Annotated in this window: 55 protein-coding genes, 1 tRNA gene and 3 pseudogenes (1 of these 59 only partly in view); 27 read left to right on the forward strand and 32 right to left on the reverse strand. The window is 66.7% G+C overall.

Annotated features, from left to right (window positions below):
• Both Q0964_RS00685 and Q0964_RS00690 read left to right on the forward strand, forming a co-directional pair.
• A pseudogene (locus tag Q0964_RS00685) lies at positions 1-265 on the forward strand (hydroxymethylglutaryl-CoA reductase); the annotation flags it as partial.
• A 74-nt stretch (positions 266-339) separates the two neighbouring features.
• Entirely contained in the window at positions 340-990 is a 651-nt protein-coding gene (locus Q0964_RS00690; RefSeq protein WP_299262339.1) for a hypothetical protein, read from the forward strand.
• Here the strand turns inward: Q0964_RS00690 and Q0964_RS00695 are convergent.
• Entirely contained in the window at positions 987-1685 is a 699-nt protein-coding gene (locus tag Q0964_RS00695; RefSeq protein ID WP_299262341.1) for an SDR family NAD(P)-dependent oxidoreductase, read from the reverse strand. The two genes, Q0964_RS00690 and Q0964_RS00695, sit on opposite strands and share 4 nt — an antisense overlap.
• A gap of 243 nt (positions 1686-1928) precedes the next feature.
• On the opposite strand from Q0964_RS00695, the gene Q0964_RS18530 reads away from it, so the two are divergent.
• Positions 1929-2087, forward strand: a complete 159-nt coding sequence (locus tag Q0964_RS18530) for a DUF7563 family protein (RefSeq protein WP_422653630.1) — start codon at positions 1929-1931, stop codon at positions 2085-2087.
• A 40-nt stretch (positions 2088-2127) separates the two neighbouring features.
• Here Q0964_RS18530 and glmM read toward each other — a convergent pair whose 3' ends face one another.
• Positions 2128-3435 (reverse strand): phosphoglucosamine mutase, encoded by a 1308-nt coding sequence (gene glmM, locus Q0964_RS00700; RefSeq protein ID WP_299262343.1) that lies wholly within the window; start codon positions 3433-3435, stop codon positions 2128-2130.
• 92 nt (positions 3436-3527) lie between these two features.
• Between glmM and rpiA the strand changes: the two genes are divergently transcribed.
• Entirely contained in the window at positions 3528-4208 is a 681-nt protein-coding gene (gene rpiA, locus Q0964_RS00705) for a ribose-5-phosphate isomerase RpiA (protein ID WP_299262344.1), read from the forward strand.
• A gap of 50 nt (positions 4209-4258) precedes the next feature.
• Here the strand turns inward: rpiA and Q0964_RS00710 are convergent, their stop codons facing one another.
• On the reverse strand, positions 4259-4426 hold the full coding sequence (locus Q0964_RS00710) for a DUF1931 domain-containing protein (protein WP_299262346.1): 168 nt from the start codon (positions 4424-4426) through the stop codon (positions 4259-4261).
• A gap of 282 nt (positions 4427-4708) precedes the next feature.
• Between Q0964_RS00710 and larB the strand changes: the two genes are divergently transcribed.
• The 4 genes from larB (at position 4709) to Q0964_RS00725 (ending at position 7592) form a co-directional block, all read left to right on the forward strand.
• Positions 4709-5470, forward strand: coding sequence for a nickel pincer cofactor biosynthesis protein LarB (larB, locus tag Q0964_RS00715; protein WP_299262348.1), 762 nt, complete (start codon positions 4709-4711; stop codon positions 5468-5470).
• 118 nt (positions 5471-5588) lie between these two features.
• Positions 5589-5738 (forward strand): DUF7563 family protein, encoded by a 150-nt coding sequence (locus tag Q0964_RS18535; protein WP_170845344.1) that lies wholly within the window; start codon positions 5589-5591, stop codon positions 5736-5738.
• 158 nt (positions 5739-5896) lie between these two features.
• A complete protein-coding gene (locus Q0964_RS00720) occupies positions 5897-6142 on the forward strand; it encodes a GIY-YIG nuclease family protein (RefSeq protein WP_299262350.1) in 246 nt (81 codons plus the stop codon).
• Between the two features lie 76 nt (positions 6143-6218).
• Positions 6219-7592 (forward strand): phosphoglucomutase/phosphomannomutase family protein, encoded by a 1374-nt coding sequence (locus tag Q0964_RS00725; protein ID WP_299262352.1) that lies wholly within the window; start codon positions 6219-6221, stop codon positions 7590-7592.
• A gap of 131 nt (positions 7593-7723) precedes the next feature.
• Here Q0964_RS00725 and Q0964_RS00730 read toward each other — a convergent pair whose 3' ends face one another.
• A complete protein-coding gene (locus Q0964_RS00730) occupies positions 7724-8083 on the reverse strand; it encodes a GNAT family N-acetyltransferase (protein ID WP_299262354.1) in 360 nt (119 codons plus the stop codon).
• A 147-nt stretch (positions 8084-8230) separates the two neighbouring features.
• Positions 8231-8458: pseudogene (samp2, locus tag Q0964_RS00735) on the reverse strand (ubiquitin-like small modifier protein SAMP2); the annotation flags it as partial.
• Positions 8459-8550: 92 nt separating this feature from the next.
• On the opposite strand from samp2, the gene Q0964_RS18255 reads away from it, so the two are divergent.
• Entirely contained in the window at positions 8551-10476 is a 1926-nt protein-coding gene (locus Q0964_RS18255; protein ID WP_349254413.1) for a replication factor C small subunit, read from the forward strand.
• A gap of 88 nt (positions 10477-10564) precedes the next feature.
• Here the strand turns inward: Q0964_RS18255 and Q0964_RS00755 are convergent, their stop codons facing one another.
• A complete protein-coding gene (locus tag Q0964_RS00755) occupies positions 10565-11215 on the reverse strand; it encodes a bacteriorhodopsin (protein ID WP_299262356.1) in 651 nt (216 codons plus the stop codon).
• Positions 11215-11406 carry a tryptophan-rich sensory protein gene (locus Q0964_RS18260; RefSeq protein ID WP_349254416.1) on the reverse strand — a complete coding sequence of 64 codons (192 nt, stop codon included), beginning with the start codon at positions 11404-11406 and terminating at the stop codon, positions 11215-11217. Before Q0964_RS18260 ends, Q0964_RS00755 begins: the two co-directional genes overlap by 1 nt.
• 353 nt (positions 11407-11759) lie before the next feature.
• On the opposite strand from Q0964_RS18260, the gene alaS reads away from it, so the two are divergent.
• Positions 11760-14531, forward strand: coding sequence for an alanine--tRNA ligase (gene alaS / locus Q0964_RS00765; RefSeq protein WP_299262361.1), 2772 nt, complete (start codon positions 11760-11762; stop codon positions 14529-14531).
• 12 nt (positions 14532-14543) lie between these two features.
• Here alaS and Q0964_RS00770 read toward each other — a convergent pair whose 3' ends face one another.
• From Q0964_RS00770 to Q0964_RS00780, 3 genes are all read right to left on the reverse strand, one after another.
• Positions 14544-15050, reverse strand: coding sequence for a hypothetical protein (locus tag Q0964_RS00770; RefSeq protein ID WP_299262363.1), 507 nt, complete (start codon positions 15048-15050; stop codon positions 14544-14546).
• Positions 15047-15991, reverse strand: a complete 945-nt coding sequence (locus tag Q0964_RS00775; RefSeq protein WP_299262365.1) for a hypothetical protein — start codon at positions 15989-15991, stop codon at positions 15047-15049. The genes Q0964_RS00770 and Q0964_RS00775 overlap by 4 nt, the downstream gene beginning before the upstream one ends.
• Before the next feature lie 133 nt (positions 15992-16124).
• Entirely contained in the window at positions 16125-17204 is a 1080-nt protein-coding gene (locus tag Q0964_RS00780) for a helix-turn-helix transcriptional regulator (protein ID WP_299262367.1), read from the reverse strand.
• Between the two features lie 288 nt (positions 17205-17492).
• On the opposite strand from Q0964_RS00780, the gene Q0964_RS00785 reads away from it, so the two are divergent.
• The 5 genes from Q0964_RS00785 (at position 17493) to Q0964_RS00805 (ending at position 23040) form a co-directional block, all read left to right on the forward strand.
• Positions 17493-17660, forward strand: coding sequence for a DUF7331 family protein (locus Q0964_RS00785; protein ID WP_299262370.1), 168 nt, complete (start codon positions 17493-17495; stop codon positions 17658-17660).
• Between the two features lies 1 nt (position 17661).
• Positions 17662-19923 (forward strand): hypothetical protein, encoded by a 2262-nt coding sequence (locus Q0964_RS00790; RefSeq protein ID WP_299262373.1) that lies wholly within the window; start codon positions 17662-17664, stop codon positions 19921-19923.
• A 216-nt stretch (positions 19924-20139) separates the two neighbouring features.
• The gene (locus Q0964_RS00795; protein ID WP_299262376.1) at positions 20140-20928 is read left to right on the forward strand and encodes an alpha/beta fold hydrolase; all 789 of its coding nucleotides are present in this window, start codon (positions 20140-20142) and stop codon (positions 20926-20928) included.
• Between the two features lie 66 nt (positions 20929-20994).
• Entirely contained in the window at positions 20995-21723 is a 729-nt protein-coding gene (locus Q0964_RS00800) for a type 1 glutamine amidotransferase (protein WP_299262379.1), read from the forward strand.
• A 153-nt stretch (positions 21724-21876) separates the two neighbouring features.
• Positions 21877-23040: an acyl-CoA dehydrogenase family protein gene (locus tag Q0964_RS00805; RefSeq protein WP_299262382.1), complete on the forward strand. Its 1164-nt coding sequence runs from the start codon at positions 21877-21879 to the stop codon at positions 23038-23040.
• Between the two features lie 234 nt (positions 23041-23274).
• On the opposite strand, the gene Q0964_RS00810 is transcribed toward Q0964_RS00805, so the two are convergent.
• The 3 genes from Q0964_RS00810 to Q0964_RS00820 all read right to left on the reverse strand — a co-directional run bounded on the left by Q0964_RS00810 (position 23275) and on the right by Q0964_RS00820 (position 24888).
• The gene (locus Q0964_RS00810) at positions 23275-23742 is read right to left on the reverse strand and encodes a cupin domain-containing protein (RefSeq protein WP_299262385.1); all 468 of its coding nucleotides are present in this window, start codon (positions 23740-23742) and stop codon (positions 23275-23277) included.
• 146 nt (positions 23743-23888) lie between these two features.
• On the reverse strand, positions 23889-24053 hold the full coding sequence (locus Q0964_RS00815) for a DUF6757 family protein (protein WP_299262388.1): 165 nt from the start codon (positions 24051-24053) through the stop codon (positions 23889-23891).
• Positions 24054-24096: 43 nt separating this feature from the next.
• Positions 24097-24888 (reverse strand): PHP domain-containing protein, encoded by a 792-nt coding sequence (locus Q0964_RS00820; protein ID WP_299262496.1) that lies wholly within the window; start codon positions 24886-24888, stop codon positions 24097-24099.
• A gap of 107 nt (positions 24889-24995) precedes the next feature.
• Here Q0964_RS00820 and Q0964_RS00825 point away from each other — a divergent pair, with 107 nt between their 5' ends.
• From Q0964_RS00825 to Q0964_RS00835, 3 genes are all read left to right on the forward strand, one after another.
• The gene (locus tag Q0964_RS00825; RefSeq protein ID WP_299262391.1) at positions 24996-25283 is read left to right on the forward strand and encodes a DUF5789 family protein; all 288 of its coding nucleotides are present in this window, start codon (positions 24996-24998) and stop codon (positions 25281-25283) included.
• 129 nt (positions 25284-25412) lie between these two features.
• Positions 25413-27404: a beta-propeller domain-containing protein gene (locus tag Q0964_RS00830; RefSeq protein WP_299262393.1), complete on the forward strand. Its 1992-nt coding sequence runs from the start codon at positions 25413-25415 to the stop codon at positions 27402-27404.
• Between the two features lie 103 nt (positions 27405-27507).
• The gene (locus tag Q0964_RS00835) at positions 27508-27681 is read left to right on the forward strand and encodes a DUF5786 family protein (RefSeq protein WP_299262396.1); all 174 of its coding nucleotides are present in this window, start codon (positions 27508-27510) and stop codon (positions 27679-27681) included.
• Here Q0964_RS00835 and Q0964_RS00840 read toward each other — a convergent pair.
• The 3 genes from Q0964_RS00840 to Q0964_RS00850 all read right to left on the reverse strand — a co-directional run bounded on the left by Q0964_RS00840 (position 27659) and on the right by Q0964_RS00850 (position 29922).
• Entirely contained in the window at positions 27659-28378 is a 720-nt protein-coding gene (locus Q0964_RS00840) for a DUF7530 family protein (protein WP_299262399.1), read from the reverse strand. The two genes, Q0964_RS00835 and Q0964_RS00840, sit on opposite strands and share 23 nt — an antisense overlap.
• Positions 28378-29307 carry an NAD(P)H-binding protein gene (locus tag Q0964_RS00845; RefSeq protein ID WP_299262400.1) on the reverse strand — a complete coding sequence of 310 codons (930 nt, stop codon included), beginning with the start codon at positions 29305-29307 and terminating at the stop codon, positions 28378-28380. Before Q0964_RS00845 ends, Q0964_RS00840 begins: the two co-directional genes overlap by 1 nt.
• A gap of 108 nt (positions 29308-29415) precedes the next feature.
• Positions 29416-29922, reverse strand: a complete 507-nt coding sequence (locus Q0964_RS00850) for a DUF7858 family protein (RefSeq protein ID WP_299262401.1) — start codon at positions 29920-29922, stop codon at positions 29416-29418.
• 196 nt (positions 29923-30118) lie between these two features.
• On the opposite strand from Q0964_RS00850, the gene Q0964_RS00855 reads away from it, so the two are divergent.
• Positions 30119-30982 (forward strand): transcription initiation factor IIB, encoded by an 864-nt coding sequence (locus Q0964_RS00855; RefSeq protein ID WP_299262402.1) that lies wholly within the window; start codon positions 30119-30121, stop codon positions 30980-30982.
• On the opposite strand, the gene Q0964_RS00860 is transcribed toward Q0964_RS00855, so the two are convergent.
• The 7 genes from Q0964_RS00860 to Q0964_RS00890 form a co-directional block, all read right to left on the reverse strand.
• Positions 30961-31626, reverse strand: coding sequence for a MinD/ParA family ATP-binding protein (locus Q0964_RS00860; RefSeq protein ID WP_299262404.1), 666 nt, complete (start codon positions 31624-31626; stop codon positions 30961-30963). The two genes, Q0964_RS00855 and Q0964_RS00860, sit on opposite strands and share 22 nt — an antisense overlap.
• Positions 31623-32405 (reverse strand): DUF7857 domain-containing protein, encoded by a 783-nt coding sequence (locus tag Q0964_RS00865; RefSeq protein ID WP_299262405.1) that lies wholly within the window; start codon positions 32403-32405, stop codon positions 31623-31625. Before Q0964_RS00865 ends, Q0964_RS00860 begins: the two co-directional genes overlap by 4 nt.
• A 31-nt stretch (positions 32406-32436) precedes the next feature.
• Positions 32437-33252: a DUF7856 family protein gene (locus Q0964_RS00870; protein WP_299262407.1), complete on the reverse strand. Its 816-nt coding sequence runs from the start codon at positions 33250-33252 to the stop codon at positions 32437-32439.
• Positions 33249-33587: a DUF7855 family protein gene (locus tag Q0964_RS00875; protein WP_299262408.1), complete on the reverse strand. Its 339-nt coding sequence runs from the start codon at positions 33585-33587 to the stop codon at positions 33249-33251. Before Q0964_RS00875 ends, Q0964_RS00870 begins: the two co-directional genes overlap by 4 nt.
• Positions 33588-33641: 54 nt before the next feature.
• Complete coding sequence (locus Q0964_RS00880; protein ID WP_299262410.1) at positions 33642-34196, reverse strand: DUF7504 family protein; 555 nt, start codon at positions 34194-34196, stop codon at positions 33642-33644.
• Between the two features lie 107 nt (positions 34197-34303).
• Positions 34304-34609: a DUF7854 family protein gene (locus tag Q0964_RS00885; protein WP_299262413.1), complete on the reverse strand. Its 306-nt coding sequence runs from the start codon at positions 34607-34609 to the stop codon at positions 34304-34306.
• Positions 34610-39688, reverse strand: coding sequence for an LAGLIDADG family homing endonuclease (locus tag Q0964_RS00890; RefSeq protein ID WP_299262415.1), 5079 nt, complete (start codon positions 39686-39688; stop codon positions 34610-34612).
• A gap of 159 nt (positions 39689-39847) precedes the next feature.
• Here Q0964_RS00890 and Q0964_RS00895 point away from each other — a divergent pair, with 159 nt between their 5' ends.
• Positions 39848-40981 carry a hypothetical protein gene (locus Q0964_RS00895; RefSeq protein ID WP_299262418.1) on the forward strand — a complete coding sequence of 378 codons (1134 nt, stop codon included), beginning with the start codon at positions 39848-39850 and terminating at the stop codon, positions 40979-40981.
• 30 nt (positions 40982-41011) lie between these two features.
• Here the strand turns inward: Q0964_RS00895 and Q0964_RS00900 are convergent, their stop codons facing one another.
• Positions 41012-41161 carry a hypothetical protein gene (locus tag Q0964_RS00900; protein ID WP_299262421.1) on the reverse strand — a complete coding sequence of 50 codons (150 nt, stop codon included), beginning with the start codon at positions 41159-41161 and terminating at the stop codon, positions 41012-41014.
• A 4-nt stretch (positions 41162-41165) separates the two neighbouring features.
• On the reverse strand, positions 41166-41732 hold the full coding sequence (locus tag Q0964_RS00905) for a transcriptional regulator (protein ID WP_299262424.1): 567 nt from the start codon (positions 41730-41732) through the stop codon (positions 41166-41168).
• A gap of 172 nt (positions 41733-41904) precedes the next feature.
• Between Q0964_RS00905 and Q0964_RS18265 the strand changes: the two are divergent.
• Positions 41905-42614: pseudogene (locus tag Q0964_RS18265) on the forward strand (GIY-YIG domain-containing protein).
• A gap of 246 nt (positions 42615-42860) precedes the next feature.
• Here the strand turns inward: Q0964_RS18265 and Q0964_RS00925 are convergent.
• Positions 42861-42933, reverse strand: a tRNA-Pro gene (locus Q0964_RS00925).
• A gap of 88 nt (positions 42934-43021) precedes the next feature.
• On the opposite strand from Q0964_RS00925, the gene Q0964_RS00930 reads away from it, so the two are divergent.
• On the forward strand, positions 43022-43426 hold the full coding sequence (locus Q0964_RS00930; protein ID WP_299262435.1) for a DUF7522 family protein: 405 nt from the start codon (positions 43022-43024) through the stop codon (positions 43424-43426).
• A gap of 113 nt (positions 43427-43539) precedes the next feature.
• Here Q0964_RS00930 and Q0964_RS00935 read toward each other — a convergent pair whose 3' ends face one another.
• The 6 genes from Q0964_RS00935 to Q0964_RS00960 all read right to left on the reverse strand — a co-directional run bounded on the left by Q0964_RS00935 (position 43540) and on the right by Q0964_RS00960 (position 51749).
• Positions 43540-45633, reverse strand: coding sequence for a hypothetical protein (locus tag Q0964_RS00935; protein ID WP_299262438.1), 2094 nt, complete (start codon positions 45631-45633; stop codon positions 43540-43542).
• 65 nt (positions 45634-45698) lie between these two features.
• Positions 45699-47741, reverse strand: a complete 2043-nt coding sequence (locus Q0964_RS00940; protein ID WP_299262441.1) for a DEAD/DEAH box helicase — start codon at positions 47739-47741, stop codon at positions 45699-45701.
• Positions 47742-47987: 246 nt separating this feature from the next.
• Positions 47988-48362 carry a cupin domain-containing protein gene (locus tag Q0964_RS00945; RefSeq protein ID WP_299262444.1) on the reverse strand — a complete coding sequence of 125 codons (375 nt, stop codon included), beginning with the start codon at positions 48360-48362 and terminating at the stop codon, positions 47988-47990.
• Between the two features lie 49 nt (positions 48363-48411).
• Positions 48412-48969, reverse strand: a complete 558-nt coding sequence (locus tag Q0964_RS00950) for a metal-dependent hydrolase (RefSeq protein ID WP_414652124.1) — start codon at positions 48967-48969, stop codon at positions 48412-48414.
• 39 nt (positions 48970-49008) lie between these two features.
• Positions 49009-49773 carry a CDP-alcohol phosphatidyltransferase family protein gene (locus Q0964_RS00955; RefSeq protein WP_299262450.1) on the reverse strand — a complete coding sequence of 255 codons (765 nt, stop codon included), beginning with the start codon at positions 49771-49773 and terminating at the stop codon, positions 49009-49011.
• A complete protein-coding gene (locus Q0964_RS00960) occupies positions 49770-51749 on the reverse strand; it encodes an aldo/keto reductase (RefSeq protein WP_299262452.1) in 1980 nt (659 codons plus the stop codon). The genes Q0964_RS00955 and Q0964_RS00960 overlap by 4 nt, the downstream gene beginning before the upstream one ends.
• Positions 51750-51831: 82 nt before the next feature.
• Here Q0964_RS00960 and Q0964_RS00965 point away from each other — a divergent pair, with 82 nt between their 5' ends.
• The 5 genes from Q0964_RS00965 to Q0964_RS00985 all read left to right on the forward strand — a co-directional run.
• Positions 51832-52200, forward strand: a complete 369-nt coding sequence (locus tag Q0964_RS00965) for a DUF7475 family protein (RefSeq protein WP_299262455.1) — start codon at positions 51832-51834, stop codon at positions 52198-52200.
• A gap of 7 nt (positions 52201-52207) precedes the next feature.
• Positions 52208-53107, forward strand: coding sequence for an alkaline phosphatase family protein (locus tag Q0964_RS00970; RefSeq protein WP_299262457.1), 900 nt, complete (start codon positions 52208-52210; stop codon positions 53105-53107).
• 185 nt (positions 53108-53292) lie between these two features.
• Positions 53293-54297, forward strand: a complete 1005-nt coding sequence (locus tag Q0964_RS00975; RefSeq protein WP_299262460.1) for a zinc-dependent alcohol dehydrogenase — start codon at positions 53293-53295, stop codon at positions 54295-54297.
• Positions 54298-54442: 145 nt separating this feature from the next.
• Positions 54443-54835 carry a 6-pyruvoyl trahydropterin synthase family protein gene (locus Q0964_RS00980; RefSeq protein WP_299262462.1) on the forward strand — a complete coding sequence of 131 codons (393 nt, stop codon included), beginning with the start codon at positions 54443-54445 and terminating at the stop codon, positions 54833-54835.
• A protein-coding gene (locus Q0964_RS00985; RefSeq protein WP_299262465.1) for a glycosyltransferase family 4 protein crosses the window boundary here: on the forward strand, positions 54820-55626 show its 5' portion. Its footprint extends 264 nt past the window's final position; 807 of the gene's 1071 nt are visible here — the first part of the coding sequence; its start codon is at positions 54820-54822; the stop codon falls past the right edge of the window. Before Q0964_RS00980 ends, Q0964_RS00985 begins: the two co-directional genes overlap by 16 nt.

A 55626-nucleotide genomic window follows, 5' to 3' on the forward strand; every position in this document is an offset into this window, starting at 1 on the left:
GGTCAATGCCACCCTACTCGAGGACAGTTCGGTCCACGTCTCGATGACGATTCCGTCACTCATCCTCGCGACCTACGGGGGCGGGACGGGCCTGCCGACCCAGAACGAGGCCCTGGCGATACTGGACTGTGACGGCGCGGGCAACGTCAGCAAGTTCGCCGAGATCGCCGCCGGCGTCGTCCTCGCGGGGGAACTGTCGCTCGCCTCGGCGATCTCGGCCCCGGACTGGGTGACCAGCCACGAGGAACTCGGCCGCAACCGATAGGCGGGACCGGCCGGGACCCGACCTGCCGACACGACCCGAGAGGTTATTCCGGTCGTGGACGGCAGATTAGCGTAATGCGACGTTCACGGCGCGGCGTCCTCCGGACCGGCGCGTTGGCCCTGGCCGCAGGACTCGCAGGTTGCAGCGCACGCGACGACGGGACGAGCGGGGCGACCACGACCGACGGGACCACGGCCGCCGGCGCCGCGGACACTCCCGCGACGCCGTCTCTGGAGGGGTGTGTCGTGACGGCGAGCGCCGGGGCCGCCGAACCGGTCCCGACGGCTGCGGACGGGTCGGCCGACGCGGAGACGACCCTCTCGGTGCGCTGGAACGCCCGCACGCAGTCCTCGCTGTCGCAGCGGGACTCCGACTTCACCTCGTACACGCCAACCCGCGGCAACGTCTACATCGTCTTTCGGCTGGAACTGACGCCGGCCGTCGACCGCGCGGTCAGGGTCGCTCCGTTCGGGCTGTTCGGACTGCGGGCGCGCCTCCGCGATGCGACGTGGTTTCAGGAGCCGCCACTCCAAACCCTGGACGCGGTCTTCGATACCGGGTTCACCCTCTCGCCGGGGGAGACGCGGTCGGGCGTCCTCAGTTTCGAGGTCCCCCGTGAACTCGACGCGGCGACGCTGGTCCGGTACAGCGATGCGGACGAACGCCCCGACAGCGCGTTCGAGACGTCCTGCGACCGGGCGTTGGACGTCGGCGTCGGTCTCTAGAACTCTTCGACGTGGGGGCGCAGGTCCAGTTCCAGCGTCCACGCCGACTCGTCCTGTTCGACCAGGTGCCAGTAGCTGTCGGCGATGGCGTCGGGATCGAGGTATTCCTCGTCGTTCTCGACCTCGCCGTCGGGCGGTCGAACCACGCCGTCGAGGACGACGTGGGCGACGTGGACCCCTTTGGGACCGAGTTCTCTGGCCATAGATTCGGCCAGCCCCCGGTTCGCGAACTTCGCGGCGGAGAACCCGACCGCGCCCTCCCGGCCGCGGACCGAGGTGGTCGCACCGGTGAAGATGACGGTCCCGCCACCGCTGTCTCGCATGTCCGCGACCGCCTCCTGCGAGCAGCGAAGGGCGGCTTTCGGTCCAACCGCGAGCGCGCGGTCGAACGAGGCGGGCGAGATGTCGGTGAGTCCGTCCCAGGACGCGGCGCTGGCGTGGTTGACGAGGACGTCGACGGGACCGAACGCGTCGCGAACGGTCTCAAATCCGGCGGCGACCTCGTCCGGTTCCGCGAGGTCGGTCGGGACCGCCAGGCCCGCGCCGGCGGTTTCGTCCAGTTCGGCGGCGAGGTCGTCGAGATAGGAGGCCGAGCGGGCGAACAGGCCGACGCGGCAGCCCTCGGCAGCGAACCGCCGGGCGATGGACGCTCCGAGACCGGGACCGACGCCAGCGACGACAGCAGTACGTGACATACCGTGAGGGCACGGCTAAGAGTAATAAAAGCCTGTGTCGGGGGTGCCACTCCACCGCCGCACTCGTCGGTAAACCGCCGCGCGCGACGACCGGTGGCCGCGAGCGGAGGTAACGTATCGGCAATCCGTTCCGGTAGCGTCCGGAATGACCGTTCGCAGCGGTGTCCGAGGGGCTCAGTGGTATGAGAGAGTGTTACAGGCACCACCCAAAGTTAAGACAACACCCACCTATGCACCTGATGTATGCCGGAATGTCAGAACTGCGGCGCTTTTGTCACTGCCGCGTATGCACGTGTTTTTACACCGAACGGCATCCAAGCACCTCGGGTCTGCCCACAGTGTGAGGACAAGATTCGCGACGGCGCTGACGTCCGGAAAGCGCGGTCGACGCGGCGCGGATAACCACCCCCGGCGGGACGTCCCCGCCGTCCGGAACCACCTTTCACCCTCTCGCGGCCTCCAACAGGTCACGAGCCTCGGCGACGATTGTCTCGGCCCGGCCGGCCTCGCGGGCCTCGGCGGTGAGCCGTACCAGCGGCTGGGTCCCGCTGGCCCGCAGGAGGAACCAGCCGTCGCCCAGGTCGACACGCACTCCGTCGAGCGTCTCGGCTGCCTCGTACCGGTCAGCGACGAGGTCGTGGACGCGACCCATGATAGCGGTTTTGTCCGTGACTTCGACGCTGTCGCGCTGAATCGGGTAGGTGTCGACCGCGGCCGCTCGCTCGGCCAGCGAGCGCTCGGCGGCGAGTTCGACCAGCCGGCAGGCCGCCAGTGGCCCGTCGGGACAGAGCGTCGCCTCGGGCCAGATCCACGCCCCACTCGGTTCGCCGCCAAAGGCCACGCCGTCCTCGGCGGCCCGCGCTGCCACGTACACGTCCCCGACTCGTGTCCGCTCGACGGTCACGTCGGCCTCGGCGAGGTGGTCGGCGACCGCCAGGCTCGTGTCGACTGGTGCGGCGACACGCTGGCCCGGTTCGGCAGCCGCTCGGGCGAAGAGCGCGAGCGTCACGTCGCCGGAGAGGTAGGTGCCGTCGCCGGCGACGGCGCGCATCCGGTCTGCGTCCCCGTCGTGTGCGATTCCAAGGTCGGCGTCGGATTCGGCTACGAGCGTCGCCAGCGACGCGCAGTTCTCGGCGGTCGGCTCACTCGGTCGTCCCGGGAACGTGCCGTCGGGCTGGGCGTTCAGCGTCTCCACTGCACAGCCCAGTTTCTGGAGGGCGTCGACGGTAACGCCGCCCGCGCCGTTGCCGACGTCGACTATCACCGACGGCGGGTCATCGACGTCGACGGCCTCGACCAGCGCCTGAACGTGGCGCTCGCGGGCGGCTGCGTCGCGGCGGTCCCCGAGCCCGTCCCAGGCCTGCAGGTCGGCGGCGTCCTCGCGGACACGCCGGCTGATTGTCTCGCGGCGGTCGGCGTCGAAGGCCTGGCCGCTGGCCTGCCAGAGTTTGATCCCGTTGTCCGTCGGCGGGTTGTGTGAGGCGGTGATGGAGACGCCGGCGTCGGCGTCGTCCCACGCCACGGTCCGGGCGACGGTCGGAGTCGCCGCAAGCCCAAGGTCCAGGACGTCGGTTCCAGACTCGCACAGTCCAGCCGTCAGGGCGTCCGTGAGCAGTTCGCCGCTCTCGCGGGGGTCCCGGCCGACGACGACCCGATCCGTCTCGACGCCGAGCGCGCGCCCGACCGAGAGCGCCAGGTCCGCAGTCACGGTCTGGCCCACAGGTCCCCTGATACCACTGGTTCCGAACATACTCGGGGCGACGTGTCTCGCCCGGAAAAGTATCCACCCCTCTGGCTGGGCGAATCCGCGGCTTTTTGTCCGCGGATGTGGTTCTCTCGGGCATGAAACGCGGCGGGAATAACGCGCAGAAGCGACGCGCCGGCGAGGCCGCCGCCGACGCCGTCGCGGACGGACAGGTGGTGGGACTGGGCACCGGCAGTACCGCGGCCCACGCTATCAGAGCGCTGGGGCGAGCGGTCGACGCTGGCCGCGACGTCGAAGGCATCCCGACCTCCTACCAGTCGCGGGAACTCGCCCGGAAGGTGGGGTTGCCGACGACGACGCTCGAGGAGGCGTCGCCGGATCTGGCTATCGATGGGGCCGACCAAGTGGTCGGCAGCGATCTAATAAAAGGCGGCGGGGCGGCCCACGCCCGCGAGAAACTCGTCGATGCCGCCGCCGACCGCCTGCTGGTCGTCGCCGATGAGACCAAACTCGCCGAAGCGCTGTCGGTCCCGGTTCCCGTGGAAGTCCTCCCCGACGCCCGTGAACCGGTCGCCGACGGCGTCCGTGAACGTGGCGGCGAACCCACTCTGCGGGCGGCCGAACGGAAGGACGGACCGGTCGTCACGGACAACGGAAACCTCGTGCTGGACTGCGAGTTCGGGGAGATCGACGACCCCGCCGGCCTGGCGGCCGACATCTCGGCACTGCCGGGCGTTCTCGAACACGGTCTGTTCGTCGATATGGCCGACGCCATCTACGTCGGGACCGACGAGGGCGCGACGGTCCGAGAGTCGTAACCGATGCCCGCGACTGGCGGCCGTGGTACCCGAAAAAAAGAGTCCCCAGCCTACAGGTCGCGCGGCTGGACGGTCTTACGGTCGTTTTCCTCTGCGCGACGCGCAGCGTCCTCGAGCAGTTCGTCGACTTCGTCGTCGAGTGCGTCGTAGAAGTCAGATGCGACGTTCATGTCATTGAGCGCTTCCTTCACGGCGGCTTTGACGATCAGGTCTGCCATACAAGCGGTTTTTCCGGAGGGTGATTTAAATACTTTCACGTTTGTGCAGTTTCTCGCCGGTACTCACGGGGGTCTGAGCCGATTTCGCGGCTCCCACTGTTACCTGCATTCGCCGATATTCACCCGATCTCTCGTGTTGCCCCCGCTAGAACCGGTGAGCTGGTCGTGTACACCCGTTAGCCGGTCGCTCGCGCGCGCTTTGGTCTAAAAGAATATATATCACGTATCCACCATTCGTGGCCGAGTCGATGGGTACGAGTGGGTCGGGCGCGGAGGAGACGTATGCGCGAGTTGCTCGAAGCGGTCGCAGCGGGCGAGGTGAGTCCCGCCGAGGCACAGGCGGAGCTTGCGGGGTATGCTACCGGCGAGGCGGGTCGGTTCGACGCCGCACGGGAGGCGCGGGCGGGCGTTCCAGAGGCGATTCTGGCCGACGGGAAAACGACAGCCGAGGTTGCCGACCTGGCGGCCACGTCCGTTGGGACGACCGGGCGAGCGATCGTGACGCGACTCGACGCCGACGCACTCCCGGCGGTTCGTGAGCGACTGGCGGAGTACGACGTCGAGGACAGGTACCACGAGCGCGCCCGGGTACTGATAGCCCACACCGACAGGTTTGAGCGGCCGGAACTGGAGGCGACCGTCGGCGTCGTTACTGCCGGGACATCCGACGCCGAACCCGCCGGCGAGGCGGCGGTCCTCGCCCGAGAGATGGGTGCACAGGTCGAGCGCGTCGACGACGTGGGCGTGGCTAGTATCGTCCGTCTGCTCGATCAGTTGCCCGGACTCCGCGAACTCGACGTACTGATCGTCGCCGCCGGCCGCGAAGGCGCGCTTCCGACCGTCGTCGCCGGACTCGTCGACACGCCGGTCGTCGGCCTCCCGGTGTCGACAGGTTACGGCCACGCCGGGGACGGTGAGGCCGCGCTCGACGGCATGCTCCAGTCCTGCACCGCCCTGACCGCCGTCAACGTCGACGCGGGTTTCACCGCTGGCGCACAGGCCGCGCTGATCGCCCGTACCGTCGACGCCGCCCGTTCGGAGTGAGCACGAAACCGCCCGACAGCGCGGCCCTGTCTGGATACCTTACTGGTCCGGTATAGAGCATATTTACGTCCGGCCCGTATATATGCTGTCGGCAGATGGTTGTTGCCGGCAGTGACGAATGCCAGACTGTAATCATTGCGGCGCGCACGTGTCGGATCAGTTTGCTCGGGTGTTTGCGGACGAGTACGGCGAGGTACACGCCTGTCCGAGTTGCTCGGCGAACGCTGGCATCGCCGAAGTGGCACGCGAGCGCGCCCACAAAGCGTGACGGCCACTGTGGCCACCCGAATCGTGGTCTAGACACCACGCGAAGCCCATTTCCGCGGCACTACTCCGGCATCGGGCCGGACGACACTGCCCTTTCACTGTTTCCAGATAGCGACGCCGAGCGCAACGCTCACTGTCACCGCGTGTAGAAACAGTGCCGTGTCCGACCACTACGTCTACGTGTTGCGCTGTGCCGACAACACCCTCTATACGGGTTATACGACCGACGTAGAGCGCCGGGTCGCTGAACACGACGCGGGCGAGGGCGCCAAGTACACCCGTGGCCGCACTCCGGTCGAACTCGTCCACGTCGAGTCCTTCGGGTCGAAGTCGGCCGCCATGTCTCGCGAGTACGAAATCAAGCAGTGGTCCCGGACCGAAAAGAGACGACTGATCGAGGAGTGAGGGCCTGCAGGCGCGGGAACCCCGACAGGATTGTCAGAGACCGTGACTTTTTGCTGTGGCGCGAGCGAGAGTGCGTATGGACGAGATTTCGTTCGGAACCGACGGGTGGCGGGCCACCCTGGAGACGTTCACCGACCGACGTGTCCGGATGGTGGGCCAGGGCGTCGCCTCGGTACTGCGGGAGGACGACGCGGCTCAGACCGTCGCAGTCGGCTACGACGCTCGGGAACACTCGCGGGGCTTCGCGGAGGAACTCGCGTGCGTGCTCTGTGCCAACGGGTTCGACGTACTGCTGCCCGAGCGGGACTGCCCCACCCCGGTCGTCGCATGGACCGTCCGGGACCGGGACCTCGCCGGAGCGCTGATGGTAACTGCCTCACACAACCCGCCCGAGTACAACGGTGTGAAGTTCATCCCCGAGGACGGCTCGCCGGCCCCTGCGGGCGTGACCGACCGGATCGAGGGCAACCTGGCCAACCCCGACCCGCTCCCCGAAAGCGACCACGGCACCGTCGAGGAGTCCGACCTCGTCGGGCCGTACGTCGAACACGCGCAGTCGTTCGTGGACGCCGAACTCGACGGGCTCGCGGTCGCTTACGACGCGATGCACGGCAGCGGCCGCGACGTGACCGACCGCCTGCTGGCGGCGGCCGGTGCGGAGGTGACCCGACTGCGCTGTGAGACCGACCCCGAGTTCGGCGGCGAGTCGCCAGAGCCGAGTGCCGAGAACCTCGGCGACCTGACCGAGCGCGTCGAGGCGGGTGCGGCCGACCTGGGAATCGCTAACGACGGCGACGCAGACCGAATCGGCGTCGTCACGCCCGATCGGGGCTTTCTCGACCCCTCGCTCTTTTTCGCCGCGGTGTACGACCACCTGCTCGAGTCCGAGTCGGGACCGGCCGTCCGAACGGTCTCGACCAGCGCAATCGTCGACCGCGTCGCCGAGGCACGCGGCGAGCGGGTCGCCGAGACGCCGGTTGGATTCAAACATGTCGCCGAAGCGATGGAGGAGACCGACGCCCTGATGGGTGGCGAGGAGAGCGGCGGGTTCGGCGTTCGCGGGCACCTCCGGAACAAGGACGGCGTCACGCTCGCGTTGCTGACTGCCGCCGCAGCCGTCGAGCAACCGCTCGACGAGCGCGTGTCGGCGCTGGAGGACGAACACAGCGAGGTTCACCAGGACCGCGTCAGCGTCGACTGCCCGGACGGTCGGAAGGCTGCGGTCGTTTCGGGTCTGGACGGGGCACTGCCGGACGAGATTGCCGGCGCTGCCGTCGAGCGCGTCAACGACGTGGACGGGTTCAAAATCTTCCTCGCGGACGGCGCCTGGCTGCTGGTCAGGCCGAGCGGCACCGAGCCCAAACTTCGAGTGTACGCCGAAGCGACCAGCGACGAGCGGGTCACCGAGCTCCTGTCCGCCGGTCGCGGTCTCGTCGAGCCACTTGTTTAGATTCGGCACCGTGCGCGGAACGTCGGGCCGTAGGGGTATTCTTTCGTCGGCAGAGACGCTGACGGGGTGGCTCTGTGCGAGGACCCACGATGACGGGCGGCCCGGTTACCGTCGTCTGCTGGAGGGATAGCTCACTCGCGGACACCCCGGTAGCGCTCCGATTCGGCTACGGCCTCGATGTCGAACCCCAGCGACGCCCAGAACGGTCGCACTCGTGGGTCGAACGTAGCGACGAGGCACGCTCGGCGGTCGGCGGCGGCCTCGACCAGCGCCGTGCCGATGCCCTGCCCTCGGCGCGCGCGCCGAACCGCGACGGCGTCGATTTCGTCGCCGTCCAACAGGCAGGCCCCGAGGACGCGCTCGTCGGCCACGAGGAGGTCGCCGCGGTCGACGGCCCGCCGGACGGCCGCCACGTCTGTCGCCAGTAGCGCCCCGTCGAAGACGGTCATCACGGCTGGCAGGTCTTCGACCGTCGCCTCACGGATTTCCATCGAGCCGAACGAGGCGCTCGCGACTGAAGAGGGCTGGTGACTTCCCCCCACCCTACTCGCTCACCGCTGACGCGGTTCGCTTCTTGAGGGTGGGGCGTCCCGCTTCCACGACGCGCTTTGTAAACCGGGCACACGTCGCCGGCGCTGCCCACCCTTGGTCAGTCGCAGAAAGCGAACGCGTTCGGCGTCAACGACGCGGTCCTCGGGCACCGGCCGGTCGTCGACCAGCACCGACACCTCGCGGGGGCTGTAGTCGACGGCACGCACCAGGTCCGCGTAGGTCGGGTCGGCGCCGAGCGTCTCAGGGTCGACCTCGTGGGTATCCTCGCCGACGACTTCGACCGTGACCGTATCCGACGGTTCGGGGCATCGGATTTGAGCGTGTCGCTTACCGTCGGGTCCGGCGGTGGCGGGCCGGTCGTGACGGTCCCGGTCAGTTTATGCCGTGGCCAGTCCTTCGTCAGAACATGAGCGAGGCCGACACCGAGTCGCGGGCCGGGCGGGACGAGATCTGGATCGAGAAGTACCGTCCGCAGACACTCGACGAGATCGTCGGACAGGAGACCATCGTCGAACGCCTCCGGAGCTACGTCAGCAGGGACGACCTTCCCCATCTCATGTTCTCGGGGGAGGCCGGGATCGGAAAGAGTACTGCGGCACTCGCCATCGCCCGGGACCTGTACGGCGAGGACTGGGAAGAACACTTCCTCGAACTCAACGCCTCTGACCAGCGCGGGATCGACGTGGTCCGGGAACGGATCAAGAGCTTCGCACGGTCCTCCTTCGGCGGCGCGAACTACCGAATTATATTCCTCGACGAGGCGGACTCGTTGTGCGTGCCACCGGGGACCGAGGTCGTCACCGGGTATCCCTCGTCGCCGGAAATAAAGCCGATCGAAGAGGTTGACGAGAGCGGTGAGCCGATCCCGTCCGTCGACTTCGAGACGAACGAGATACAGTCCGACGCGGGCAAACTCGTAGACTCCGGGGTTGCGGACTTCTTCGAGGTCGAGTTGGAAGACGGACGGACGATTCTCGCGAGCCTCTCGCATCCGTTTTTCGTCGTCGGTGAGGACGGAACACTCGTCGAGAAGGAACTCCAGGAACTGTCGCCGGGTGACGAGATCGCCGATTTCAGAGACGACGTCGGCGTGTCCCGATGTGAGATCTGTGGCGACTGGACTGCAGGCCGGTTCTGTTCCCTGAATTGTAAGGACGAGGGGCACAGCCGCGAGATACAGGGAGACGGGAACCCGATGTGGGACCCCGAAGTCGCAGAGAAGGTTTCGGAAGCGCTGAGAGGTCACGAACCAACGGTGGGAGGGAACGTTCGGCACAGTGACGAACTCGGTCACGTCGTTCGATCAGATCGGGAGTACGAGGTCGGAACGGCGTTACAGGATGCCGGAGTCAGCTACGAATACGAGCCGAAGTTCGAGCTGTCCGATTCGGCGTATTATCCCGACTTCCAGATCGACGATACGATACTCGAACTGAAAGAACTCGTCGAACTTCGGGGCGGGGCCGAGAAAGTCGAGGAGTTCCTGGAACTGTACGGTGACGAATACACCGTCGTGGTTGTCGGAGACGAAGAACTTCCTCATCACGAACAGTATCAAACGGACGAGTTCGAGCCTGCAGTCCTCTCCGACGGCGGAGTGAAGACGGTAGAAACGGCCGAGGTACGCAGCGTCGAATACAGCCACCGTGGCAGGGCCTACAACATCAGTATGGAGGGAACGCCAAACTTCATGCTTGCCAACGGAGTCTTGACCCACAACACCTCCGACGCCCAGTCAGCACTCCGTCGCACCATGGAGGAGTTCTCGAACAACGTCCGCTTCATCCTCTCGTGTAACTACTCCAGTCAGATCATCGACCCGATCCAGTCCCGCTGTGCGGTCTTCCGGTTCAATTCCCTCTCGGACGAGGCCGTCGAGGAGCAGGTCCGGATCATCGCCGAGGAGGAGGATATCGAGGTGACCGACGACGGTGTGGACGCGCTGGTCTACGCCGCCGGCGGGGACATGCGCCGGGCCATCAACGGCCTCCAGGCCGCCGCGGTCACCGGCGACGTGGTCGACGAGGAAGGGGTCTACGCCATCACGTCCACGGCCCGCCCGGAGGAGATCCGGGAGATGGTAACGCAGGCCCTGGACGGCGACTTCCTCGCCGCCCGGTCGACGCTCGACGACCTGCTCACGACCGAGGGGATGGCCGGCGGCGACGTAATCGACCAGCTTCATCGCTCGGTCTGGGAGTTCGACCTGGACGACGAGGCCGCCGTCCAGTTGCTCGACCGCATCGGCGAGGCCGACTACCGGATCACCGAGGGGGCCAACGAGCGCATCCAGCTCGAAGCGCTGCTGGCCTCGCTGGCACTGGACGAGTGAGAGTCGAGCGGTCGCGGGCGGTCCCACCGGCCCGACCGTCGTCCGTTCGCTGTCGGCGGGCGGACGGGCCGTCGCAACTCTCGCCCCCTCAGTCGGTCCGCCGGGGGGTCCGGGCCAGCACGAACAACGGCACGCCAATTTTCAGTGCCGCGTCTATGGCGACCCGGGCCGGCAACAACGGCAGGTCCGGCGCGAGCGCGAAGCCCGGTGCTCCGAGTATCCAGACCACCGGATAGAGCAGGAATAGAGCGACGACGGCGTTCCGGGCACGGTCAAAAGCAGGCGCGGCATCGGCGCTGTCCCGGGCCGCTCGCGAGAGTGGCCCGAACAGGACCCAGAGGAGCGCACAAAAAGCGCCCACGGCGACGCCGAGCCACGCGAGTTTCGCCGCCCCCGTGGTCAGTGTCGCGACCAGCGTTACGGCCATGCTGTACCCGCCGATCGCCATTCCGGTCGCGGTCGTCTCGCGGTCGGCGTCGGCGAGCACTGAGAGGACGAACACGAGCAGCGGGATGGCGAGGATGCCGTCGGCGAAGCGGCCCCAGTGGACCACGCGGTCACCGGCGCGGACGGCCCACCCCGTCGCCATAGCGAGGTACCAGGTGCCGATTGAAACCGGGAGGAACGGGAGGACGGCGGCGAGCGTTCTTGCTCGGCCCGCGCGGCCACGTCCGAGCCAGCCGACCAGTGCCGCCCCAGCGCCGAAACCTGCGGCGACCGCCACGAGCGTGGGGTCCATCAGTTCGAATGCCAGAGCCGGTAGTTCAAGAAGACGGCGAAGGTGACCCGCGCGGAGGGCGGGGCCAGCAGGACAACAGCCCGTCGGTCCACCCTGTCGGAAGCCCGGGCAGTCGCGACGGCGGCGAGCCACGGGATGGCGACAACGGCGAGCCCGGCCTGCCGGACCGGCCACGTTGCCTCACCCAGCAGCGCGAACGGCGCGGCCTAGTCCAGCCCGAACACCTGGCCGGGCGAGGTGAGCGCCGGGTTCACAAGCGTCGGCTACCCCCTCGTGACGCCGTCGAGCGACACGAGGGGCCCGAGGCCGCCGAGCAGTTCGCTGGCGTCCGCTGTGCGGGCGGGGGAGGCGACGGGCCGCCAAGCGAGCACCGCGTTATACTCGACTGGCTCGGTTATATTACCGGTCACGTCGGGGCGGATAAAGAGAACCCAAAGGCTCCCAGCGACGCGTGCGTGATATCCGCGAAACAACCGGACCGCGGCGAATCTCGCCGGCTGTTCGGAACTGTTTTACCGTCCGGTTGACCACAGTATGGCAACGAATGAGCGAGCTCGAAGAGGAGTACGAACTCCAGTACTTCGAAGACGAGGGGTTTCATCGGCTGGAGTGTTCGGCCTGTGGGGACCACTTCTGGACCCTGGACGCGAGTCGGGAGACCTGCGGCGAGCCCCCATGTGCGGAGTACAGCTTCATCGACGAACCGGGGTTCGACGAGGCGCTGTCGCTGTCGGAGATGCGCGAGACGTTTCTCTCCTTTTTCGAGGACCACGGTCACGGGCGGGTCGACCCGTACCCCGTCGCCGCGAACCGCTGGCGTGACGACGTGTTGCTGACGCAGGCGTCCATCTACGATTTTCAACCGCACGTCACCTCGGGACAGTCGCCGCCGCCGGCGAACCCACTGGTGGTGTCACAGCCCTGTATCCGGATGCAGGACATCGACAACGTGGGCAAGACCGGCCGTCACACCATGGCCTTCGAGATGGGGGGCCATCACGCCTTCAACGCCGCCGAGGACGCCGACTACGCCTACTCCGGGGAGGTCTACTGGAAAGAGGAGTGCGTGCAGTACTGCGTGGAGTTTTTCGAGTCACTCGGCGCGGACATGGGCGAGTTGACCTTCATCGAGGACCCGTGGGTCGGCGGGGGCAACGCCGGCCCGGCGTTCGAGGTTATCTACCGGGGGCTGGAACTCGCCACCCTCGTGTTCATGTGTTTCGAGCAGGACCCCGACGGGGACTACGTGCTCAAGGACGGCAACAGCTACTCCCGGATGGACCGCCGGGTCATCGACACGGGCTACGGCATCGAGCGCTGGACGTGGATGAGCCAGGGCACGCCGACCGTTTACGAGGCGATCTATCCCGACATGATCGCCTTCCTGAAGAACAACGCCGGGGTCACCCACACCGACGAGGAGGCGGCCATCGTCCACGACGCCGCGCGGCTCTCCGGGAGTCTGGACATCGACGACGTCGACGACGTGGAGGCCGCCCGTGCGGACATCGCGGCCGAACTCGGGGTCGACGTCGGCCGCCTGCGCGACCTCGTGGAGCCTCTGGAGGATATCTACGCCATCTCCGATCACGCACGGACCCTGGCGTACATGCTCGGAGATGGCATCGTTCCCTCGAACGTCGGAACGGGCTATCTCGCGCGGATGGTGCTCCGGCGGACCAAGCGGCTCTGTGACAACGTCGGCGTGGACGCCCCGCTGGACGAACTCGTCGACATGCAGGCCGAGCGGCTGGGCTACCGCAACCGCGACACGATCCGGGACATCGTCCGCACCGAGGTCGAGAAGTACCGCGAGACGCTCGACCGGGGCGGCCGGAAGGTCCGCCAGCTGGCCGCCGACTACGCCGCCTCGGGCGACCCCATCCCGACCGAGGAGCTGATCGAGTTGTACGACAGCCACGGCATCCAGCCCGACATGGTCGAGGAGATCGCCGCCGAGCGGAAGGTTGCCGTGGACGTGCCCGACGACTTCTACGCGCTGGTCGCTGACCGTCACGACGCCGAGGACGCCGCGGCCGAGGCCGAGGGGTCGAGTCATGGCGAGCGCCAGGCGGACCTGCCAGAGACCGACCGGCTCTACTACGAGGACCAAGAGCGCATGGAGTTCGAGGCGATGGTGCTGGACGTGTTCGAGCGCGAGGACGGTGATTACGACGTGGTCCTCGATCAAACGATGTTCTACCCGGAAGGTGGGGGTCAGCCGGCGGACTACGGGACGCTCACGACCGACGACGTGACCACCGAGGTGACCGACGTCCAGATTGTCGACGGAGTGGTCCTCCACCGGGCCGACGAGGACCCGGGCAAAGGTGAGTTCGTCCGCGGTCAGATCGACGCCGACCGCCGACGACGGCTCATGCGCCACCACACCGCTACTCACGTCGTCGGCCACGCGGCTCGCACAGTGCTAGGGGACCACATCCGGCAGGCCGGCGCGCAGAAACACACCGACAGCGCCCGGCTGGACGTGCGCCACTACGAGCCGATCACCCGCGAGCAGGTCAAGGAGATCGAACGCCTCGCCAACGAGGTCGTGATGGACAACACGACGGTCAGTCAGGAGTGGCCTGACCGCCACGAGGCGGAGGCCGAGCACGGCTTCGACCTCTATCAGGGCGGGATTCCGGCCGGCGAGCAGATCCGGCTGATCCACGTCGACGAGGACGTGCAGGCCTGCGGTGGGACACACGTCGCCCGCACCGGCGACGTGGGCGCGATCAAGCTCCTCGGCACGGAACGCATCCAGGACGGCGTGGAGCGGCTCACGTTCGCCGCCGGCGACGCCGCCGTCGGCGCGACACAGGAGACCGAAGACGCCCTCTACGCGGCCGCCGACACCCTCGACGTGAGTCCCCAGGACGTGCCCGAGACCGCCGAGCGCTTCTTCGAGGAGTGGAAGGCCCGGGGCAAAACCATCGAACAACTCAAAGAAGAGCTCGCGGAAGTCCGGGCGGCCGGCGACGACGGCGAGGAAGTCGATGTGGGCGGGACACCCGCGGTGGTCCAGCGGCTGGACGCCGACATGGACGAACTCCGGGCGACCGCGAACGCCCTCGTCGAGGAGGGCAAGATCGCCGTCATCGGGAGCGGGCGGGAGGGCGCGCAGTTCGTCGTCGCCGTCCCCGACGACGCCGGAATCGACGCCGGCGAGGTCGTCGGCGAACTCGCGGCCAGGGTCGGCGGTGGCGGCGGCGGCCCGCCGGACTTCGCACAGGGCGGCGGCCCCGATGGCGAAGCCATCGACGACGCGCTGGCGGACGCACCCGACGTGCTCAGACAGGTCCTGAACGCCTGACCAGGGGCCGGGTCAGCCGGTCTCGCAGTCGCCGTCGGTGTCGACGGTACTGGCCTCGTCGGTAGCGGTTCCACCGGCGTCGCGTGCCGGCGGTGTGACTCGCTCGAACCGCTCGGGGTCGAGGGCGAGCAGGTCGGTCGCATCCAGTGCGACGCCGGCCCAGGCGCGGACGGCGGCGAGGACGAGCGCGAGCGAGACCGGCCAGACGGTGACGTGCGCTTCGTTGACCAGCAGCGTCCCGAGTCCGAGGAGGGCGGCGAGGACGGCCGCGAGGCGCGGATAGCGGCCCCACCGCCACAGGAGGAGTACGGGCAGTGTGGCCAGTCCCGAGAGGGTGGCGACCGCGAGAAGGACGGCCGCGACGAGCGTCCCGATCCGGTCGCCACCGGCGTATCCCTCCACGAACAGCCCGACAGCGAGCGACACCTGGAGCAGAATCCCGCCGACTGCGAGGGCCGACGCGGACGGGAGCCTGTCGAGCAGGGCACCCAGCCGGCGGAGCGGTGTCGTCGGTGTCATACTGGTCGAGTGAGCAAATCGACGAACAGTCGGGCAGCGTCGAGCGCGAGACTGGCGACGGTCCACTTGAGCGACGCGAGCGGTCCGACGCCACGAATCGTGATCTCGCCGGACGTGAACGCACGTCTGAGCGTCGCGTCGGGCTGTTCGGCCGTCAGAACGCCTCTGGCCGTCTGTTCGTCGACCGTCAGCACCAGCGTGGCGTCGGGGTGGGACCCGGCCCGCAGGTCCCGGACCCGGCCGTCTTCGCTCGTCCGGAACGAGACCACGCCGGTTCCCCCGTCGGTCCGGTCAATACGGAGAGTGACGCGTTCGCCGTTGATATGTGCGCCGAGCACGCCGAGGTCGTAGCTGCCGGCGCTGGCGTTGTAGGTCGCGACCGTGGTCGCGAGACGGCGATAGAAGCCCGTCCCGAGGCCGTCGGTTCCGCGGGGGTCGGCCGCGACCACGTCTCCAGCCCGGGACTGCAACGCGTCGATCCGGTCGCTGGAGACGCCCGTGTTACGGCGGTAGCTGGCGTTCAGTTCCGCGACTGCGGTCCGGACCTGCTGGAGGCGCGTGTCTACTCCACGGGCGCGCGTCGCCACCGCCGAGATACGGTCGGCGTACACCTCGGCACCGAGTGTGCCTCGCTCGCGGGCGGCACGCAGGGCAGCCGTGCGGGCTTCGAGGCGACGAAGGCGCGTCTCCGTGTCGTCGAGCGCGGCGGCCACGACTCGCGCTCTCGCCGCCGGCGTCTCGGCAGCGGCCAGTCGGTCCCGGAGATCGGCGGCCGCGAGCGAGCCGTCGAGTGTGGCTCGCTGTGTGTCGATGGCCCCGGAGACGGCCGTACCCGGGCCGGTCGCGTTACGTTCCTGTGGCGGCGCCGCCACCGCGCTCCCGACTGTCACAAGCACCGCGACGACCAGCACGACCGCGACAGTACGACGGACTCGTATCATTCGTCGCTCTACAACTCCGGTAGGCACCCCGGAGAGTTGAAGTACACAGACGTTCCGGCCCAATCAGCGCCGCTTTGGAACCGTTCAATGGCTGGACGGGAGCGGAACAGAGCGGAGCGTGGAGCGGGCGCGGTCATACTTCGATCTCCCCAGGGAGCGCGAGGACGTTCTCGCGGCCGAGTCGGTAGACCTCGATGCGCTCGGCCTCGTGCATCTCGTTGACCACGTCGCTGGCCTTGGTCCGTGACCACTCGACGGCCGCGATGAGGTCCTGTTGTTTCATGCGACCCCCCTCGGCCTCCAGCAGTCGCAGGACCCGTTCCTCGTCGGTGAGCAGTTCCTCCGGCAGGTCGTCGGAGCCGTCCTCGACGGTTCCGGGCCCGCCCTCCCCCGTCTCGTCTCCGCCGGCGTCGGCAGGGGCCGCCATCGTCCGGTCGCTCGCCGTGCCGCCCCACCACCGTCCGTAGCCGTACCAGCCGACGGCGAGGCCGAGCATCAGGACCGCACCGCCGAGAGCCGGCAGTACTGGGTCGATACCGCCGACGCCGGTCGCGTCCAGCGCGATCGTCGGGTCTTCGGTCCGGAACCGCACGGGGCCCGTCCAGCGGACGGCGTGGGCCTGACTGGCGTCGGGGTCGGGCGTGACCGACGCTCGCTCGAAGGCGTCGGGCCACTCCATCCAGAGCGACTCGTTCGCACCGAGTCGGAGGCCGCCGATGGCGTCGCCGAGGACGTACCGATCCGGCGTGGGCGTCGCGGCGAAGTTCGTCCAGGTGAAGCGGTAGGTCACAACGCCGAACCGGCCGGACGGCACCGACCGGTGGGCCCGGACCGATCCGTTCTGGACCGCCATCGACCGCCCCGTCTCCCGCTGGGCCCGGTCGACGGCGCGTCGCATCCGTCCCACGAAGGCACCCGGCGGGTTCGAGACGTTCGCTCGCGCCCGCGCGAAGGCGCGACGCGCGACTCGGTCGGTGAGTTCGTAGCGGAATTCCACCGTCCAGTGGGCGTCCCCGTCCCGGTCGATGTCGACTCGGGTCACAACCGTGTCGTAGCCCGACACCGGTGCGCTGGCGCCGACGAAAGACGGACTCGACCCCGCGTCCCCGGTCGCGCCCGCCGAAGCACCGAGCGCGACCGCGATTAGAACCGTGACAGCCGCTCCAAGCGTGACCGGACGAACGACTCGATCCCCGATGGCGCTGTCTGACATTCCTCACCCCACACGACGCATGTTCGGTTCGGTCGTGTTCGTGAACCGACTTGATAGTGGGGGATTGTTCGAAGCGACGCCACGGACCACCGGGACGGTCGACGGGAAATCGCCGGTGAAATTTGTACTATTTAAAACTTACTACCGTTTACGTCTTCGCATCGAGGTCAGAATACTGAACCGCAGTACAACAGTGGTGCTGATTGACGCGGAGTGTGGTTGAGAGTCGCTGATTGGCGCTGAGGCTAAGGGGTTTATACGGACATTCCGGCCCGAGAAGGGAGTGTGATGGCTCGAAACCACATCACGGACGGTTCGCATCGAGCGACGACCGGCCCGTCGGTCGAGACGGTCGAACTCGCGACGGGTGGCGCGGTCGTCTACGACCGAGAGAACAAGGACGCCTGGATACGGGCCGGGGCCGGGGCTACGACCGACCGCACGGAGGTGCGGTGAGATGCACGTCCACAGTCGACTCCAACTGGGACTCGTCGTCGTGGGCGCAGTGTTGCTCATCGTGAGTCTCGTGCCGACGGCCGCCGCCGGCGGTGCGGGCGGTTCCGGAAGTGGCGCACACGCATCGGCCACCGCGGATGCCGGCGAGTCGGCGTCGGTGACGGTCACGAAGTCGACGTCGGCGGCCAACGGGAAGACGACCCTCTCCGGGACAGTGCAGTATCACGACACGGACGGCAATCCACAGCCGGCCCGGCAGGTCGGGATCAAGATTCGACACGACGTCGTCGGTCCGGTCAATCCGGTGATCGCGAGGACGACCACCGACGATCAGGGGCGATACTCGGTGCAGATCGACGTGTCGAAGTACGAGGCCGACGTTGATTTCGACGAGAAACTTCACCTGCACGTGCAGGCGGTCGCGAAGAACCCCGCGGTGAACGTCGTCAACTTCGGGCAGAACCTCGACACCGCGAACGGCAACACCTGGACGCTCAACGAGGAGGCGACCCTCGAGCGTGGACAGGCGTCGGCGTCGGTCGATCTGACGGCCACGAACCAGAAGCCCCGCCGGGCCTTCCAGGTCGCCAACTGGACGCTGGAGGGGTACCGGTTCACTCGACAGGAGGCCGGTTGGACGCGCAACCGCGTGAAAGTGCTGTATCCGGCACCCAATCCCGACACCAACCAGTTCCAGTCGCCCTTCGAGAAGTTCGTCATCGGGAACAACGACTGGGACGCGAGCAAGCGCAACACGGTCCACCACGAGTACGGGCACGCGGTGATGAGCGGTCTGTTCGGGTACACGGGCTGGCAGATTCCCAAGCCTGCTAACTGGGGTTCACACTGCGTCTGGAGCGACACCGGGCGCATTACCGCCTGGTACGAGGGCTTTGCCGAGTTCTTCGAGGCCGCGGTCAACGACAGCCCCCAGACGGACGGGATGTGGCTCGAACAGCATCACTACTACAACGAGACCAACGAGCACGGTCCGCAGTGTCCCGACTCGAACGCCAACGACGGCTACGACGGGGCGAAGGTCGAGGGCGCGGTCGCGAACATCCTCTGGGACGCCTACGACCCGGCGGACGAACCCCACGACGAGATCGACGGCGACCTCGGGACGATCTTCGACGCCGTCAACGAGACGGACAATCAAAAGCGAGTGGCGCGACCGTTCAACAGCGACCGCACGACGGACATCCACGACTTCTTCATCCAGTACGTGGACAACACCGGTCGCCACGAGGAGCTGCGGAAGAGCTACTTCGAGTACGGCATCGTCAAGCCCGACCGCTTCGACTCCGCGACGTCCGCGTCGGGACCGCTCACCGACTGCTCGATCCACTACTACCCCTGCTCGAAGCAACCGAAACACGACTGGACGACGCTCGACCCGGACGCGAGCGTCGACGTGATGCTCCACGGGAGTGACATCGACAAGTACGTCCTCCAGCTGTCGAAGGGGGACACAATCAACGTGACCACGACGGCTCGCGGCGGTGGGACCACCGCGGCGTTCGAGGTCTTCGCGGGCGAACCACCGTGGGGCAGCGGACAGCCGTCACCTGCGGTCGCCTCGTCGATCAAGAGCGGGAACGTCCACTCCGCCACGTTCACGGCCGACCGGAGCGGAAAGTACACCGTGATCGTCCAACCGCCGGACGGCAGTTTCGAGCGGGTCACCAGCTACACCCTCTCCGTGACCAACGCATCCGACTCGACGGACAGCGGGGAAACGGGTGACGACGGTCCGGTCCTGGGTCCGGGCGGCAACCTGACCACCGAGCCCTGTCCCACGAAGCCGAACGGCTGTGACTTCGACATCAACGTCTCCGAGTTCGGCGACGACGGCAGCGAGTCCGGGGACGACGCCGACGGGACGGCTGGAACCGATACCGCGAGCGGCTCCGGGTCCGGCAACACCGGGACCGGTGACTCCGAATCGGGCGACAGCGCCACGGCGGACACTGCTTCCGGCAGCCAGTCGGACGCGGCGTCGAGTCGGGCGACCCGAAGCGACTCGAGCGACGGGACGACGACCGACGACGCGGCGGCCGCCCCGGCGACCGAGGGCGGCGCTGACGGCTCCAGCACCGTCGCGGACACGGCTCGGTCGGCTGGTGACGGCAGCGCTGCCGACGATCCCGAGGCGGCCGACTCTGACGGCGCGGACGACGGAATCACGGGCAGTACTCTCGGCGTCGTGCTCGCCCTGCTCCTGGCGTTGCTCGCGGTGCTGATCGCGGTCCTGCGGCGCTGATTGCCGCCGGACCCGCCACCCGAGGACGTTTTTAGCGTGCGGACAGAGAAGTCCCCATCATCAAGAAGCGAACCGAAGGTGAGCGAGTAGGGTGGGGGTAAGCTGACGCTGTGGCGGTCCGGGGAACAGGTCGGGAGCGAACGCGGTGGCCGGGCGCGGCTGAGAGCCCGACCCGCATCGGGAGGGTTCAAACCAGTGGCCGCGCAACAACCAGGTATGCCGACCGCGACCAACGGCGACGTGGACCTGTACTACGAGACCGCCGGCGCGGGCCCGACGGTCGCGTTCGTCGAGTCGGCCGGCTACGGCGCATGGTGCTGGTCGTGGCTCGTCGACGCACTCGCCGGCCCCGTCGAGACGCTCGTCTGGGATCTCCGGGGGACCGGCCGTTCGGACGCCCCGTCGGGCCCTTACGACGTGGCGACGCTGGCCGCCGACCTAGAGGCCGTGCTCGCAGACCACGGGGCTCGAACTGTGCACCTCGTCGGTGCGGGGCTGGGGGGGATGGTCGCGCTCCAGCACGCCCGCGACCACGGACGGGCGGCCACGGTGGCCCTGCTTGGGACGACCGCCGACGGGAGTCGCGTCGACACAGCGGCCCTGAGAGGGTTACAGGCCCCGCGGGACGACCTCGACGCACTCCGGGATTCGCTTCGCAGTGCGTTTTCGCCCGGCGTCGTCGAGGGTCACCCCGACGCAGTCGACCGGATCGTGGGCTGGCGGGCCGAGGACGACGCCGACTCCACGGGTTGGGCGGCACAGAGAGGGGCGATGACCGGCTTCGGGATGCCGGACTGCTACGAGGTGACGACGCCGGCACTCGTCGTTCACGGCCGCGACGACGCCGTGGTCCCGGTCGGGGCGGGGCGGGACCTCGCCGACGGTCTCCCGCGCGGGACCTTCGAAGGGGTCGACGCCGGCCACCTCGTGGCCGTCGAGGAACCGACGGTCGTAACGGACGCGCTGGCGGGTCATCTGGACGAGGCCGGCGCTCTGGACCGTTGAACGCGGGGACGGCAAGACGTGTCGGGACGGACGGACATTTGAGTCTGGAGTGTATATTATATAACAATGACGCGGCCACGCATCGCTCTGTTGAACGCGGCCCACGAAGCCGCGGACACCCGGCGAAACTTCCGGCGCGAACTCGACGCGGATCTGGTCGAATTTCACTGCCCGTCTGGCGAGGTGCCAGAGGGCCTCCGCTACGACGGGTTCGTCGTGACGGGGTCGCGGGCTTCCGTCTACTGGGAGCGGGAGTGGATCGGCCGGTTGAAAACCTGGGTTGGCGACGCCATCGGGGCTGGTCTCCCCGCGCTGGGCGTGTGTTACGGCCACCAGTTGCTCGCGGACGTGATGGGCGGACGCGTCGAGGCCATGGACGAGTACGAGATCGGCTACCGCACCGTCGAGCAGGACGGCCGCAACCGACTCCTCGACGGCGTTGACGACGACTTCACCGTCTTCACCACTCACTCCGACCGCGTGGTCGAAGCCCCGCCCGGCGCGACCGTCTTCGCCAGAAACGACTACGGTATCCACGGCTTCCGGAAGGATCGCGTGTTCACCGTCCAGTTCCACCCCGAGTACGACATGGAGACGGCGACATCGGTCACCGAAGGGAAAGACGACCAGTTGAGTCAGGAACGCATCGAGCAGGTACTCGCCGGCATTCACCCCGACAACTACGACGCCGCCTGCGAGGTAAAACGCCTGTTCGACAACTTCACCGCCTTCGTCCGCGAGGTCCAGGCCGACCGCACCGACGGCGACGCTGCGACCGGCGCGGCAGACGACTAGCTCGTTCGACCGGCGTGTCACGACGCCGAACAATTCGGCCACGGGAATCCCCGTCGGGGTCTCTCCCACCGAGAGACGGGCCGGCGAGTCCGGCGGTTAACAACGTCGACTCTGTTGAGTAGTGTTTTTACCACTGGAAACCTAAGCAACTGTATGCTCGACTACTACGGCGTGGAAGCGGACCTCTCGGAGGAGGAGCGGATGATCCAGGAGTCGGCCCGCGAGTTCGTCGACGAGAAAGTGCGGCCGGACATCGGCGAACACTGGATTGAGGGTACGTTCCCGAAAAAATTGATCCCGAAGATGGGGGAGATGGGGTTTTACGCGCCCAACCTGGAGGGCTACGACTCGCCCAACGTCAGCGAGAAGGCGTACGGTCTGCTGATGCAGGAACTGGAGGCGTGTGACTCGGGCCTGCGCTCGATGGCCTCCGTGCAGGGCGCGCTCGTCATGTACCCCATCCACGCCTACGGCAGCGAGGAGCAGAAGGACCACTGGCTGCCCAAACTCGGCTCCGGCGACGCCGTCGGCTGTTTCGGCCTCACCGAACCGGAACACGGCTCGAACCCCACCGCAATGGAGACCCGCGCCGAGGATGCCGACGAGGGATATATCCTCAACGGCTCGAAGACCTGGATCACGAACTCACCCATCGCGGACGTGGCCGTCGTCTGGGCCCGAGACAAGACGGACCCGGATACGCCCGTTCGCGGCTTCCTCGTCGAGACGGACCGGGACGGCGTCAGCACAAACAAGATCGACGAGAAGCTCTCTCTGCGGGCCTCGATCACCGGCCAGATCGGCCTCAACGACGTGTACGTCCCCGAGGAGAACCTCCTACCCGGCGTCGAGGGCATGGGCGGTCCGCTGGGCTGTCTCACGCAGGCCCGCTACGGCATCGCGTGGGGCGCAGTCGGTGCAGCCCGAGATAGCTTCGAGACCGCCCGCCAGTACGCCACCGACCGTGAGCAGTTCGGCGGCCCTATTGCTCGGTTCCAGCTCCAGCAGGACAAGTTCGCAGAGATGGCCACCCAGATTACGCTCGCGCAACTGCTCGCCCACAGACTCGCAGACCTCAAGGAACGCGGCGACATGCGCCCACAGCACGTCTCGATGGCCAAGCGCAACAACGTCCGGATGGCCCGGAACCAGTCCCGGATCGCCCGCGAGATTCTCGGTGGCAACGGCATCACGGCGGACTACTCGCCGATGCGCCACATGGCGAACCTCGAGACCGTCTACACCTACGAGGGGACCCACGACATCCACACCCTGATTCTGGGAGAGGACCTGACCGGGATTTCCGCGTACGAGTGACGCTGTAACCGCGACGTGTTCGCTGCGAGCGCGGGCAGCGCTCCCGGTTGTTTATTCGACGAGCCAGCCCCAGTTACCGGGTCGGCGTCGGGGCGGCAGTCGCCGTCCTCACACTGGAACCGCCGGGGTTCGTCCGAAGGGCGACTGCGATCGGCGGTCGGGTCGGTTTCGAGGGGGTCAAAAACGTAATACCGGCGGACGCCGGCACCGGAATCAAGACTGACAGTACTGTAGTCAGTCGAACCGGCCCGTCTCCGCTCCGCACTCGACACAGACGGTCAGGATGGCGTCGCGGTCGTCGGTTAGTTCCAGGTCCTGTTCGGTCTGCCCCACGCAATCGTCACAGTGGCGAAGCATCTCGGTTTCGCCCATCTCCTGCGGTGCGCCCATGGCGAGCGCGACGACCCGGTCTGTCCCCTCGTTGGTGCCCAGTTGCCACTCACCGGGGGCAAAACGGACACACTCTCCCGCGGTCACCGTGGTTTCGCCGTCCTCGGTGTCGAATGTCACTGTCCCGGATTCGATGTAGAACACTTCCTCCTGGTCACTGTGTCGGTGATAACCGAACCCGAAGCTGTCGCCCGGTTCGAGCTCGTAGTAGTTCAGCGTCATATCGGTCGCACCGAGGGCGTCCCCGAGTTTGCGTTTGGTGTCGGCCGGACTCATCCGGTTGTCAGCGTCGTCGACGGTAATTCGCTTCATAGCCGGTCTTCTCGAGCGAGGAACAAAAGTCTACGGCGAACGTGTGACGCGGTCAAAGCGAGCGCCGCCGAACGGGCAGACTGCGCTAGAATGGTCTCAGCGTCGTTAACTCGGGATACGGCGAGCGAAAAAATACCGACGAACGCTCACTCGTGGCCGTCGATGTCGAGTTCCTCTTCGAGGTTGGCGAGGGCGTCGCTGTCGGCGAGGGACTCCATCTGTTCGCGGAAATGCGTCTCACACACGCCCACCTTGACGCCGTCTTTTTCGACCGCGATCTCCGCGTCGCGGTCGCAGTAGTGACACCGCATATAGAGCAGTACGACGCCCGCGGTTTTGAACCCTGCGAACTCGTCAGCCGGCCGTCTGACGGTCGAGTGTGGCGAGCAGTCGCTCGGTCGCCGCCGAATCCAGCCCGGCTCGACTCAGTTGTCGGTCGTGGGCGTCACTCCCCCCGGTCACGAGCAGGTTGTGGGCTTCGACGGCCCGGTCGACGGGCGTCGGGTCGGTGTCGTGCGCGTAGGGGTAGTATCGCTCGACGGCGTCGAGGTCGGCCGTCAAATCGAGGGCGGCTGCGTGGTCACGGTACCGGAGCGGGTGTGCCAGGCCGACCACTCCGCAGGCCTCAGCCAGGACCTCGCGCCCCCGCTCGAAGGTTGGAATGTCGCGGGCGATATAACAGGGACAGTCGCTGCCGATGAGATGCTCGAACGCGTCCTGATACTCTTCGTCGGCAGAGCTCTCGTCGATAGCCTGTGCGATGTGCGGCCGGCCGATCCCAGGCCGTGGCTCGATATCGAGGGTGACGCCGAGACGGTCCTCGACACACTCGACGATGGCGCGGCCACGCTGTTCACGGTCGCGTTGGATTTCGTCGACCAAGGCCGTGAGCGCGGGCGTCGGCTCGACGCCGTACCCCAGCAGGTCGACCCGCAGGGCGCCAGCGTCGACCCGGAGTTCGACCCCGTGGACGAGCGTGACGCCATCGCGTTCGGTGACGGGCGCGTCGAGTGCGGGCTGCATCCGGTCGTGGTCGGTCAGTGCCACGACCTCGACGCCGGCGCTGTGGGCCGCCTCGGGCACTGCGTCGAGCGTCAGCGTCCCGTCCGAGCGCGTCGTATGGACGTGTAAGTCCGCGACGGTCATGCCATCGTTGAGTTCCACGCACTCATCCCCCTTGCGGTCGTGGTCCTTAATTGCAATAGAAGACTGCATAGGGAACGTTTATCAACGACTATGAACGATTGAGTAGTATGCGTTTACTCAGTGGGCTGGACGACCGAATCGGTGCGCACACCTACCCGGCGACGACCGAGGAGGTCATCGAGGAGTACGGAGACATCGAACTCGAACTGCCCAACGGTGACGAGCGGTTGGGGGACGTGCTGGGACGGCTCGGAACTGAGACGTTCGAGACGGCGGAAGACGTGCGTGTGGCGGCGCTCTCGGCTGTCAGCAGCAACGCCATCGGTCGGGAAGGGTACAGCGACCGCGACCCGTCCTGCATCGGCGAGGACGGACACGATCAGGTCTCGTTCTGACTCGTCGGGCACCGTCGGCAACCGGTCTCCGACGACCCGAGAATCTCTGGCCCACCGGTCGGCCCGGAGAGTCAAATAGCCTTTTTACTCAACGATACGACCTTTGTTGAGGCTAGAAAAGTCGTCGGTATGCACCGGACCCGGCTCGTCGAGGCAGGTTTCGCGGTGGTCGTTCTCGGTGCCGTCGTAGTGGTCGGCGCGATGGCACTGGGCGGCGACACTACGCGTCCGCCGACCGACGTGACGACTCACAGCGATGGCAACGCGAGCGACGACGCGGCAGTGGTGCAGTTCGAGAGTGAGGCGGCAGTCACGGCGTACGTCCAGCGAGGCCAGCGGCTCGCGGCAGTCGACGCGCCGTTTCAGGTGCAGCGGTTCCGGACGACTGCACAGCCGACCGTCGGCCGCACGGAACCCGGGGCCGTGATGAACGCGGCCGACGGCGGCGGCGAGTCGAGTTTGGTCGACGACGGAAGCGTTCCCGACCGCGTTTCCAGCACGAACGTTCAGGTAGCCGGTCTCCAGGAGCCGGATATCCTGAAGGCCGACGGGCAGCACGTCTACTATGCACCACAGCACCAGCGGGTCGAGCCATGGAGCGGGCGAGTGCGACCGGACCGTGGCGAGAGCGAGACGCACGTTCTCTCTGCGACCCCACCAGAGACCCCCGCAGAGGTCGGGTCGATCGACGCCAGCGGTCGTCTCGTCCGGGTCGACGACACGCTCGTGATTGTCGAGAACGACGAGTTGCGGGGGTACGACGTGAGTGAACCCGCCGCACCCGCACAGACCTGGACCTATCCCCTCAAAGACGAGGTCGTCGCCGTGCGCGAACGCGGCGGGCGACTCTACCTGGTCACGCGGTCGTCGGTGTCGGTCGACGACCCCTGTCCGGTGGAACCGCTGGGCGGCGAGGCAGCTATCGCCTGTGGCGACGTCTATCGCCCGACGCGGCAGGTACCGGTCGACGCCACATACTCGGCGCTCGCGCTCGACGCCGAGAGCGGCACGGTCGGTGACGCGATCGGTTTCGTCGGCACACAGGACGACACGGTCGTCTACATGTCTAACCGGTCGCTGTACGTGACCTACACCGAGCGCAGCGAGCGCGGGGCGCTCCGCGTGGACTTCCTGCTGGAACGGCAGCGTGACCGGCTCCCGGCGTGGGCACTCGACCGACTCGAGGAGATCCGGAGCTACAACATCTCCGCGACCTCGAGAGAGCGGGAGGCCGATCGAGTCCTCCGCGAGTGGCTCGCCACGCTCGACCGGTCCAGACGCGACCGCGTGTCGAGCGAGATTCGCAACGACTACCGCTCGTATCTCGAGGACCACCAGCGCGACCTGCTCACGACGGGCATCGTCAAGGTCGGCGTCGACGACACGGACCTCACCGTCGAGACTGTGGGGACGGTTCCGGGCCGGCCGCTGAACCAGTTCTCCCTCTCGGAACATGAGGGGACGCTCCGAGTGACGGCGACGATTCCGGCCGCGGGCGGCGCGCAGTCGGCCAACGACCTGTACGCCCTGGACGCCGAGAGCCTAGATCGACTCGGTGCTGCGACGGGTATGGGCGTGAACGAGGAGGTGTTCGCCGTCCGTTATATCGGTGACACGGCGTACGCCGTCACGTTCCGGCGGATCGACCCCTTCCATGTCGTGGACGTCTCGGACCCGCGAGACCCCGAGGAAGTCGGCCAACTCGAGCTCCCGGGCTTTTCCTCGTACCTCCACCCCGTCGACGAGGACCACATCCTCGGAATCGGCGAGGAAGACGGCCAGGTCAAGGCCGTGCTGTTCGACGTCTCCGACCCATCGGATCCGACCATCGACGACGACTTCCTGTTCGGCGCGGGCCGGTCTGCCGTCTCGGAGAGCCACCACGCATTCTTGCTCGACCGGCGCCACGAGGTCTTCTTCCTCCCGACCGGCCAGGGTGGCAGAGTCGTCGACTACAGCGACGGGGAACTCTCGCTCGAGACGACCGTCGAAACCGACGGCACGACCCTGCGCGCGATGTACGTCGACGACTACATGTACGTGTTCGGCCGCGAAGAACTGGCCGTAATCGACGAGCGCACCTGGAACCGGACCCGGACCGTCGACCTCGACGGGACGTAGCTCGTCCAGCAAGCACCATCTCGGCGAAGTCGCAGTAGTATGGTTATTTATCGTTACATTCATAGGCGACTACCGTCTACCGTGAGCGTGAGTAAGAGTAACAATGTCAATGGGTGCCTACGACGAGGAAGAACACGAGCGCCGTGAGCGGAAAAACAGCGAGGTAGACACTGACTTCGACGACGAGCGGACGAACTACAACGGAGAGGTCGACTACGACAGCGGCGAGTCCGCGGAGGACTTACTCGACCAGTTCAGGATGATGAACTCGGAGTAGTTGTTTCTGTCCGGACCCGCAACAGGCACACCGACGCGCCAGTGACGACAGTGACGGCGACGACGTGGCCGATGACGGCTGTCCGGAGGACCGGCGCCGAGGCGAGGAACGGAACCAGTGCAACTTGGAGGACGCCAAAGCCCATCGTCTCCAAGTCCGCTCGCTGGAGCGCACGGGCCGTCGACGGGTCGAACTGGTAGCGGGCCGACCGCCACAGCGCTACGACGCTGGCCCACCAGCCGGTTCCGATACGGTAACATACGTCCCACAGCACTAGCAGGACGAGATAGACCACGAGTATCGGTGGCTCCGGGCCGAACAACGTGGTCAGAATCGGTGTCCCCGACTGGGGTCCGAACACGAACAGGTGCGTAATCAACGCCACGTACGCCAGCACCGAGAGGACCACCTCGACGCTGGACCCGAAGAGGAGGCGCCGGTAGCTCTCGGGGACGGCTTCGCCGCGGACCAGTTGGCTAATCCGGAGCATCTCGACACTTCCGACAGTCGCGACGCCGACTGCGACGGTGCCCACGGCGGCCGCCATCCAGAGGTCGTAGACCGCCGCCAACACTACCACCGCGGTCTCGAAGATGAGAAACTGCATGATGACCGCCGCACGCGTCGAGATATCGATGCCCGGCAGCGCCCCGACGATACTCTCGTACGTCCAGGTCTCTCCGTATTCGGGTTCCATCAGCGCTCCCCCGCGGCGGCCGGTTTCGGCCTGCAGGTGACGGTGGTACCATCGACCGCCCGCCGGACCGCGGTCTCGAACGGCGTCAGTTCGATGGGCAGGAACTCACGGACGCTGTCGTCTCGCACCACGACCGCGTTTTTGACGCCCAGAAGCAACGGATGCGCGACCGACCGGGGAACGTCGGTCACCAGGGTCACCAAGCGAGACGAGAGCTTCGGCGTCAGTGCCGGTACCGGGACGATCACCGGTCGCCAGCCGGTGACGATTTCGGCCGTCCGGGCCATCACCTGCTTGTAGCTCATGACCTCCGGCCCACCGATATCGACCGTCCGACCGGCGAGTTCGGGCACGTCGAGGACGCCGACCAGATACGTCACCGCGTCGTCGATAGCGATGGGTTGACATGGTGTATCGACCCACTGCGGGGTGACCATCACCGGGAGACGAACCGCTAGCTGGCGGACCAACTCGAAGCCGGCACTGCCGTCGCCGACGATCATCGCCGCCCGTAGACTCGTCAGCGCGAACTCCGCATCGGCGAGAATCCGTTCGACCTCGCGCCGCGATTCGAGATGCGCAGAGAGTCGGTCACAGTCCTCGCCCAGTCCACCCAGATAGAGCACTCGCTCGACACCGGCGTCCTCGGCCGCGGCGGCGAAGTTCGTCGCCGCCCGCCGGTCCCGCTCCACGTAGTCCGGCCCCGCACGCATCGAATGGACCAGGTAGTACGCCGCCTCGACGTCGTCCAGCGCCGCGTCGAAGCTTCCGGGCCTCAGCAGGTCACCCTCGAAAATCGTCACCGCGTCGGGGCCATCGTATCCGCCGCGGTCCCGGACGAGTACGGACACGTCGTGGCCGGCGGACAGAAGCGCCGGCACGAGGTGGCCGCCGACGAATCCGGTCGCACCGGTCACCAGCACGCGCATATCCCATGGATGGCCCCGTGTGTCTTAATTGGTCCCCAGTTCTCTCGGCTACGACTCGCGCAGGTCGCTGACACTGCTCACTCGCAGTCTCCGCGACGACCGTCTCGGCTACGACTCGCGCAGGTCGCTGACACTGCTCATCGTCTCCGCCAACGGTTCCCCACCGCCTAACCCCGTCGAGAGCGTCGCAGCGACGGCTTCCCGCGCCCCTGGAATCGGCTCGTGTGTCTCGACGTACGCCGCCAGCGCGAACGCGCGTTCGCTGACCCCACTCAGTTCCATCGCTTCAGTCCGCGAGAGCGTCGCGTCCAGCCAGTCCCGGACGATTTCACGACCCGGCGGACCGACCGGCGAAACCTGCTCACCGAGCAGGTGCAGTGTCTTCGCGGCCGTCGTCGGCGCCACTTCGGCCACGCTAGCTGCCGTCTCGATGGAGCGACCACCAGCGTACACCTCGACGACGGTCGCCGCTACCGCCGGTTCGCAGGGGAGTGCATCGGCGTGCTCGGCCAGTCGCGCGGCAAGGTCCGCGTCGGTCTCGTCGACAGTCGCCACACCCCGGTCCTGCTGTTTCTTGGTCACTTCCACCCCTGCGGCGATATCCGACAACCCCATACGCGAGCGTTCTGCCATCATCATAATAAATGTTCGTGACGCTGAACAAGCGACCGTCCGGGACGACGACGGCCCGAGCCGGACAGTCGACTGGAACGTACCGGTTACCGGTACGTTGTTTCGGCCGCAACCCGTCGTCTCCGGGCGGTCCGAGCGTTCTTTAAATAGTGATTCCGGGCCAACCTTCGACTGTAAGATGGCTACGTCAACACAGTGCTGTCCGGAGTGTCAGGGTAGACTCCGCAAGAGCGAGAGCGAAACGGTGTGTGGGGAGTGCGGGCTCGTTGTCGCGGAAGACAACATCGACCGGGGTCCCGAGTGGCGCAGTTTCGCCGACGACGAGGCGAACAGGGAACGGACCGGCGCACCGCTGACTCGGTCGCGTCACGACCGGGGTCTCACCACCGAGATCGGGCGGTCGACCCGCCTCAAAGGTCGCAAACGGCGCCGGTTCGCCCGGATGCGTCGGCAGCACAACCGCGCTCGAATCAGGTCCAAAGCCGAGCGCAACAGAGTGTACGCGTTCGGCGAGATTCGCCGGCTCGTCAGCACACTCGATCTGACCGACCACGTTCGCGATCAGGCCTGTGTCCTCTTCGAGTCCGCTCAAAAAGAGGACCTCCTCCGGGGTCGCTCCATCGAGGGGTTCACCGCCGCCGTCGTCTACGCGACCTGCCGGACTTCCGCCGTCTCGCGGACACTCGACGAGGTGGTCGGCGCCGCCCGCGCTTCCAAGAGCGAACTCACGGCCGCATACGACGCGCTGAACCGGGACCTCGGCCTCCCGACCGGCCCCATCGACCCTGCGGAGTACCTGCCCCGCTTCGCCAGCCGACTCGACCTTCCGCAGGCAGTCGAGCGCCGGGCTGACGCGCTCGTCGGCACCGCTCGAGAGCGCGGGCTGGTGTCGGGTCGGGACCCATCTGGCGTCGCCGCCGGCTGTCTCTACCTCGCCGCACGGGAACTGGAACGTGATCTCACGCAGGCCGAAGTAGCCGAAACCGCGGGTGTGACGCCGGTGACGCTCCGGGCGACCTATCAGGCACTCAGCGAGGACTGAACCGCCGCGGCCAGCCGTTCGACCTGGCCGGCCACCTCGCTGTCCGGAGCCGCCTGCGTCACGGGCTGGCCACGGGCCTGTGCGTCAGCCAGTGTCGCCGATTCCGGGAGTGCCGTGACCGGCGCGCCGAGTTCGCGGGCCAGCGCGTCCACTGTCCCGTCGTCCGTCGCCCGGTTCAGCACGATCCGGACCAGCCCAGCGTCCAGTTCTCGCGCCAGCGCCCGGGCGCGGACCGCGTTAGCGACCGCCGGTTCGGCCGGCGTCGTCACCAACACGCACGCATCCGCAACGCACAGCCCGAGGCCCACGTCTCCGCCCAGCCCGGCCGGACAGTCGACGACTACCCGGCCGTACTCGGCGGCGACCGACTCGACCGCTGCCACCAGCCGCGTCGGCTCGACCGCTCGCGCTCCCGCCAGCGACCGGCCGCACGGGAGGATAGCGACCGGCGTGTCTTCCCGGACCGCCTCGACCGGTGCCGCACGTCCGGCGAGCACGTCGTGGAGGTCCGGGCCGCGAGCAGCTGGGAGGTCCGCCATCCCCAAGTCCGCGTCGACGACCACCGCGTCCAGCGCGGCCGCCAGATTGTACGCCACCGTCGACTTTCCGACGCCACCTTTCCCGCCGGTGACCGCCAGGATCATGCTACCCGGTCCAGTCGCTCGACCGGCACTGTCGCCGTCTCGGCGCGGTCGACCAGTTCCGACGCTCGTGCCGCCAGCCGTGACAGTCGGTCGACATCCCGGGAGAGTTGTGCATTTAGGTCACGAGCGCCGGCGATGCCTCCGAGCTCTCGGAGCGCCTCGGTTGCGTCCGGCACCCGCGTCGTCGCCGAGAGTCGGTCAGCGGTCTCGACCCGACCCGCGACGGCGTCGAGCGTCGCCGTGACGGGACCACCGCCGGGGTTCGGGCCGGCACTGTCACCGCCGGCGTCCGCGACGGCCGCTGTCGGCTCTGTGTCGCCAGGCGCCGCCGTGTTTTCCCGACCGGTCCGGAGCGTGGACGGCCGCGCTCCACTATCGGTATCGGGCGTCGGCACGGCGTCCCGTGGCGGACGAGGTGCACCGAGCGTCCGGACGACGCCGTCGGGTGTCGTCTCGACTGCCGGGACGGCGACCCGCGGCGCCACGCCGTCGGCGTCGTCGGTCTCGACGGGTTCGGTCTCCTCGACGACCAGCGGGGGGTCGACTGGCGGTGCCGGACTCGCGACACCGAGCGGTCGGACGTCGTCGGCTCCCAGAACGCACGCGAAGCCCTCGTCGTCCCACCCCTCGGCGGGCACGCCCTGTCGGCGCGGCGGCCAGAGCGGCCCGTCGAGTCGGCTGGTCAGCCGAACGCGGCGAGTGTCGCCCGAGTTCTCGACGCGACCAGTCACGAGCGTCACACCGTCTGCACGCGATGCGGTGCAGGAGAGCGTCACCATGGGACGGGCTGGCCTCGGCCTGGGATATAAACTACAGGCGAAACACCTCCGCGTCTATCCAGTCGGCCGCAGTCGTGGGGTCTGCGAAGCGGTCGACCGAAAGCACCACTGGCGCCTGCAGGTCGGCGACCCGCGCCGCGGCCAGTGCCACCGTCACGGCCCCGGCCTCGAACGGGTCGGTCGGCGTCGGCCACGGTGCGGCCTCGACGGCGTCCCGATACTCGTCGGCGGTCTCGTCCGTGAGGTCGTCACGGGCTGCCCGCCGGAGATTCGCCAGTCTGTCTTCCAGCTCCATCCGGCGCTCGCGGGCGTCCCGTGCCGCCCTGGCAGCCTCGGTCGCGGCGTCGTGGCGCTCGCGAGCGGCGATCAACTCCGTCTCCGCCTCGGTGAGGTCCCGCATCGCCGCCGCCAGTTCGGCCTCCGCCTCGTCGGTCTCGACGTTCCGCGCCCGGAGCGCCCGGACCCGCCCACGCAGTTCCGCCACGCGCTCGTCGAGGTGGTCGACCTCGTTCGTCCGCTCGGCCACGTCGACTCGGGCCGTCCGCGTCGATACCTCCGGCACCGTCAGCTCGGCCAGCGCCGACTCGGTCTCGGCGATCCGGTCGTCCTGAGTCGCCGTTCGGCCACGAGAGCGCGCCGCCGCGGTGAGTCCCTGCCGGACCGAGACACACATCTCCGGGTGGATGTCGCCGAGCCACTCGTGAGCAGGCCCCGGATCGGGGGCCTCGACGGCGATGGCGGTGGGCTCGCCTCGGATCGCCCCGACGGCGTCTGCCCGTGACAGCCCCGACTCACGCGCGTCGACGACGCGCCCCTCACGAACCGTGCCCGCGTAGGCGACTCTCATAGCTCGCGGTCTTTCATCACCGCCGGATCGGGGTGGTCGTCGCCACTCGCGAACTTCGCATACGGCGTACTGGCGTGCTCCCGGTCGGCGTATGACTGTGCGGCCGCCCGGACGCCGTCGGGAACTGCCTCGAACTCGTTGAGCGGCGCCGTCCGCTCGACCTGCACGTCGACACCGTACTCCGCTCGGAGCCGCAGAGCCAGAAAGGCCCCGAACTCCGTCTCCTCGAACAGTGCCGCGCGGCCGAACCGACGAACCACCGTCTCTTGATGCGCCTCACAGGCGTTCCGGAGCGTCTGCCGGGCGGCGCGGGAGTATGTAACCACCAGCAACACAGACGAACTGCCAGCCCAACACATCAAAAAAGTATCCACATCGGTCCGGGTTCGCTACCCGACGAGGTTGCGGGTACGCACGTCGGCAGTCCCGTCTTCACGGAGTCGCACCTCCGCGTCGAACAACGACAACAGCGTGTCGATGGTCCGCTGTTCGTGGGCGTTCGGGTCGATGTGGAAGTGAGACACTGCACCGACCGAGTGCAGTTGACCGGTCAGCGCGTGGAGGAACTCGTACGCGGTTTCCAGATCCACGTACTGCAACAGGGCTGTCAGCGAGTCGAAACAGACCGCGATTCGCTCGTCCCGGCCCGAAATGAACTCTCCGACTTTGATTCCGATGCCGGTGAGGTCACTGGCGTTCGAGATGGTCTGTACGGCCTGGGAGTCGATGTCGGCGTTTCCACCACCGCCGACGGTCTCGCCAACGATGATAACGCCGAAGTCCCTGGGGTCAGTGCCGTGAACTGACCGCCACCGGTCGAGACAGGCGCCGGCCGGCGTGGTGAACGAGACCCACAGCACGCTCGCGTCACCGGGCGCGGCCTGTGTGAGCATGTCGACGCAGGCCTCGTCGGTTCCGCTCGTCATCGACGGCGCACCGAGCATGACTGTCGTCGCGTTCCCAATTCGTTCGTTAATGTCGGACTTCTCGGCTGTCACCGGCGTTCTGTCTTTTTATTTGGGAGAGTCCAATTAAAAACCTCGGGTGTTGTTTAGTCGCGTGACTGGTCGGGTTCCACGTCGGCAACACGCTCGACACCGAACGCCTCATGCGAAACGTCGTCGAACAGCGAACGAACGCGCTCGCTGGCTTCTCGTTCGCCGGTCGCCATCACGACCGTCCCCGACACCCGGTCGAGACCGGTGACCCGATATGCCGACAGTTCGCCCTCGAACTCCGTTGCATACGTTCGCAGGATACCGCGGACGTCCCGCTCCAGTCCGTCAAGATCCGTCTCGCCGTCCTCGAACGCTTCGAGGGCGGCTTCGAGGTTCCGTAGCGCAGAGATCCGGTCCATCTAGGTCGTTCTGAGGTGGTCGTTGCGGGGCTCGTACACCTCGCCTTTTTGTTTGAGCTTCTCGATTTCGTGTTCGGCCTTCGAGCGTTCCATCCCGGCTTCCTCGGCGCGTTCGAGGACGCGCTCGACCGGCGCGCCCTCGTCGTACTCGTCCTCGATGTCGGCGATCAGCGTTTTCAGGTTCTTGATCCGGTCGCGCTGACTCTTGGACGTCCCCGTCTCGATCACGTCCGCGTCGAGTTCGCCCGTCTCCGGGTCCATCCCGATATCCTCCAGCGTTCGCTGGACGATCTCGATCACGCGCTGTGCGTCGTCGACCTCAACGGTGTCTGACAGCCGAATACGGGCGCTGGCCTCCGCCAACCGTACCAGCGCCTCTAGCTTCCGGGCCGTCACCGGCACCGGTGCGTCCTCGTCTGTTCCCTGTGAGCGCAGGTCGACGTAAAACTCGCGAATCTCCGCTTTGGCCTCCTCGGTCATCGTCGGGAACACGTTCCGCTTGGCGTACGCCACGTACTTCCGGAGCAGTTCCGCGTCGATTTCCGGCGACACCTCGTCCGTGACGCGGGCGACCTCCTCCTCGGTATAGTCGGATGCCTGCGTCTCCGCACGATGGGTGTTCAACTCCCCCGCGTAGTTGGTCGTCAGGATGTGTTTCGCGAGGTTCCGGTCTGCCTCCTCGTCGGGTTTGTCCGTCACGGTGAAGATCAGGTCGAATCGGGAGACGAGAGCGGGTTCGAGGTCGATCTGCTCGGCGATTGGCTCGTACTGGTCGAAGCGACCGTACTTCGGGTTGGCTGCACCGAGGAGTGAGCAGCGCGATTTGAGTGTCGCGTTGATACCGGCCTTCGAGACGCTGATGGAATTGTGGAGGACGACACCTTCACTGACGAAGGTGTTCGTCGGTTCGACGGTCACGTCGTACACCCAGTCACAGGCGTACTCGCCCTCGTTGGGGACGGTCTCGACATCGGTCACGCGGTAGTATCGGAGGTCACATCGCTGTTCGAGGGCGTCCGATCGTCGCTCGAACTCGGCGAGTGCGTCTTCGACGGCGTCGCGTGCTTCGGCGGCGAGAGAGACACGTCGTTTCTCGTCGTATCCGCCGTTCTCGGCATCGGTTATCACGTTCGCCGTCTCGTCGATTCGCTCGCCGAGTTCGCGACAGGACCAGCCCACTGTTTCCCGAACGGCGGCCAGTGTCTCGGCGTCGGACAGCTCTCTCCGGAGGGCCGCTGCCCGCTCCCGGAGCGCAGCGAGTTCGCTCGTAACCGTCTCGATCTGCACACCCGAGTCCTGGTCGAGATTGGCCCGAAACCTGCCGGTCAGCCGAAGTCCAAGCAGTGAGCGTAGCTCACGGATCTCCCGGGCCGCGCTGGTTGGGAGGACATCGCGGTGGCGTGGCGTCTCCTCGCTTCGGTTGGCGAGCGCCCGCGCGTCGTCGTAGCGGTCGTCCGTCGACTCGACGACCCGGTCCACAAACTTCTCGATCGAGTCGTCCATCACGTAGACCGTCCACGGGTCCTCGACCGAATCGTGGTGGACGCGCGAGGCAACGCCGATCTTCGAGAGTGCGTCGGCATAATCCCTCGCCAGCCCCTCCGAAGCCGTCGAGAACGACAGTGACTCTCTCTCGGCTCCACCGTCCCCGGCGAACGCACCGACGAGGAACCGCCGAATCTCTTCCTCGGAGGCTCCGAGGACCGCCGCCGGAATCCGTCTGTCCCGCGCGGTGTGCATCACCGCTGGGAAGTTCTCTTCGAACCAGCGGATGAGTTTCGTTGAGCCCCACCGTTCCGTGGCAGTACCCACAGCGTTCGTGGTGTCCGTACACTCCATCCCGAACACGTCGCACATCAGGTCAGCCGCTCGGACGGGCAGGCGTTCGTCCGAGTTGGAGAAGCCGATCTCGTGTGCGGACCCGGCATCAGAGTGTCCCTCGGCAGCTAGTAGGCCCAAGAGCTCCGCCAGATCCGGCGACAGTTCGTCGGGAAGGTCGACATCTTTCTGTTCGCCCTGCTGGAGTTCGGAGTCGAGTTCGACGGGGTCCGCCGAGTTTGGAAGCTTCCGAGGCGCAGGAACGAACGCGCCTTCCTCGATACTGCCGGCTTCGACGGTTCCGACTTCGCCGCCGTCGTCGACGAACATCGGGTGTTCCGGCGTTACCAGCACGTTCCGGCCGTTCGAGAACGTCACCCGAACGAACTCGTCGGGGGCTTCGTGCCTACTCACCCGGTCGACCGTCGTCTTCTCGACCCCGTTCGTGTCGAGATCGACCGAGTGAACACCGACTCCCACTACTGGGAGGAGCTCACAGTCTACACCGTCGACGACATCGTCTGAGCGGGCAGCCATCTTTCCATCGACGAACTCGCCGATCTCGACCCGGCGGCCGTCCGCGAGCAGAATATCCGATTTCGGATGGTAGGACTGCTGTTCGAGCGCTTCGTGCATAGCACTCCGGTCGTCGGCGGCCATCTTGTCGAGTTCGTCGACTGCCGCGATGCCTTGGTCGGCCAGTACGAGCGCTCCTGCTTCCAGTGTCCACTGCTGGCCGTCGCCGAAGTCGTCGCGGACAGCCGCCGCGGTCAGTCCTGCTGAGGACGAACCTTTCCCAGACGTATAAACCGAACGTGGTGCGATCTCTCGGACGTACTGTAGTAGCTGGGAGTTGTGGGAAACGACGTTGTTCGAGATGTAGCTGTGCGTCCCCTCGATTTCCAGGTCGTAGACCCAGTCGTACTCGGGTTCGGTCTCCTCTATCGACTCGATTTTGTCCCACAGAACGTCGCCCGTTGCGAGTGATCGAAGCGCGGACACGTCTCCCTCTATGCCAGTGCCGCCACCGTCTGCGATAAAATGAGACTGTCCCACACTGTCAGCCAGTCGCGCCTCGAACGCATCGACGACGGTCTGAAGACTCGCCCGACTCGGATTTCGGTCCCCACGCTCGTAGCGTTGATAGGTAGAGCGTGGCAGACCACAGTCGGCCTGCGTCAGGTCGAGCGCTTCACGAACGCGCGCGAGATCGTCCCCGATCTCCGGGACGATATCACGGTCCGTGTTCTCGATTGTTCCGTTGGACGAACCGGTCGCCGAGGACGTCCGCTCAGTTACGAACCCGATCCGCTGGACGTATCGCTCGAACTGTGTACCACTAATTCGTAGCCGATAGCGATCATTGTGGCGCTCGGTCAGTTGCGACGTGATTCCGAGTGTCAGTAGGAGACTTCTGATATGCTCCAACCGGTCGCGACTCATCGATGCGACCGTGATCTCTCGCTGGGTCGCCGACACGTGACCTTCGCCTTCGATGAAGGCACGCAGGAAGGCGGATTTCGTTCGGCGGCTCGCGCCCATTATTTCGGCAGGAACGCATTCCTCTGCAGACGCTCCGAGGATGTTTGCATCTAACCGTTGCAGGAAGCGAACGAACTCGCTGGAGAAACACGCGATCTCGCGTGCCGATTTCCCGTCGTGAGCGCCACGCTCAGTGTAGTTCAGACCGAGTCGCTCCAGTGTGTCAGCGACATCGTCGAGTACCTCGTGGTCGTCGTCTGTAATCGAAACGAGTCCGGTATCGTCCTCGCGTTGTTCGACGTACCCCTCGGCGACGATGTACCCGAGTAGCCGCGCCAACCACGGCGTCCACGTTTCGGGAAGGTCGAGACGAACGGTACTGTTCGGTCGGGAGCGGCGATAATCGGCTCCGAGGGCGTCGTCGCCCTCCGTAGGAAGTTCTCGTGGCGTCGCGACGAACTGACCCTCAGTCAGGGAGTCGGCTCTCCTCGCGTCGAGCCCCCCTCCAGACTGGACGAACAACGGATGGGACGGTGTCACTTCGAGTTCGTACCCACTGGCTGTCCGCACTCGGTACATTCGGTCCGGGGCTTCGCGTTTCCAGACCCTCGTCGCGCACCCGAGTCCGATTTTGCCGTCGTCTCGAAGCGATGGGACCTCGATGTCGACCTCGTCGTAAACACCGTCGTCGACGGGCACCGGGTCGTCCAACTTCTCCTCGACAAGGTCGCGAATCGGTCGTTCGCTTCCGTCAGCCAGCGTAATTTTTGTGTCTCCGCGGACGCATTTGCCCGTACCCGGATCGCCGATGAGCAGCATATGCAGGTCGCCGCGGATGCGGGACTCGTCGGGCAGGTGTTTCGTGACCCCGGAGAACAACTGGAGGATAATCGCCAACTTGGCCTGACGATAGCCGTAGATAGAGGGGGCAATAGAGTCGACCATCGTCTCGTAAATTCCCGCCTCTTCGGAGAGTGAGACGATTTCCTTTTTATCCTCGTCGGTGATGTCCATATCCTCGAACTGTTCGTCCTCGATGGTGACCGCAGAGCCGTCCATGTACACGTCGAACATGGGCGATTTCTCCTGTTGGCCCCCCTGCTGGTCGAGGTTGAGTTCGCCGCTGACCCGGACGTGGTCGCCGGCGGTCACCCGTCCCGTGATGTCGTCCTCGATGTTCACGTCGATGCTCTGGGGTGTCTCACCGCCCCGGAGCCCCTCGGGACTCTCCTGGATGCGGAGTTTCTGAGCGTCGACGAACTCCGATTGGTCGTAGTTGATTCGGAACGGGCCCTGGCGTTCACACCCCTGGCACTCGTGGGGCTCCTGGAAATCGCCGGCTGTCTGTGGGATGCGGGTCAGAGTCCCACAGCGCTGACACTCGAAGGCAGCCGTCGTCACTTTGGGGCGAACGTCAGTTGCTTTCCGGACGATGCCCGTGACGGCGATGAGCTTTCCGCGGTGGTCGGCGCGGATATCGCGAATCCCCGTCGTTTTTGGGAGGTTCTGGACGCGGACGTGAGCCTGCCCGAGCTTCACGTCCACGGGGAGGTCGTAGAGCCGCAGGGCCTCCTCGGCGTAGTCCTGGAACTGGCCCGGGTGGTTACGGTAGTCGTCGGCCAGGTCCGGATCGAACCGATAGAGGTCCTGCCAGTCGACGTAGAGAGACTTCTGTTCGTTGGGGTACTTCTGGGCGAGTTCACCGATCTCGTTCCGGTAGTAGTTGCGGTAGAACTCCTCGAAGAGATCGATGACTTCGGTGTCCTCCGCGCGCGCCATCTGTCGTCACATGGTTGTGCCCACTCGCCTAAGAAGGTTCGCAACGCGGGGTGAAACTGAACGCTGTCCGGTGTTGCTACGTCGCCGGCGACCCACAGGTCAGACGACGAATCGGTCGGATAGATAGAGTTAATACGTCAAACATACATCATCGAACTGATGCGCCGCCGCACCCTCCTCGCGACCGTCGGTGCCGGACTCGCTACCGGTTGCTCGGAGTCGATTCCTCTGCTCGACCCCGACGACACCCCGTCCGAAACCGACAACACGCCTCCCGGTCCCGGCACGCCGCCCGAGTCGCCTCCGACGGAGACAGTGGAACCGACCGCGACGGATGTGGAACCTACCGAGGAACCGACCGGGACCGAGACGCCAAACCAGGCCGAGCGCCGCGGTGCCGAGGTCATCGGGAACGCCCGCGACCGCCTCGGCGACGCCTACGACGCGTACGTCGGTTTCGCCGACGATAGTGGGGGCCGAGGCGAGGACGGGACTGCCACCCTGCTCGATGTGACTGTCGCGACCGACGTGACCTTCTCGCGCGTGACCGGTCCTGTCAGCGAGGCCAGACGGACGCTCGAGGAACTCCCGCGTCGGGCCAGCGGCGAACAGTACGAGGCGTCGCGGCGGCTTCGAGGCGTCACGACCGTTCTCGATCAGGGAATCCGGTTTCAGGACGATATCCGGAGTGCGCACGAGGAGTTCGAGTTCGTTCTCGGCCGGATCTACGCCGACAACACCGGCACGGTGCCCAACGCCCTCGGCAGAATGCGCACCGCCCGGTCGGCTGCCGCCGAACACCTCGACGCCATCGAGAGCGAGAGCGCAGTCGAGGACGCCGACGCGTTCGACCAGTTCGATACCTCGACCTACGAGGCGAAAGTCGACCAGTTCCGGCGGGCCGTCTCGGCCTTCGAGGCACTCCCCGACGCGCTCGCTGGCGTCAAGCGTGGTCTCGACGGGTTCAGGGGTGCTGCCCGGTCTTACCGGAGCGAACAGTACCTCTCGGCGGAACGGGAATTCGAGACAGTCGGCGACGAACTACGCGTTGCCAGCGACGCGCTGGCGGACGTCCAGGCGCCCGGTCCCATGACCGACGCCGTCTCGGATCTGGCCGGCGTCACCGACGCACTCGCGTTGGCCGCCGTCGACTTCGAGACTGCCGCCGACACGGGGTCACGGGGCGAACGCAATGCACGTGAGACCGCTCTCGCCGACGCGAAAGCGCACCTGCGCGAGTCGGACGTCGCCGTCGAGCGCCTCGACGTCGTCCAGCGCCTCCTCCGGGAGTAGTCAGGCCGTCTCGACGAACCTCTCGGCTTTTCATGCGACCGGTTCGGCGTCCTCGAACACCACCATCAGCGGCACACGCTGCACCTGGAACCGGTCGATGGGTGGCGGGTCGTCCCGTGGGTCTTCGTGGCGTTGAACTAATCGACGGGGGATTCGAGCCGTGAGGACCGCGTGAAACACCGGTCTACTCGACCATCCACGAGATTATCGCGCCCTGCTTGTGGATCGTATGCTGGAGTCCCGTGAAGTGCGCTATCTCACACACGGTCGCCTCCACGTCGTACCAGTAGGCGATGTCTTTGGCTATCTTGTCCGCTATGTCCTCGGCGGTGTACCGACTCGGGAGTGCCTCTACGGTCTCTGGGTCACTATCTGCCCGTTTGTAGAACAGCCCCAGTAGACCCGCTCGGTCTCCGATGTCCGACTCTGCGAGGCTCTGTGCATCAGTCAACAACGTGTTCCGGTGGAACGGGCTGAAGACGTGTTTGAACATATCCGGCTCGGGGTCGCCGTTCGCTCGCCAGTACCGGATTAATTTGGCTTCAACGGGTGTCCCGTCGGGTAACTTCAGGTCACACCGTTCAGAACTCTCGGGGTAGGACACCTCCCGGTCTACCCCCTCGTATCGACTATCTTGATCGCGGAGGTCCCGGAGAATGAGTTCGATCTGCCGTTCTTCGTTTTCCGACCCGATTCCGTTCCCATACTGGCCGGTAGTCCGACTATCAACGTCGGGGACTACCTCCGCCATATCGGTAGTTAGTTCTCCAAGTGACGACGACTCGCCCATACAGTTCGTTGCGTCACCGTTGAGTAAAGCCCGGCGGCAGGAGTAGACCTCTGTACCTCGGGAGAGGTCATCATACGGCTACTGGCGTCCAGTATCCCGGAGAGTCTTATTTTACCGGGACGAACGGTCGGTGATGGCACGGGAGAACGACCTCAACCGTCTATATGACCTCCTGACTGAACTCGAAGACCGTGTCGACGGGAAACAACGGCTCGGTGACTGTACCGGATATATGGACTGGCCCGAGCGTGGCGTCTATTTCGTCTTCTCACACGACGAGCGAAGAGATAGAGATAACAACACCGTCTAACACGGATCGGCACACACGCCGTCTCCACCGGCTCAGGAACGTCGCTATGGAACAGACTCCGGACTCACCGAGGAGCGAACAGCGGGACGTATGGAGGCGGCGGCAACCACCGAGGTTCGGTTTTTTGGAAGCGCGTCGGGGAGTCGCTTCTCGAACGCCACGACCTCCACGACGAGTATCCTCACTGGGGAGAAGGGTCGAGTGCCGACCGCGACCGACGACTCTCCGAGCACGACCATGAACAACGAGTAAGTGACTATATCCGGGACCTCCCGTTTCTGTGGATCGACGTGGACGACGAACCCGGCCCGGATAGCGACCGAGCGTACATCGAACGGAACGCTCTCGCTCTCGTCAGCAACTTCCAGAGGGAGTCGCTCGACTCCCGACACGACGGCTGGTTAGGTAGACACAGTCCGAGAAAGGAGATACGAGATTCCGGGCTGTGGAATATCAACCACGTCGAGGAAACATACGACCCCGCGTTTCTCGATAGAGTCGCTGAAGCCGTCGAGGATACGACGCCTGTGTAGCCGCTATCTCTTACGACGTTTTCGGACCTGATATAGCAGTAACTACCTCGGTTTGTCGGTTCAAGTTGGGGATCGCGTCCCGAGAAGGCGACTTCAAACGACTACACAGGCGCTTGTCTCTCGTGAAGCCCACTACGGCGGAGGGGTGCGACCGTACCGTGGTTGGAATCTACGGTCGAGAACACACGACACGATATAGAAAGGACGCACCGCTATCGTGCGAATCTTGACCAATCAAGAAGGAAGTGGGACCGCCCGGATTTGAACCGGGGTCACGGGCACCCAAGGCCCGAAGTATACCAGGCTAACCCACGGTCCCGTAAGTAAAAATCCTGCCCGGTCAAAAGTAAGCGTTTCGTTGCGAGAGTGGCCTGAACGTTGTTATTATCGAACACGTATCGGTAGGTATGAACACCGAGGACAGAGCGTCGCTGGTGGACTACGACACGGAGGCGGCGCTGGAGGCAGCGACCGACCGGGCAGGGGAGTCGTTGCTCGTCTGTGCGGAGTACACGCCCGAGGATTTCCGGGTAGTGTATCTCTCGGATCGACTCCAGGCCGAGTACGGCGGACTCGAGGAGGTCGTGGAGGCGGGCGAACTGTTTCACAAATACGGTCAGCTGGATTTCGTGGCCGAGGATCAGTTCGCGGAGTTCTACCCGACACTGTCGGAGACGCAGGCGTTCGTCACGTACACGGACTACGCCATCATCGGGCGAGTCGTGGGAGAGACTGAGGGATTCTATTTTTCGGTCGAGGGCGGGACGCGGGTCACACCGCTGGTGGACGCGGTGACCGAACTCCTCCGCTAAGCGCCGAGCCAGTGGGCGACACCGAGGGCAGTGGCAGTGGCCACGGCGACGGTGCGGTGGAGAGGTGTGCCGACGCAGGTACAACGAGTAAAAGGGGGGCCTAGCCCGGCCGCTCACGCACTCAGTCGGTCGCGGATAGCCGCGTATGTCGCGGCAAACGAGTCGTCGTCACGGACGCAGCCAACTGCGACCCCGATCGGGTCTAACCGTGCGACGCCGTTCGCGCCTTCGACGACGAACTGCAGTCCGTCGTCTGTCCGTTCCCACTCGCCGCCGGCGGTCCCCTCGATCACCAGCGCGAAGTAGCCGCCGACCTCGGTCACGCGGTCGAGCTGGAACTGCGAGTCCGGATCGTCGAGTTCGAAGTCCCCGAACGTCGCCGGGTCGTACTCCTCGGTGACGAGTCGGTCGAGTCGCGAGAGGGAGTCCGGCGAGAAATCCAGGTCGTATCCCGGGTAGGTCGCAGCGAACGCCTCGGCGTTGTCGTGGAGATCGTCCGGCGTCGGGAGCGTCGGCCCCGACTCGGCCGGTCCGCTGTCACTGATTTCCGCGGCGAGCGCCTCCCGTTTGGCGGCCTCGTCGTTTAGCTCCGGTTCGTTGGCTCTCCGGTTGGTCGTCCCGGTTTCGGAGTCGCCGTCACCGGCGTCTGCGTCGCGTCCGGGCGATTGTGCCTTCGTCGTCGCTGCAGTGTCGATTTCGGCGCCAGATTCGGTCGGCGTCGTCGCAGGCGTCGCGTCGTCGTCCCGGTCGGCGCGGTCGACCAGCCCTGCCGCGACCGTTTCCTCGATCGCGGTTTCGAGAGGGGACTTTCCTTCCGGATCGACGGTCGGCCCGGTATCGGTGTCACCGCCGGCGTCGGTGTCGGCAGGCCTCCCGGACTCGGCTTTTGGTCTTTCGCGGGAATCGGCTCTCGGAGACGGGTCCGACTCGGCAGTCGTGTCGTCCTCGGCACCGTCGGTGGTGTCGGTCGTCTCGTCGGTCGGCGGTGATGTCGCGTCGTCGTCCGCCCCGTCGACGACCGACGCGGCCAGCGGGTCTGTGTCGTCGGTCGGCTCCGTACTCGTCTCGGCGGTTCCGGTCACCGTGCCGCGGCTCGTCGGCCGGGTTCCGGTTTCGGCGTCTGCCGCCGGCTCCGCGGTGCTCGGGTCGTCGGTGGACTCGGTGTCGGCACCGGAGTCGACGGAATCGGTGGCGGTGTCGGGTTTCACTGCGGTCAGGTCCTCGTCTTCCCGGTTCGTGGCGGCTGGCGTTCCGGTGGCTGGCGTCACGCCTGCGGTCGTCGCCACCGCGGGGACTTCGAGGTTCGCGCGGTCGGTGATGTCGTTGAACCGTGTGGCGAACACCGACGGTCCGGACAGCGAGTTCGCAGCGACTGAAAAGACCGGGACGGGAACTGGCGGCGCGTCGGTGGCGCCGTCGACGGCAACGGCGATGTCGTCGTCCCGACGGGTCCACTTGGCGTCGAGGCTCCGGACCAGGACCTCGCCGTAGTAGCTGCCGAGTTGTTTGACCAGTTCCGTGTACATTCCGGAGTCCATGTCCGACCCGCCGAGTTCGGTGTCGCGGAAGCGGTCCTCGTCCCACTCGTCGTCGGCGAGTTCGTCCAGGCGGGCGAGCGAGCGGGGCGAGAAGTTCAGGTCGTAGCCGTTCCAGAAGTCGGCCAGTTCCTCGGCGCGGGCCGCCATATCGCTCGTGTCCACGGGGGCCGGTCCGCTGTCGCTGGGGTCGTCATCGTCCGCTGTGAACCGGTCGGCGACTTCGCCGAAGACCGGTTCCTCTGCGAAGGAGTGGCCGGCAATCTCGAACACGTCGACGGTCGCGGGGTCGCCCTCGTACTCCAGCGAGACGGCCCACCGCTCGTCACCCTCTACCCACTCGCCGTCGCGCTGGCGAGCGAGCACCTCGCCGAGGTAGCTGCCGGCCTGTATGGTGTAGCGAGTGTGCAGGTTGGCGACAGCATCGTCACCCTCGTTGTGCATCACGTCGAGTTTCGCACCCTGTTTGTCGGCGAAGTCGTCGAGTCTGGAGAGCGAGTCAAGCGAGTAGTCCAGTTCGTGTGCGTCCCAATCGGCGACGGCGTCGGCGGCTTTGTTCCGGAACGTCGTCGGCGTGGGGTCCCGGCGCCCGGGCACGGCCGCGTCGGTGTCGTCGTCCGTCGGTTCGTCGTCCCCCGAGACGAGCCCACGGACCGAGTCGAAAAGCCCCATACTGCGGTGTGCGGTCGCGGCGTGAATATGTGTTACGGGCGTCGAACAGGTCCGCCGGCGGACGGCTATCGGTCTTCGTCGCGCAACTCCAGGTCCGCGACGATTTCGGCCGGGTCTCTCCCCTTCCGGACCCCGTTGAGCATCAGGAAGGCCTGGTCGGGCGCGAGGAAGTGCCGGGTCACCGCCCGTCCCAGCGGCGTCGGGTCCAGACCGTCGATGAACTCGTATTCGAGCAGTTTCCCGAGGGCGTGTTTGGTCGGCACCTCCCCCACCATCCGGTCGTTGAGCCGCTTGGCTCGCTTCCCGGCGACGGTGACGTTCGCCAGCGTCTCTTCGACGGCCGCCGCCTCGTCGTAGCGGGTGACGACGGCCTCCATCTCACCTTTCAGCAGCGTGAACGCCACCTCGTCCTCCGTCATCTCCATGCTGTTGTGATAGACGCCGTCGGGTTCGACCAGCATGTACACCGTCCCCTCGTCGTGGTAGTCCGGCCGGCCGGCCCGGCCGAGCATCTGCTCGAACTCCTGGACGGTGAGCCACTCGATTCCCATCGCCAGCGAGTCGAAGATCACCTGTGAGGCCGGAAAGTCCACCCCCGCTGCCAGCGCCGCCGTCGTCACGACCGCCGCCAGGTCCTGGTCGGCGAACTGTCCTTCGACCGCCTTGCGGCGCTTGTAGTCCAGCCCCGCGTGGTACGGCGCGGAGTCGTACTGCAGTTTGCGGGAGATCTCGTGACACCGCCGTCGGGAGTTGGTGAAGACGATCGTCTGCCCGCGATACCCCTTCGAGGACTCCTGGTCGAACGCCCGCTTGACCAGTTTGTCCTCCACGTCGAGCTTCTCGCGCCCGTCCGCGAAGGTCAGGTGGCGCTCGATGGGGACCGGTCGCTCCTCAAACTCGATCAGTTGGGCGCGGAGCCGCTCGGCCAACTGCCCTGGGTTCCCGACCGTCGCCGAGAGGTAGATGTACTGGGTGTCGGCGCGGCTCTGATGGGTTTCAGTGTAGTGTTTGAGCCGCGAAATCAGCCCGTCGAGGCGGTGGCCCCGTTCCTCCTCGCCGAGGGTATGTACCTCGTCGATGACGACGGTACCGATGTCGCCGAGGTCCTTCCCGGTCCGGAGCGCGTGGTCGATTCCCTCGTACGTGCCGACGATGATGTCGGCGTCCGGCGAGAAGCGGTTGCCGTCGTCGTTGATGCGGCTGGCGCCGACGCGGATCGTCACGTCCGCGATGTCGCCGTACCGCTCCTGGAAGGACTCGTGTTTCTGGTTGGCCAGCGCCACCAGCGGTACGAGAAACAACATCTTGCCGCTGCCGTTGAGGACACGATTCAGGCCGGCCATCTCGCCAATCAGGGTTTTGCCGGTTGCGGTGGCGCTCACCACGAGCTGGTCGCGTCCGTTCAGTGCGTCGTTCTCGACGGCGAGGCTCTGAACGGGGAGCAGTTCCTCGAACCGACCCTCGAGTTTCGATTGGATGCCCGGGTGCAGCGACAGCGAGTCGACCGGAACGGGCTCTACGTCGTCGAGCGTCGCGCTAATCTCGTCGAACTTGGTCAGGTCGGGGTCGAGTCGTCCCTCCAGCAGATTGGTGATGCGGCCGAGGTCCTGCACGTCGAGCAGGAGTTCTTCGAGGCGCCCACGGGCGCTCGCACTCATCGAGCCCTGCATCGTCACCTGCCGGTCGAGTTCCGCTTTGGCACAGTCCGGACAGATGAACTCGTCGTCGGTCTCGATGGCCGTTTCACTCGTGATGGGGGAGTAACGGCCGTCGCGGGCACAGAGCCGACAGGTTCGGACGACCTTCGCGTCCAGTTGATAGCCGTCGAGCATCGCTAGGAGGCGTTGCCGGCCGGCATGAGAGGTCTGCTGTGAGATGCGGATGCGAGAGGCACGTCGAGCGATGTCGACGAACTCGTCGGGACTGCGCGGTTCTTCACTGGTTCCCTCTTTGATCCGGAACCGACCCGGGCGCGGACCGGCGTCGGTCTCTTTGAGTTCGAGGATAGCCTGGAACAGTCGCTTGCCGTCCCGTTCGACGACCGCCCGGTAGTCGTCGCCGTCCTCGTGGAGGAACAGCGTATCGACCTGCGCGACCTGCCGTGACACGTCTCCGTGTAGACGGTGCGAATATTTGAGTCCACCCGTTCGACGGCGATAGCACGATATGACTCCACATACCAGTGTCGAACGTGCCATCACAGCGGACGACCGACGTGGCGAAAGCGGGACCTGCTGACGCCCTCGTCACAACGTGGCGCACACGCTGTCGGGCTATTCGGTACCCTCGACGCGGCCCTCGGTTTCGCGCGGGCCGCGCTGTTTCTCGGACCCAGCCCGGGCCCCCTCGACTGGTCACTCCACCAGTTCGATCTCGTCGTCGCCGTTGGGCACCGCACAGACGAACGCACCCGTCTCGTCGCCGTCGTTGTGATACCAGTGGACGGCACCGGCGGGGATGAACAGCGAGTCGCCAGCGGTGACGGTGTATTCTTCCTCCTCGATGCCCACCGTATACTCCCCCTGCAGGACGTACTGTTCGTGTTCGACCTCGTTCGTGTGTTCCGGTATTTCGCCGCCGGGCGCGATGGTGAACCGGCGGATGGCGAAGGTCGGTGCGCCGTCGCTCGCGTCGATCAGGACGCCTTTCTCGACGCCCTCGGCCGCGTCGACGGTTTCGTAGTCGGCCTCGTCGGCCGAGCGAATCACGGCGTCATCGCTGTCGTGCATGGTCGGCGGTACGGCCGCGACTCTGAAATCGCCACTGGTGCCGGCGTCCTCACTCCACGATGGGGGCGAAGTACTTCGGGAGCCGTTTGCGCAGGGCGGCGTAGACGCCGGCACCGGCGACGAGCGAGAGCGTCAGCCAGCGGATCGGCCCGACGAAGACGAAGACAACCGGGAGCGCGAACGCGGCGGTGACGAGGAAGTCACGCGGCGCGCCGTCGTAGGGCACGACGTACCGTGCGCGGAGCCACCGGCCGGTGGCGTGACAGTAGACGGCGTTCGGGTTCGTCCGCTCCCAAGGACGCAGTTCCTCCCCGGCACCGAGCGCGTCGCTCGCGGAGTGGACTGCCGCCGCGAGAAATCCGACGGCGGCCGCGACCGAGAGCGGCGTCGGTGCGGCCAGCGCGACGCCCGCGGCGAGGGCCGCTGGAAGAAACAGCAGTGCGGGCGCGTGGAGTGTTCGGCGGTGCTGTCCGACGAACAGGTCCACGTCGGGCGCGGCACCGCCGACCGCGCCACCGACCGCGGCGGCGGTCCCCAGCGACGGCTCGACGGTCGCGACGGCGGCTCCGAGCGCGAGTCCGACCGTGACGTGGGTTGGTGCCATCATCTCTGTGCGGTTCGGGCTGGGGTTGGAGCGGCACGGGTATCACTGTTCTGTCGGTCGCGGCAGGTAGCCGGTCATAAGCAGGTAGTCCCGCGCAAAAAGCGCCAACGACGGGACCAGCAGGACGGCTGCCGGGGCCGCGAGCGGCCCGCTCGGCACAACCGGGACCAGCGCGACGGTGACGAACACCATGTGGACACCCGACAGTTGCCGGCGACGGTCGCTCGGCGGCAGTTCGTGGACGGGTCGGTCGCGACAGCGCTGGAGTCCGCGCCCGGCCTTGAACAGATACCGGGCCGCCGACAGCGACAGGTACCAGATCGGGAGCTGTCCCCAGACGACGGCGACGACCGGCGCGACCAGGAAGCCGACCGTGTCGAACGCCATGTCGAGCCGTTCGCCGAGACGTGTTCCCCCGCCCGTTCGGCGGGCAATCCGGCCGTCGAACCAGTCGAGGGCGACGCCAGTCCCGTAACAGAGTCCGGGGAGCCAGGCGACCACTGTCGTCGGCGGGAGGACGACGAACCCGGCAACGGCGGCGTAGAGCCACCCCCGGACCAACGTCACGGCGTCGGCGACCCGCATCGCCGCCCCTGCGGTCGGGAGCAGATTGCGGCGCGAGTGGTAGAACCAGGCCTCGAAGCCGACGATCGGACCGGCGACGAGCGCCCAGGCGATTGCCGACCCGAAGTCGACGAGCCGTTCGAGGACGGCCGCACCGGCGGCCATCATCAAGACGCTCCCCCCGCCCAGGAACAGCCATCGCCTGTGTCGCCGGCCAAAGCGCGCGCGCTCGGTCCCGCTCATCGCTCGAACTCCGGGTCTTCGAGGGTAGCGATGCGGTCGCGCGCCGCCGCGTCGAGTCGGTCACCGGCCGCCGCCAGGTTCGCGACGACGTGGGTCTCGTCGTTGCTCGACGGAATCGGCACCACTCCCTCGGTTGCGTTCCAGGTGAGGACGACCTCGGCCGGCGAGCGTCCCCGTTCGGCCGCGATTTCTTCGAGGACCGGTTCATCGAGTAGTCCGGGGGCCGAGAGCGGGGAGTGGGCGATCACGCGGATGCCTCGCTCGTGGCAGAACTCGACCAGTTCCGTGCGCGGCCGGTACGGGTGGCGCTCCACCTGCACGACCGCCGGTTGCACCGACCCCGCCGACAGCACCGTCTCGACCTGCTCGCGGGTAACGTTACAGAGGCCGAGCGTCCGCGCCCACCCCCGCTCGTGTATCGTCTCCAGATTGGCCCACGACTCGGCGAGCGATCGGTCGACGGTCTCGATCTCGCCCGTCTCGTCCTCCGGGAAGGCGACCGCTTCCTGCTCGGCGACCGGTCGCTCCGCGAGCCGCTCCAGCGGTCCCTGGTACGCCCACGAGTCGGGCCAGTGCAGGGCGTAGCAGTCGAACGCCTCGATGCCGAGTTCGGCACGACTCCCGGCACACGCCTCGGCGACGTGGCCGTGGTTCGTGTTCCAGACTTTCCCGAACAAAAAGAGCGCGTCCCGGTCCGGCGTCCCGGGGGCTGCGAGCAGGTCGCCGATGCGGTGTTCGTTGCCGTACAGTTCCGCGGTGTCCAGCAGGCGGTAGCCGGCGTCGAGCGCCGTCGCGATGGCGTCGACTCGGTCGACGTACTCGTCGCCGCCGCGGTAGCGTGAACAACCGAACCCGATCGGCGGGAGCCGAAGCGAGCCGGTGGACGAGTCCGCAGCCGTCCCGGAGGCGTTCTGTCGCGGCCGGACGACCGGTCGCGCAGGCCGGGCTGGCGTCACGTCCGAATCGGCGACTGAGGCGGACCCCTCGTCGGCGGCCGCTCGCTCGATGGCTCCACAGATCGCGACGACGTGCGCGCCGCGGCGGGCGGTGTCGCAGGGCCGTCGCCCGTCGGCCACCGCGGCCGCGAGTCGCTCGACGCCGTCGAGATAGGTCCCGGCACGGGTCGGCTGTTGCGGTGGCAGAGGGGTGTACTCGCGGCCCTGGCGGCCGAAAAAGACGGCATCAACGTCGGCGTCGAGTGCGCCGGCGTCCCGGAGCCGCAGGGAGCCGTCGTCGCCGTGGAGTTCGACGCCGTAGAACTCCCGGCTCCGGTGGGGCGCGTAGAAGCTCGCGGTCAGGCGGACGACCGGGCCGGACGCGAACTCAAGCGTCGCCTCGACGTGTGTCGGTGCGTCGGGGGTCGCTGACTCGCGGGCCGGCCACACGTCCAGCGCGTCGGCGGCCCGGACCCGCTCGACGGGGCCGAACAGTGCGACGAGGACGGTGAGCGGGTAGACCGACCCGTCGTACAGCGGCCCGACCGAGAGGAATCCGGCGGGGCTGTCGTGCCACTCCGTGACCCGGCCAACGTGGGCGTATGCGTAGCCCAGGCCGACCCGGCCGAGTCGGCCGTCGGCGACGGCACGGCCGGCGAGTCGCTGTGCCGGACACCGGGGTGCGACCGGCGCACAACCCAGCGCGCGGTCGCGCTCGGCGGCCATCTCCAGCAGGTCGCGAGCAGTCTCGGCGTCGAGTGCGAGGGGTTTCTCACTGTAGACGTGGCGGTCGGCGGCGAGCGAGCGCCGCGTCACGGTGGCGTGGGCGCTGTGGCTCGTGAGGTTCACCACGACTGGGGCGTCGACGGCGGCGAGTGCGTCGTCGAGGGCGGTGAACGCGGCCGCGTCGTGGCTAGCAGCCAGTTGCTCGGCGCGACCGGCATTCGTGTCACAGACCCCTGCGAGTGAGAGCGGGCTATCGGCGAGCTCGGCCGCGTACTGCTCGGCGACGGCTCCCGCGCCCACGAACAGGCAGTTCACATGTATAAACAGTGATTGAACATAATAAACCCGTCCCCGGGTCGCAGCCAAGGTTGAAGCCGCTCGGGACTACAGTATAGATATGGGAGAAACGGCCACAGGTGGACGTACAATCGACACGGCATCGCTGTCGCCGCTGCACTGGGCGGCGTTCGGTCTCGCGGCGGTCACTGGTGTCCTCCACATCTGGCTCGGGGTGCAGTTCATCTCGTCGTCGTTAGGCATCAGCTTCCTACTGGCCGGCGTGGGATTCCTCGGAGGCACGGCACTGGTGGCGATTGACTACCGTCGACGCTTCGTCTACGCCGTTGGCGTCCCCTTCACCGCCGTCCAGATCGTCGCCTGGTACCTGGTGAACGCGCCCGACTTCTCACCTGTCGGCTATCTCGACAAAGCCGTGCAGACCGCCTTCATCGTCGTGTTATTCGTGCTGTACCGGCGGGAGGGGTAGACAGCCGATGCTCGCCGACGACGCGGGTCGCGGACCGCTCCGGCGGTCGGTCCTCCGGGCCGTTCAGGCGGTCGGTCGCCGGGTCGACTACGGCACGTCGGTCTACGAACGCGAGTGGGACCTGCTGATCGTCCTCGACGGGTGTCGGCCCGACGCGTTGTCCGCCGTCGGTTCGGCGTTCGAGTTCGTCGACGCTGTCGACCGGCTCCGGTCGGTCGGGAGCTGTTCCTCGGAGTGGCTGACCCGAACGTTCGGCCCGGAGCGCGCCGAGGCGGTCGCCGAGACGGTCATGGTGACGGGCAACACCTGGACCGATCGGTACCTCGACGCCGACGCCTTCGCCGTGCTCGACGAAGTCTGGAAGTACGCCTGGGACGACCAGCTCGGGACGGTCCCGGCGCAGGCGATCACCGACCGCGCCGTGGCGCTGGCCCGAGACAGAGACCCCGAACGCCTCGTCGTCCACTACATGCAGCCCCACCACCCGTTCGTCCCCGACCCGCTGGCGGAGGACGACGGGATGGCCCGGAGCGGGGCGCGGAGCAGCAACGCGAACCCGTGGGTGGCGCTTCGGCGCGGCGACGTGTCGGTCGAACGTGTCCGGGCAGCGTACGAGGCGAACCTCCGGTACGCCCTCGAGTCGGTCTCTGTCGTCCTCGACAACGTCGCGGCCGACCGCGTGGCCATCACCGCCGACCACGCCAACCTCTTCGGGGAGTGGGGGCTGTACGGCCACCCCATGCACACGCCGGTACCGGCGCTGCTGGCCGTCCCGTGGGTCGAGACCGAGGGACGGGACCACGGGACGCACGACCCAGCGTGCACCCCGCCTGAGCCGTTACCGGTGGGTCGGGTCTACGGGGACGGCGACGAGACCGACCGGCTCGACGCGTTAGGATATCGCTGATATCGCGTGCGCGCGGCTCAGCGTCGTCCTGGATTTCCGGCGTCGTCCTGGATTTCCGGCACACACAGTTTTTATCTGCTACAGTACTTGGACATGGCATGGCGATCCAGGCTGCGTCGACGTTGCAGACCGAGTTTGCGAATCGGATCAACGACCGTCGCTGCCGAGTCCGAGCGTGATTGACTGTGGATACACGCTCGCTGTACTTCACTGGACCACGTGAGGTGACGGTTCGCGAACGCCCGGTCCCGGACCCCGGGCCCGAGCAGGTCCGGGTCAAGACCGAACGCTCGGCTATCAGCCCCGGAACGGAGCTGTTGCTCTACCGGGACGAAGTCCCGGCCGACATCGACATCGACGAGACCATCGACGCACTCGACGGGACGCTCTCGTACCCGCTGCAGTACGGCTACGCGGCCGTCGGCCGCGTAAGCGAGACCGGCACCAGCGTTGACGACGACTGGGAGGGCCGACGCGTGTTCGCGTTTCACCCCCACGAGAGTCACTTCCTCGCGTCGCCGTCGGAACTGATTCCGATCGACCAGCCCGCCAAGCGGGCGACACTGCTCGCCAACGCCGAGGCCGCGGTCAACTTCGTGATGGACGGCCGCCCGCGGGTCGGTGACCGGGTCGTCGTGTTCGGGCAGGGGGTCGTCGGCCTGCTGACGACCGCCATCCTCGCGGAGTTCCCACTCGGCGAACTGGTGGCTGTCGACCCGTACGAACGACGGCGAGAGGTGTCGAAGCAACTCGGTGCGGACGCTGCCGTGCCCGACGCCGCGGCGCTCGAGTCGGCAGTGGCGACGGAGTACGTCGACGGTGCGGACGTGACCTTCGAGGTGTCGGGCAACCCGGACGCGCTCGACGACGCCATCGACGCGACGGGCTACGCCGGGCAGGTAATCGTCGGCTCGTGGTACGGCAACAAGCCGGCGACCCTCCACCTCGGCGGAGAGTTCCATCGTAGTCACGTCCGGGTCCGGAGCAGCCAGGTCAGCCGTATCGACCCGGATCACACCGGTCGCTGGGACAAAGAGCGGCGGCTCTCGCTTGTCCGTGACCTGCTAGCCGACGTCGACGTGTCGGCGCTGGTCAGCCACGAGTTCCCGGTCGAGCGGGCCAACGACGCCTACGAACTGCTCGACAACGCACCCGAACAGACGCTGGGTGTCGTGTTGACCTACGAGTGACGGGAGATGTACGCAGCCCCGAACGGGCGAACAAGGAGCACCGGCGACTCGCGAACCGCCGGACGGGCGAACGCTCCGGGGCACGACTCCGGTGTCCCCGCGCCGGTAGCGGGAGACTTAGGTGGCGACAGTTCGTGGTACCGGTATGTACACAGTCACGGTGCTGGAATCGTTCGTCGCACAGCACTTTCTCACTGTACCGAACCCAGGCCCAGAGGGGGAACCACACACTCACCACTACGAGGTCGAACTCACGTTCAGGGGGCCGGAGCTAAACGAGTTCGACTACCTCGTCGACATCGACGACGTGGAGGCGGCGATGGACCGACTCCACAGTCGCTACGCCGACACGATGCTCAACGACCTGCCGGAGTTCGAGGACCACAACCCGAGCGTCGAGCGGTTCGCAGAGGTGGTCTGGGAGCGTGTCACGGACGAGGTAACGGACGAGACGGTCACAGAACTGGCGGTGACCATCTGGGAAGACGAGCAGGCCCACGCGGCGTACGAGGCGTCGGTCCCATGCGCGTCGGCCTAACTCTGTACGGGAGCCTCGATGGACAGTCGGGCGGGTTCCGGTACGACCGGCGGCTCGTCGAAGGTCTCCGGGATGCCGGCGACACCGTCGACGTGATCGAACTCCCGCGACGGAAGTACGCGCGCGGCCTGCTCGACAATCTCTCGCCGTCGCTGCAGGACCGTCTCGCCGTCGACGTGGACGTGATGCTACAGGACGAACTCGCCCACCCGTCGCTCGTTCGGGCGAACCGGGACCTGCCGTACCCGGTCGTCAGCGTCGTCCACCACCTGCGGGCCAGCGAAGAGCGCCACCTCGCCGGTCTGTACCGCGCCGTCGAGCGTCGCTACCTCGGCGGCGTCGACGCCGCCGTCTGCAACAGCACCGCGACCCAGGCGTCCGTGACCGCGACCGGTGGCCCGCCATCGGCCCGGACGGTCGTCGCTCCGCCTGCCGGCGACCGATTCGACCCCGATATCGACGCCGAGACGATCGCATCGCGGGCTCGCGACGGCCCGCTCAGGATTGCCTTCGTGGGAAACATCGAGCCACGGAAGGGTCTGGACACGCTGGTCGACGGGCTGGCAGCGGTAGACGAGTCCTGGGAGTTGACAGTGGTCGGGCGGGCAGAGAATCCCTCCTACGTCCGGACCGTCGAGAACCGAATCGCTAGCAGCGGAGCGGGCAACCGCATCGACCTGCGCGGGCGACTCGCCGACGACGACCTCGCGGCCGTCCTCCGTGACAGTCACGTTCTGGCGATTCCCGCCCGCCACGAAGGGTTCGGTATCGCCTATCTGGAGGGGATGAGC

The sequence above is a fragment of the Halorientalis sp. genome (assembly GCF_028275115.1).
Lineage (GTDB): Archaea > Halobacteriota > Halobacteria > Halobacteriales > Haloarculaceae > Halorientalis.

Bases quoted from the DNA above. Each gene is read 5' to 3' on its own strand.
- Q0964_RS00935 (WP_299262438.1), bottom strand. From the start codon at position 45,633: ATGGGGCTTTTCGACTCGGTCCGTGGGCTCGTCTCGGGGGACGACGAA.
- alaS (WP_299262361.1), top strand. From the start codon at position 11,760: ATGAGCGAGCTCGAAGAGGAGTACGAACTCCAGTACTTCGAAGACGAG.
- Q0964_RS00825 (WP_299262391.1), top strand. From the start codon at position 24,996: ATGCGTTTACTCAGTGGGCTGGACGACCGAATCGGTGCGCACACCTAC.
- Q0964_RS00830 (WP_299262393.1), top strand. From the start codon at position 25,413: ATGCACCGGACCCGGCTCGTCGAGGCAGGTTTCGCGGTGGTCGTTCTC.
- Q0964_RS00885 (WP_299262413.1), bottom strand. From the start codon at position 34,609: ATGGACCGGATCTCTGCGCTACGGAACCTCGAAGCCGCCCTCGAAGCG.
- Q0964_RS00880 (WP_299262410.1), bottom strand. From the start codon at position 34,196: ATGCTCGGTGCGCCGTCGATGACGAGCGGAACCGACGAGGCCTGCGTC.
- Q0964_RS00905 (WP_299262424.1), bottom strand. From the start codon at position 41,732: ATGGCGGAGGTAGTCCCCGACGTTGATAGTCGGACTACCGGCCAGTAT.
- Q0964_RS00775 (WP_299262365.1), bottom strand. From the start codon at position 15,991: ATGATACGAGTCCGTCGTACTGTCGCGGTCGTGCTGGTCGTCGCGGTG.
- larB (WP_299262348.1), top strand. From the start codon at position 4,709: ATGCGCGAGTTGCTCGAAGCGGTCGCAGCGGGCGAGGTGAGTCCCGCC.
- Q0964_RS00840 (WP_299262399.1), bottom strand. From the start codon at position 28,378: ATGGAACCCGAATACGGAGAGACCTGGACGTACGAGAGTATCGTCGGG.
- Q0964_RS00810 (WP_299262385.1), bottom strand. From the start codon at position 23,742: ATGAAGCGAATTACCGTCGACGACGCTGACAACCGGATGAGTCCGGCC.
- Q0964_RS00730 (WP_299262354.1), bottom strand. From the start codon at position 8,083: ATGGAAATCCGTGAGGCGACGGTCGAAGACCTGCCAGCCGTGATGACC.
- Q0964_RS00895 (WP_299262418.1), top strand. From the start codon at position 39,848: ATGCGCCGCCGCACCCTCCTCGCGACCGTCGGTGCCGGACTCGCTACC.
- Q0964_RS00850 (WP_299262401.1), bottom strand. From the start codon at position 29,922: ATGGGGTTGTCGGATATCGCCGCAGGGGTGGAAGTGACCAAGAAACAG.
- Q0964_RS00795 (WP_299262376.1), top strand. From the start codon at position 20,140: ATGCCGACCGCGACCAACGGCGACGTGGACCTGTACTACGAGACCGCC.
- Q0964_RS00845 (WP_299262400.1), bottom strand. From the start codon at position 29,307: ATGCGCGTGCTGGTGACCGGTGCGACCGGATTCGTCGGCGGCCACCTC.
- Q0964_RS00800 (WP_299262379.1), top strand. From the start codon at position 20,995: ATGACGCGGCCACGCATCGCTCTGTTGAACGCGGCCCACGAAGCCGCG.
- Q0964_RS00695 (WP_299262341.1), bottom strand. From the start codon at position 1,685: ATGTCACGTACTGCTGTCGTCGCTGGCGTCGGTCCCGGTCTCGGAGCG.
- Q0964_RS00690 (WP_299262339.1), top strand. From the start codon at position 340: ATGCGACGTTCACGGCGCGGCGTCCTCCGGACCGGCGCGTTGGCCCTG.
- Q0964_RS00970 (WP_299262457.1), top strand. From the start codon at position 52,208: ATGCTCGCCGACGACGCGGGTCGCGGACCGCTCCGGCGGTCGGTCCTC.
- Q0964_RS00710 (WP_299262346.1), bottom strand. From the start codon at position 4,426: ATGGCAGACCTGATCGTCAAAGCCGCCGTGAAGGAAGCGCTCAATGAC.
- Q0964_RS00835 (WP_299262396.1), top strand. From the start codon at position 27,508: ATGTCAATGGGTGCCTACGACGAGGAAGAACACGAGCGCCGTGAGCGG.
- Q0964_RS00955 (WP_299262450.1), bottom strand. From the start codon at position 49,773: ATGAGCGGGACCGAGCGCGCGCGCTTTGGCCGGCGACACAGGCGATGG.
- Q0964_RS00780 (WP_299262367.1), bottom strand. From the start codon at position 17,204: ATGTCAGACAGCGCCATCGGGGATCGAGTCGTTCGTCCGGTCACGCTT.
- Q0964_RS00865 (WP_299262405.1), bottom strand. From the start codon at position 32,405: ATGGTGACGCTCTCCTGCACCGCATCGCGTGCAGACGGTGTGACGCTC.
- Q0964_RS00965 (WP_299262455.1), top strand. From the start codon at position 51,832: ATGGGAGAAACGGCCACAGGTGGACGTACAATCGACACGGCATCGCTG.
- Q0964_RS00770 (WP_299262363.1), bottom strand. From the start codon at position 15,050: ATGACACCGACGACACCGCTCCGCCGGCTGGGTGCCCTGCTCGACAGG.
- rpiA (WP_299262344.1), top strand. From the start codon at position 3,528: ATGAAACGCGGCGGGAATAACGCGCAGAAGCGACGCGCCGGCGAGGCC.
- Q0964_RS00855 (WP_299262402.1), top strand. From the start codon at position 30,119: ATGGCTACGTCAACACAGTGCTGTCCGGAGTGTCAGGGTAGACTCCGC.
- Q0964_RS00980 (WP_299262462.1), top strand. From the start codon at position 54,443: ATGTACACAGTCACGGTGCTGGAATCGTTCGTCGCACAGCACTTTCTC.
- Q0964_RS18535 (WP_170845344.1), top strand. From the start codon at position 5,589: ATGCCAGACTGTAATCATTGCGGCGCGCACGTGTCGGATCAGTTTGCT.
- Q0964_RS00815 (WP_299262388.1), bottom strand. From the start codon at position 24,053: ATGCGGTGTCACTACTGCGACCGCGACGCGGAGATCGCGGTCGAAAAA.
- glmM (WP_299262343.1), bottom strand. From the start codon at position 3,435: ATGTTCGGAACCAGTGGTATCAGGGGACCTGTGGGCCAGACCGTGACT.
- Q0964_RS00725 (WP_299262352.1), top strand. From the start codon at position 6,219: ATGGACGAGATTTCGTTCGGAACCGACGGGTGGCGGGCCACCCTGGAG.
- Q0964_RS00950 (WP_414652124.1), bottom strand. From the start codon at position 48,969: ATGATGGCACCAACCCACGTCACGGTCGGACTCGCGCTCGGAGCCGCC.
- Q0964_RS00930 (WP_299262435.1), top strand. From the start codon at position 43,022: ATGAACACCGAGGACAGAGCGTCGCTGGTGGACTACGACACGGAGGCG.
- Q0964_RS00805 (WP_299262382.1), top strand. From the start codon at position 21,877: ATGCTCGACTACTACGGCGTGGAAGCGGACCTCTCGGAGGAGGAGCGG.
- Q0964_RS18255 (WP_349254413.1), top strand. From the start codon at position 8,551: ATGAGCGAGGCCGACACCGAGTCGCGGGCCGGGCGGGACGAGATCTGG.
- Q0964_RS18530 (WP_422653630.1), top strand. From the start codon at position 1,929: ATGCCGGAATGTCAGAACTGCGGCGCTTTTGTCACTGCCGCGTATGCA.
- Q0964_RS00860 (WP_299262404.1), bottom strand. From the start codon at position 31,626: ATGATCCTGGCGGTCACCGGCGGGAAAGGTGGCGTCGGAAAGTCGACG.
- Q0964_RS00755 (WP_299262356.1), bottom strand. From the start codon at position 11,215: ATGGACCCCACGCTCGTGGCGGTCGCCGCAGGTTTCGGCGCTGGGGCG.
- Q0964_RS00870 (WP_299262407.1), bottom strand. From the start codon at position 33,252: ATGAGAGTCGCCTACGCGGGCACGGTTCGTGAGGGGCGCGTCGTCGAC.
- Q0964_RS00945 (WP_299262444.1), bottom strand. From the start codon at position 48,362: ATGCACGACAGCGATGACGCCGTGATTCGCTCGGCCGACGAGGCCGAC.
- Q0964_RS00890 (WP_299262415.1), bottom strand. From the start codon at position 39,688: ATGGCGCGCGCGGAGGACACCGAAGTCATCGATCTCTTCGAGGAGTTC.
- Q0964_RS00790 (WP_299262373.1), top strand. From the start codon at position 17,662: ATGCACGTCCACAGTCGACTCCAACTGGGACTCGTCGTCGTGGGCGCA.
- Q0964_RS00785 (WP_299262370.1), top strand. From the start codon at position 17,493: ATGGCTCGAAACCACATCACGGACGGTTCGCATCGAGCGACGACCGGC.
- Q0964_RS00820 (WP_299262496.1), bottom strand. From the start codon at position 24,888: ATGACCGTCGCGGACTTACACGTCCATACGACGCGCTCGGACGGGACG.